Annotated in this window: 58 protein-coding genes and 5 tRNA genes (2 of these 63 cut by a window edge); 27 read left to right on the top strand and 36 right to left on the bottom strand. The window is 55.4% G+C overall.

Going from position 1 to position 55,499, the window contains the following annotated elements:
* The 3 genes from BH714_RS22435 to BH714_RS22425 form a co-directional block, all read right to left on the bottom strand.
* A protein-coding gene (locus BH714_RS22435) for a DUF6622 family protein (protein WP_040018947.1) crosses the window boundary here: on the bottom strand, positions 1 to 507 show its 5' portion. 12 nt of this gene lie to the left of the window's left edge; only the first 507 of its 519 coding nucleotides appear in the window; the start codon lies at positions 505 to 507; its stop codon lies off the left edge, out of view.
* A gap of 85 nt (positions 508 to 592) precedes the next feature.
* Positions 593 to 1,774 carry an aminotransferase-like domain-containing protein gene (locus BH714_RS22430; RefSeq protein ID WP_040018946.1) on the bottom strand — a complete coding sequence of 394 codons (1,182 nt, stop codon included), beginning with the start codon at positions 1,772 to 1,774 and terminating at the stop codon, positions 593 to 595.
* Positions 1,775 to 1,839: 65 nt separating this feature from the next.
* Positions 1,840 to 2,748: a LysR family transcriptional regulator gene (locus BH714_RS22425; protein WP_020883883.1), complete on the bottom strand. Its 909-nt coding sequence runs from the start codon at positions 2,746 to 2,748 to the stop codon at positions 1,840 to 1,842.
* 97 nt (positions 2,749 to 2,845) lie between these two features.
* Here BH714_RS22425 and BH714_RS22420 point away from each other — a divergent pair, with 97 nt between their 5' ends.
* Positions 2,846 to 3,448 (top strand): short chain dehydrogenase, encoded by a 603-nt coding sequence (locus tag BH714_RS22420; protein ID WP_040018945.1) that lies wholly within the window; start codon positions 2,846 to 2,848, stop codon positions 3,446 to 3,448.
* Here the strand turns inward: BH714_RS22420 and BH714_RS22415 are convergent.
* From BH714_RS22415 to BH714_RS22395, 5 genes are all read right to left on the bottom strand, one after another.
* The gene (locus BH714_RS22415; RefSeq protein WP_040018944.1) at positions 3,442 to 4,176 is read right to left on the bottom strand and encodes a class I SAM-dependent methyltransferase; all 735 of its coding nucleotides are present in this window, start codon (positions 4,174 to 4,176) and stop codon (positions 3,442 to 3,444) included. The two genes, BH714_RS22420 and BH714_RS22415, sit on opposite strands and share 7 nt — an antisense overlap.
* Positions 4,177 to 4,249: 73 nt before the next feature.
* The gene (locus BH714_RS22410; RefSeq protein WP_014171295.1) at positions 4,250 to 5,248 is read right to left on the bottom strand and encodes a transketolase family protein; all 999 of its coding nucleotides are present in this window, start codon (positions 5,246 to 5,248) and stop codon (positions 4,250 to 4,252) included.
* The gene (locus BH714_RS22405) at positions 5,248 to 6,093 is read right to left on the bottom strand and encodes a transketolase (protein WP_040018943.1); all 846 of its coding nucleotides are present in this window, start codon (positions 6,091 to 6,093) and stop codon (positions 5,248 to 5,250) included. The genes BH714_RS22410 and BH714_RS22405 overlap by 1 nt, the downstream gene beginning before the upstream one ends.
* 12 nt (positions 6,094 to 6,105) lie before the next feature.
* Positions 6,106 to 6,855 carry an SDR family NAD(P)-dependent oxidoreductase gene (locus tag BH714_RS22400; protein ID WP_040018942.1) on the bottom strand — a complete coding sequence of 250 codons (750 nt, stop codon included), beginning with the start codon at positions 6,853 to 6,855 and terminating at the stop codon, positions 6,106 to 6,108.
* A 36-nt stretch (positions 6,856 to 6,891) separates the two neighbouring features.
* Positions 6,892 to 8,223 carry an MFS transporter gene (locus BH714_RS22395; RefSeq protein WP_040018941.1) on the bottom strand — a complete coding sequence of 444 codons (1,332 nt, stop codon included), beginning with the start codon at positions 8,221 to 8,223 and terminating at the stop codon, positions 6,892 to 6,894.
* 281 nt (positions 8,224 to 8,504) lie between these two features.
* Between BH714_RS22395 and BH714_RS22390 the strand changes: the two genes are divergently transcribed.
* Entirely contained in the window at positions 8,505 to 9,425 is a 921-nt protein-coding gene (locus BH714_RS22390) for a LysR substrate-binding domain-containing protein (RefSeq protein ID WP_020883878.1), read from the top strand.
* 18 nt (positions 9,426 to 9,443) lie between these two features.
* Here BH714_RS22390 and BH714_RS22385 read toward each other — a convergent pair whose 3' ends face one another.
* The 6 genes from BH714_RS22385 to BH714_RS22360 all read right to left on the bottom strand — a co-directional run bounded on the left by BH714_RS22385 (position 9,444) and on the right by BH714_RS22360 (position 17,059).
* Positions 9,444 to 10,823: an amidohydrolase family protein gene (locus BH714_RS22385; protein ID WP_040018940.1), complete on the bottom strand. Its 1,380-nt coding sequence runs from the start codon at positions 10,821 to 10,823 to the stop codon at positions 9,444 to 9,446.
* 16 nt (positions 10,824 to 10,839) lie between these two features.
* Positions 10,840 to 11,790, bottom strand: a complete 951-nt coding sequence (locus BH714_RS22380; protein WP_040018939.1) for a carbamate kinase family protein — start codon at positions 11,788 to 11,790, stop codon at positions 10,840 to 10,842.
* Between the two features lie 44 nt (positions 11,791 to 11,834).
* A complete protein-coding gene (locus BH714_RS22375) occupies positions 11,835 to 13,379 on the bottom strand; it encodes a hypothetical protein (RefSeq protein ID WP_014171302.1) in 1,545 nt (514 codons plus the stop codon).
* Positions 13,380 to 13,390: 11 nt separating this feature from the next.
* Positions 13,391 to 14,806: a YlbE family protein gene (locus tag BH714_RS22370; protein ID WP_040018938.1), complete on the bottom strand. Its 1,416-nt coding sequence runs from the start codon at positions 14,804 to 14,806 to the stop codon at positions 13,391 to 13,393.
* Positions 14,806 to 16,347, bottom strand: coding sequence for an acyl-CoA synthetase FdrA (gene fdrA, locus BH714_RS22365; protein ID WP_040018937.1), 1,542 nt, complete (start codon positions 16,345 to 16,347; stop codon positions 14,806 to 14,808). Before fdrA ends, BH714_RS22370 begins: the two co-directional genes overlap by 1 nt.
* A 106-nt stretch (positions 16,348 to 16,453) precedes the next feature.
* Complete coding sequence (locus tag BH714_RS22360) at positions 16,454 to 17,059, bottom strand: ankyrin repeat domain-containing protein (RefSeq protein ID WP_020883872.1); 606 nt, start codon at positions 17,057 to 17,059, stop codon at positions 16,454 to 16,456.
* A gap of 320 nt (positions 17,060 to 17,379) precedes the next feature.
* Here BH714_RS22360 and BH714_RS22355 point away from each other — a divergent pair, with 320 nt between their 5' ends.
* Positions 17,380 to 18,309 (top strand): LysR substrate-binding domain-containing protein, encoded by a 930-nt coding sequence (locus BH714_RS22355; RefSeq protein WP_020883871.1) that lies wholly within the window; start codon positions 17,380 to 17,382, stop codon positions 18,307 to 18,309.
* Here the strand turns inward: BH714_RS22355 and BH714_RS22350 are convergent.
* Entirely contained in the window at positions 18,306 to 18,464 is a 159-nt protein-coding gene (locus tag BH714_RS22350) for a YqaE/Pmp3 family membrane protein (RefSeq protein ID WP_032678825.1), read from the bottom strand. The genes BH714_RS22355 and BH714_RS22350 overlap by 4 nt on opposite strands.
* Positions 18,465 to 18,643: 179 nt before the next feature.
* Between BH714_RS22350 and BH714_RS22345 the strand changes: the two genes are divergently transcribed.
* The 3 genes from BH714_RS22345 to BH714_RS22335 all read left to right on the top strand — a co-directional run bounded on the left by BH714_RS22345 (position 18,644) and on the right by BH714_RS22335 (position 19,733).
* Positions 18,644 to 18,943 carry an ArsR/SmtB family transcription factor gene (locus BH714_RS22345; RefSeq protein WP_014171308.1) on the top strand — a complete coding sequence of 100 codons (300 nt, stop codon included), beginning with the start codon at positions 18,644 to 18,646 and terminating at the stop codon, positions 18,941 to 18,943.
* A 9-nt stretch (positions 18,944 to 18,952) separates the two neighbouring features.
* A complete protein-coding gene (locus tag BH714_RS22340) occupies positions 18,953 to 19,474 on the top strand; it encodes a rhodanese family protein (protein ID WP_040018936.1) in 522 nt (173 codons plus the stop codon).
* Between the two features lie 79 nt (positions 19,475 to 19,553).
* The gene (locus BH714_RS22335; protein ID WP_014171310.1) at positions 19,554 to 19,733 is read left to right on the top strand and encodes a YodC family protein; all 180 of its coding nucleotides are present in this window, start codon (positions 19,554 to 19,556) and stop codon (positions 19,731 to 19,733) included.
* Positions 19,734 to 19,771: 38 nt separating this feature from the next.
* Here BH714_RS22335 and stpA read toward each other — a convergent pair whose 3' ends face one another.
* On the bottom strand, positions 19,772 to 20,176 hold the full coding sequence (gene stpA, locus BH714_RS22330; RefSeq protein WP_020883867.1) for a DNA-binding protein StpA: 405 nt from the start codon (positions 20,174 to 20,176) through the stop codon (positions 19,772 to 19,774).
* A 493-nt stretch (positions 20,177 to 20,669) separates the two neighbouring features.
* Here stpA and alaE point away from each other — a divergent pair, with 493 nt between their 5' ends.
* Positions 20,670 to 21,119, top strand: a complete 450-nt coding sequence (gene alaE, locus BH714_RS22325; protein ID WP_020883866.1) for an L-alanine exporter AlaE — start codon at positions 20,670 to 20,672, stop codon at positions 21,117 to 21,119.
* Positions 21,120 to 21,151: 32 nt separating this feature from the next.
* Here alaE and BH714_RS22320 read toward each other — a convergent pair whose 3' ends face one another.
* Complete coding sequence (locus BH714_RS22320) at positions 21,152 to 21,496, bottom strand: DUF2002 family protein (RefSeq protein WP_006811693.1); 345 nt, start codon at positions 21,494 to 21,496, stop codon at positions 21,152 to 21,154.
* 160 nt (positions 21,497 to 21,656) lie between these two features.
* Between BH714_RS22320 and BH714_RS22315 the strand changes: the two genes are divergently transcribed.
* From BH714_RS22315 to leuA, 13 genes are all read left to right on the top strand, one after another.
* Complete coding sequence (locus BH714_RS22315) at positions 21,657 to 21,983, top strand: ElaB/YgaM/YqjD family protein (protein ID WP_014171314.1); 327 nt, start codon at positions 21,657 to 21,659, stop codon at positions 21,981 to 21,983.
* A 252-nt stretch (positions 21,984 to 22,235) separates the two neighbouring features.
* Positions 22,236 to 22,475, top strand: a complete 240-nt coding sequence (nrdH, locus tag BH714_RS22310) for a glutaredoxin-like protein NrdH (RefSeq protein WP_020883865.1) — start codon at positions 22,236 to 22,238, stop codon at positions 22,473 to 22,475.
* Entirely contained in the window at positions 22,472 to 22,882 is a 411-nt protein-coding gene (nrdI, locus tag BH714_RS22305) for a class Ib ribonucleoside-diphosphate reductase assembly flavoprotein NrdI (RefSeq protein ID WP_040018935.1), read from the top strand. The genes nrdH and nrdI overlap by 4 nt, the downstream gene beginning before the upstream one ends.
* Positions 22,855 to 24,999 (top strand): class 1b ribonucleoside-diphosphate reductase subunit alpha, encoded by a 2,145-nt coding sequence (nrdE, locus tag BH714_RS22300; protein WP_040018934.1) that lies wholly within the window; start codon positions 22,855 to 22,857, stop codon positions 24,997 to 24,999. Before nrdI ends, nrdE begins: the two co-directional genes overlap by 28 nt.
* 9 nt (positions 25,000 to 25,008) lie before the next feature.
* Positions 25,009 to 25,968: a class 1b ribonucleoside-diphosphate reductase subunit beta gene (nrdF, locus tag BH714_RS22295; protein WP_020883863.1), complete on the top strand. Its 960-nt coding sequence runs from the start codon at positions 25,009 to 25,011 to the stop codon at positions 25,966 to 25,968.
* A 333-nt stretch (positions 25,969 to 26,301) separates the two neighbouring features.
* A complete protein-coding gene (gene proV, locus BH714_RS22290) occupies positions 26,302 to 27,504 on the top strand; it encodes a glycine betaine/L-proline ABC transporter ATP-binding protein ProV (protein WP_014171319.1) in 1,203 nt (400 codons plus the stop codon).
* On the top strand, positions 27,497 to 28,561 hold the full coding sequence (proW, locus tag BH714_RS22285) for a glycine betaine/L-proline ABC transporter permease ProW (protein ID WP_014171320.1): 1,065 nt from the start codon (positions 27,497 to 27,499) through the stop codon (positions 28,559 to 28,561). Before proV ends, proW begins: the two co-directional genes overlap by 8 nt.
* 9 nt (positions 28,562 to 28,570) lie before the next feature.
* A complete protein-coding gene (proX, locus tag BH714_RS22280) occupies positions 28,571 to 29,569 on the top strand; it encodes a glycine betaine/L-proline ABC transporter substrate-binding protein ProX (protein ID WP_025203399.1) in 999 nt (332 codons plus the stop codon).
* Between the two features lie 149 nt (positions 29,570 to 29,718).
* Positions 29,719 to 30,903, top strand: a complete 1,185-nt coding sequence (locus tag BH714_RS22275) for an MFS transporter (protein WP_014171322.1) — start codon at positions 29,719 to 29,721, stop codon at positions 30,901 to 30,903.
* Positions 30,904 to 31,217: 314 nt separating this feature from the next.
* Positions 31,218 to 31,748, top strand: a complete 531-nt coding sequence (gene emrR, locus BH714_RS22270) for a multidrug efflux transporter EmrAB transcriptional repressor EmrR (RefSeq protein WP_014171323.1) — start codon at positions 31,218 to 31,220, stop codon at positions 31,746 to 31,748.
* 127 nt (positions 31,749 to 31,875) lie between these two features.
* Positions 31,876 to 33,048 (top strand): multidrug efflux MFS transporter periplasmic adaptor subunit EmrA, encoded by a 1,173-nt coding sequence (emrA, locus tag BH714_RS22265; RefSeq protein ID WP_040018933.1) that lies wholly within the window; start codon positions 31,876 to 31,878, stop codon positions 33,046 to 33,048.
* A gap of 16 nt (positions 33,049 to 33,064) precedes the next feature.
* Positions 33,065 to 34,612, top strand: coding sequence for a multidrug efflux MFS transporter permease subunit EmrB (gene emrB / locus BH714_RS22260; protein WP_020883860.1), 1,548 nt, complete (start codon positions 33,065 to 33,067; stop codon positions 34,610 to 34,612).
* A 96-nt stretch (positions 34,613 to 34,708) separates the two neighbouring features.
* Complete coding sequence (gene leuA, locus BH714_RS22255) at positions 34,709 to 36,358, top strand: 2-isopropylmalate synthase (protein ID WP_040018932.1); 1,650 nt, start codon at positions 34,709 to 34,711, stop codon at positions 36,356 to 36,358.
* Here the strand turns inward: leuA and BH714_RS22250 are convergent.
* The 19 genes from BH714_RS22250 to mltB all read right to left on the bottom strand — a co-directional run bounded on the left by BH714_RS22250 (position 36,355) and on the right by mltB (position 51,141).
* Positions 36,355 to 37,119, bottom strand: a complete 765-nt coding sequence (locus BH714_RS22250) for an AraC family transcriptional regulator (RefSeq protein ID WP_040018931.1) — start codon at positions 37,117 to 37,119, stop codon at positions 36,355 to 36,357. The genes leuA and BH714_RS22250 overlap by 4 nt on opposite strands.
* 54 nt (positions 37,120 to 37,173) lie before the next feature.
* Positions 37,174 to 37,689: an S-ribosylhomocysteine lyase gene (gene luxS, locus BH714_RS22245; RefSeq protein ID WP_040018930.1), complete on the bottom strand. Its 516-nt coding sequence runs from the start codon at positions 37,687 to 37,689 to the stop codon at positions 37,174 to 37,176.
* Positions 37,690 to 37,842: 153 nt separating this feature from the next.
* On the bottom strand, positions 37,843 to 39,387 hold the full coding sequence (gene gshA, locus BH714_RS22240) for a glutamate--cysteine ligase (protein ID WP_025203395.1): 1,545 nt from the start codon (positions 39,385 to 39,387) through the stop codon (positions 37,843 to 37,845).
* A gap of 83 nt (positions 39,388 to 39,470) precedes the next feature.
* Complete coding sequence (locus tag BH714_RS22235; protein WP_032678833.1) at positions 39,471 to 39,899, bottom strand: YqaA family protein; 429 nt, start codon at positions 39,897 to 39,899, stop codon at positions 39,471 to 39,473.
* Positions 39,896 to 40,462 carry a fructose-1-phosphate/6-phosphogluconate phosphatase gene (gene yqaB, locus BH714_RS22230; RefSeq protein WP_014171331.1) on the bottom strand — a complete coding sequence of 189 codons (567 nt, stop codon included), beginning with the start codon at positions 40,460 to 40,462 and terminating at the stop codon, positions 39,896 to 39,898. Before yqaB ends, BH714_RS22235 begins: the two co-directional genes overlap by 4 nt.
* 264 nt (positions 40,463 to 40,726) lie before the next feature.
* Positions 40,727 to 40,803 (bottom strand) — tRNA-Arg (locus BH714_RS22225).
* A gap of 158 nt (positions 40,804 to 40,961) precedes the next feature.
* Positions 40,962 to 41,038: transfer RNA gene (locus tag BH714_RS22220), tRNA-Arg, on the bottom strand.
* A 161-nt stretch (positions 41,039 to 41,199) separates the two neighbouring features.
* Positions 41,200 to 41,276, bottom strand: a tRNA-Arg gene (locus BH714_RS22215).
* A 64-nt stretch (positions 41,277 to 41,340) separates the two neighbouring features.
* Positions 41,341 to 41,417: transfer RNA gene (locus BH714_RS22210), tRNA-Arg, on the bottom strand.
* 4 nt (positions 41,418 to 41,421) lie between these two features.
* Positions 41,422 to 41,514 (bottom strand) — tRNA-Ser (locus BH714_RS22205).
* A gap of 343 nt (positions 41,515 to 41,857) precedes the next feature.
* On the bottom strand, positions 41,858 to 42,043 hold the full coding sequence (gene csrA / locus BH714_RS22200) for a carbon storage regulator CsrA (RefSeq protein ID WP_000906486.1): 186 nt from the start codon (positions 42,041 to 42,043) through the stop codon (positions 41,858 to 41,860).
* Between the two features lie 241 nt (positions 42,044 to 42,284).
* Positions 42,285 to 44,912, bottom strand: a complete 2,628-nt coding sequence (alaS, locus tag BH714_RS22195; protein WP_025203392.1) for an alanine--tRNA ligase — start codon at positions 44,910 to 44,912, stop codon at positions 42,285 to 42,287.
* Positions 44,913 to 45,043: 131 nt separating this feature from the next.
* Positions 45,044 to 45,544 (bottom strand): recombination regulator RecX, encoded by a 501-nt coding sequence (recX, locus tag BH714_RS22190; RefSeq protein ID WP_014171334.1) that lies wholly within the window; start codon positions 45,542 to 45,544, stop codon positions 45,044 to 45,046.
* A 68-nt stretch (positions 45,545 to 45,612) separates the two neighbouring features.
* The gene (gene recA, locus BH714_RS22185; RefSeq protein ID WP_020883855.1) at positions 45,613 to 46,671 is read right to left on the bottom strand and encodes a recombinase RecA; all 1,059 of its coding nucleotides are present in this window, start codon (positions 46,669 to 46,671) and stop codon (positions 45,613 to 45,615) included.
* 89 nt (positions 46,672 to 46,760) lie between these two features.
* Positions 46,761 to 47,258 (bottom strand): nicotinamide-nucleotide amidase, encoded by a 498-nt coding sequence (gene pncC, locus BH714_RS22180; protein WP_020883854.1) that lies wholly within the window; start codon positions 47,256 to 47,258, stop codon positions 46,761 to 46,763.
* A gap of 130 nt (positions 47,259 to 47,388) precedes the next feature.
* Positions 47,389 to 48,267, bottom strand: a complete 879-nt coding sequence (locus tag BH714_RS22175) for a metal ABC transporter substrate-binding protein (protein ID WP_040018929.1) — start codon at positions 48,265 to 48,267, stop codon at positions 47,389 to 47,391.
* Between the two features lie 14 nt (positions 48,268 to 48,281).
* Positions 48,282 to 49,142: a metal ABC transporter permease gene (locus BH714_RS22170; protein WP_025203390.1), complete on the bottom strand. Its 861-nt coding sequence runs from the start codon at positions 49,140 to 49,142 to the stop codon at positions 48,282 to 48,284.
* Positions 49,139 to 49,792 (bottom strand): metal ABC transporter ATP-binding protein, encoded by a 654-nt coding sequence (locus BH714_RS22165; protein WP_040018928.1) that lies wholly within the window; start codon positions 49,790 to 49,792, stop codon positions 49,139 to 49,141. Before BH714_RS22165 ends, BH714_RS22170 begins: the two co-directional genes overlap by 4 nt.
* Before the next feature lie 248 nt (positions 49,793 to 50,040).
* Entirely contained in the window at positions 50,041 to 51,141 is a 1,101-nt protein-coding gene (mltB, locus tag BH714_RS22160) for a lytic murein transglycosylase B (protein WP_025203388.1), read from the bottom strand.
* Between the two features lie 274 nt (positions 51,142 to 51,415).
* Between mltB and srlA the strand changes: the two genes are divergently transcribed.
* The 7 genes from srlA to gutQ all read left to right on the top strand — a co-directional run.
* Complete coding sequence (srlA, locus tag BH714_RS22155; RefSeq protein ID WP_014171343.1) at positions 51,416 to 51,979, top strand: PTS glucitol/sorbitol transporter subunit IIC; 564 nt, start codon at positions 51,416 to 51,418, stop codon at positions 51,977 to 51,979.
* Positions 51,976 to 52,935 (top strand): PTS glucitol/sorbitol transporter subunit IIB, encoded by a 960-nt coding sequence (gene srlE, locus BH714_RS22150; protein ID WP_014171344.1) that lies wholly within the window; start codon positions 51,976 to 51,978, stop codon positions 52,933 to 52,935. The genes srlA and srlE overlap by 4 nt, the downstream gene beginning before the upstream one ends.
* Before the next feature lie 12 nt (positions 52,936 to 52,947).
* Positions 52,948 to 53,310 (top strand): PTS glucitol/sorbitol transporter subunit IIA, encoded by a 363-nt coding sequence (srlB, locus tag BH714_RS22145; RefSeq protein WP_020883848.1) that lies wholly within the window; start codon positions 52,948 to 52,950, stop codon positions 53,308 to 53,310.
* A gap of 15 nt (positions 53,311 to 53,325) precedes the next feature.
* Positions 53,326 to 54,105: a sorbitol-6-phosphate dehydrogenase gene (gene srlD / locus BH714_RS22140; protein WP_014171346.1), complete on the top strand. Its 780-nt coding sequence runs from the start codon at positions 53,326 to 53,328 to the stop codon at positions 54,103 to 54,105.
* Between the two features lie 61 nt (positions 54,106 to 54,166).
* Positions 54,167 to 54,526 carry a transcriptional regulator GutM gene (gene gutM, locus BH714_RS22135; protein ID WP_040018927.1) on the top strand — a complete coding sequence of 120 codons (360 nt, stop codon included), beginning with the start codon at positions 54,167 to 54,169 and terminating at the stop codon, positions 54,524 to 54,526.
* 63 nt (positions 54,527 to 54,589) lie between these two features.
* Positions 54,590 to 55,363, top strand: coding sequence for a glucitol operon DNA-binding transcriptional repressor SrlR (srlR, locus tag BH714_RS22130; RefSeq protein WP_014171348.1), 774 nt, complete (start codon positions 54,590 to 54,592; stop codon positions 55,361 to 55,363).
* On the top strand, positions 55,356 to 55,499 hold the 5' end (the start) of the coding sequence (gutQ, locus tag BH714_RS22125) for an arabinose-5-phosphate isomerase GutQ (protein WP_040018926.1). Its footprint extends 822 nt past the window's final position; 144 of the gene's 966 nt are visible here — the first part of the coding sequence; the start codon lies at positions 55,356 to 55,358; the stop codon falls past the right edge of the window. The genes srlR and gutQ overlap by 8 nt, the downstream gene beginning before the upstream one ends.

The raw sequence follows: 55,499 nt of genomic DNA, 5'->3' as shown, positions 1-55,499 counted from the left end.
TTGCGGTGCGCCGCTGAGATACACACTCACATAGCGCGTAAACTTCCCGATAAACACTCCGGCAAATACCCCGCCGGAGACTATCGCCAGCGCGCTCATGGCGGGCTGTTGCAACGTCTGGGGAGAGAGGGCGTTCATCACCCCCAGCACGTATTTCACCCCAAATGCCAGCATCATAAACGGCAGAGCCGTGTTGTCAGGCTGGCGATAAAGGGTACGCGGCGCGTCGGTGCGGGTGATGACCGTCTGCTTAATCAGCACATACCCCAGCGCCGCGCCCGCCACAATCCCCGCAACCCAAAGGGCCACCGTCGCGAGAGTAAGATCGCGATAGACCACCAGATCGTAGATATCCCAGATAAGAAAGATGGCAGGAATGATGGCCAGCCTTTCCAGCGTAACGGTGGCAGGCTTACGGGCGTTGAGGCCACGGGAGACGAGAAAGATAAACAGGACCCACACCCAGACGGGGGTGTGCGTGAGGATACCGATCAGAAATTCAAACATGGGATTCACCATGAACGCTTGCGGCGCTGGCCGCACTGCACAAGTAATGCGCATAACAGCACAGGTGCCATTATGCGCAGGTCTGTTACAGCGATTTTTTCAGGCGACGAACCGCCTCTTTCAGCTCTTCATCGGTTGGCGTGACAAACGACATGCGGAGCGTCGTATGGTCTGGCTCATTGCAATAGAAGAACTCACCCGGCACAAAAACCACGCCGTTGCTTAACGTTTTTTCCAGCCAGCGCGTGGTGTTGATGCCATTGTTCATTTTGGCCCACAGGAACATTCCACCCTTCGGCTTATGGAACGTCATGACATCACCCAGTTCCGCCTCCAGTTCATTTGCAAAGGTCTGGTATTTCTGGCGGTAGGCTTCACGGATCATTTTAATCTGATCGGCCAGACGACCGGTTTTCAGGTACTCATAGGTCATCAGCTGTGACAGCGTGCTGGTGTGCAGATCGGTGGTTTGCTTGAGATTAACCACCGCGCGTTTCAGCCACTCCGGTACCAGCACCCAGCCCACACGAGTGCCCGGGGCGAGGATTTTGGAGAAGGTCGAGGTATAGACGACGTTCTCTTCATTGCCGATATCTTTGGCATGGGCAATTAACGGGCGGAACACTTCATCGGTATAATTAATTTCGCTGTACGGATCGTCTTCGATAATAACGAAGTCATAGCGCTTCGATAATTCCACCAGCTGTTTACGACGCACCTCAGAAAGCGTTACCCCACCCGGGTTACCAAATGTCGGAACAATATAAACCGCCTTGATGGTTTTATTCGCCACCAGTGCTTCAAGTTCATCCACTTTCATTCCGTCGCCATCGGTGCCCACGGATTCAAATTTGGCCTGTGCCAGACCAAATACCTGCAGTGCCGCGAGATACGTTGGACGTTCGACGACGACGGTATCGCCCGGGTTAATTAACGCCCGCGCCAGCACGTCGAGAGATTGTTGCGAACCGGACGTAATGACCACGTCATCGGCCTTGCAGGCGATCCCACGGCCTTCACAGATGAGCTTAATTTCTTCACGCAGCCCCGGGATGCCTTCGGTCAGACTGTACTGAAAAGCTTCACCAAAATGCTGTGATAATACGGCATCAGCGGCAATTTTCAGGCCTTCATGATCGAACAGTGCAGGGTTAGGAATACCGCCACCCAGCGAAATCACCCCGGCCATTTTGCTATGTTTTAATAATTCACGGATGGCAGATGATTGCAGGCCCTGTGCGCTGCTGGCGAGTTTATTCACAGACATTCTTTGCTTACCTTCTTTTTTATAATGTGCCTAATCTTAGTAGCATAAGTCTGCGGCTTTGATAATTACTTTTCTTCAACGGCATGGCCGAAATATTCCGCGCCCTGCTGAATATGCGCGACAAATTGCGTGAGCTTGGGTAGCGGACGTAAATCCTGGCGCCACAGCAAATGTACCGGTCGTGGCGCAGGCGTATAGTTCTCCAGCACCTGCACCAGCCTGCCGCTCGCCAGCTCTTCTGCCACCAGCACTTCGGGTTGCAGTAATAATCCCGCCCCCGCTCTCGCCGCCATCCGTAGCCCATAGCCATCGTTGCAGCGCAGAATGGCATCGCGCTTCCAGCGCATCTCACCTTCAACCCCCGGCAGCCGCCATTCGTTACGCGCGGTCCACACCGTGTGTGACAGGCAGAGATGATCCGCCAGATCGGCAGGCGTTCGCGGCGTGCCGTAACGCGCCAGATACGCCGGGGCCGCGCAGATCACCATTCGGTACGGGCAGAGGTATTTCGCCACCAGATCGTCGTTATGAATGTCACCGATGCGAATGGCCAGATCGACCCCTTCATCCACCAGATCCACCATCCGGTTGGTCAGATCCAGCTCCACGCGCACGTCCGGGTAGCGCTGCAAAAAGGTCGCCGTGAGGGGGGCTATCACACAACCGCCAAACGAGGTGGGCGCCGTGACCCGCAAGGTCCCGGCTGGGGCGGCACGCAGTCGCTCAACCGCGCTTTCGGCGATAGAGACCTGCTCCAGCACCCGCTTCGCCTCGTCGAAATAGACCCGCCCGGCGTCCGTCAGACTTTGACGCCGCGTGTTTCGCTCCAGCAGCCGGGTGCCGAGCTGAGACTCCAGTAACGCTATGTACTTCCCCACCATCACCGCCGACATCTCCAGCCGGCCTGCCGCGCCGGTAAAACTGCCGCTCTCAACGACAGCAATGAAGGTCTCCATGCTGCGAAGCTTATCCATATTCCAAACCCCTGGTTAGCAATCCTCTAACTTTAGCCCAGTTTATCTGAGTTTTGATTTATTAAAGAATGAAGGCTCACAACCTAAGGAGTCAGCTATGAAAATCGTGATTATTGGTGCCAGCGGTACGGTCGGTCGTGCGGTAACAGAAGAGCTGAGCCGTCGCCACGACGTGATCCGCGTGGGTCGCACGCAGGGCGACTACCAGGTGGATATCACCTCTCAGGCCAGCGTGCAGGCATTGTTTGAAAACATCGGAGCGGTGGATGCGATTGTCTCTGCCAGTGGCGGCCTGCACTTCGGCCCGCTCGCGACCATGAAAGACAGCGATTTCAATCAGGGCTTGCAGGACAAGCTGCTGGGACAGGTTCGTCTGGCGTTGACCGGCCAGCATTACCTCAATGAAGGCGGCTCCATCACCCTGATAAGCGGGATCGTGGCGCATGAGCCTATCGCACAGGGGGTGAATGCCACCACGGTGAACACCGCCCTGGAAGGGTTTGTCCGCGCCGCGGCCTGTGAACTGCCGCGCGGGATCCGCATCAACCTGATTAGCCCGACGGTGCTTACCGAATCAGCGGAAGCGTACGAAGGCTTCTTCCCGGGCTTTGAAAGTGTTCCCGCCGCAACGGTGGCGCAGGCCTATCGTCGCAGCGTGGAAGGGGTGCAGAATGGACGGGTGTATAAAGTGGGTTACTGAGTCTTAGCGGCAGAAATCAGGACCAGCATCGGACGTTCCGCCTCTTCGGCCAGCGCGGGCCAGGCATCAATTTGTGCCTGCGTTGGTCCCCATTCGTTCACTTCCGTTATTGTCAGCCCCGCCTTAATAAGCGCATTGAGCGTGGTACCGAGCGTACGGTGGTATTTGATCACCCCGTCCGCCAGCCAGTTGCTGACGCGCTCGCCCTCATCCTGATAGCGATTAACGCCCCAGAAACGCTCGCCGTTGTCGTCGGTCAACCAGCCCTGACGTGTGGCGCAGGTGTAAATCGGATGTTCCATTGAAAAGACGAGGCTGCCGCCGGGTTTAAGCGCCCGCCGGATTTTCTCAAACAGGGAATCCAGCGCCGGCAGGTAGTGCAGCGCCAGTGAACTGTAGATCAAATCAACGCTGTTCTCAGGTAACGCCAGAGATGCCAGATCGCTGCGCTGATAGTGAATTTGCGCATCATCCGTCAGTTCAGCCGCCCGGGCGAGCATCTTTTCGGAGAGATCAACGCCGGTCACTTCTGCCGCCCCCAGCGCGCGTGAAGCGCGACAGAACCAGCCGTAACCGCAGCCAAGATCGATAACTGACTTGCCGGATAACGGTGGCAGCATGCTTTTCAGCGCAGGCCATTCCGGTGCGCCGTCCAGACCCTGCACCGAACGCGGTAGCCGGGCATAGCCTTCAAAAAACGCCGGGTTGTCGTAGATGTTTTGTGCCATGACGGACTCCTTTATCGCAACAGAGGCGAGGGTAAAACACCCCTCGCCCGTTGACAACATACCCGTCTGAAAATCAGAGTCTGCGCCGGATCTTCTCCACCATGGCGGCAGTCGAAATCCCGTAACGCGCGTGAAGGGTCGGTAGCGCACCCGCATCAAGGAACGCATCCGGCAACGCAACGGTATCAAAGTCGACGTTAACGCGATGGCGCATCAACAGCGACGCCACGGCTTCACAAAGCCCGCCAACGCTACTGTGGTTTTCAGCCACAATAACCAGACGTCCGGGTTTCGCGGCTTGCGCCAGAATGGTCGCTTCATCCAGGGGCTTAATCGTGGGTGAGTGAAGTACCGCCACGCTGACATTATCCTTGCGCAACTGCTTTGCCGCCTCCAGTGCGCGCATGGTCATCAGCCCTGAGGCGATAATCAGCACATCACTGCCCTCTTCCAGCAGCGCGGCTTTGCCTATTTCAAACCGGTAATTGTACTGATCCAGCACCACCGGAACCTTACCGCGTAACAAACGCATATAAACCGGCCCTTCGTGGCTGGCAATGGCAGGCACCGCCTGTTCAGTGTCAATCGCATCGCAAGGATCGATAATGGTCATGCCCGGAATGCCGCGCATGATCGCAATATCTTCCGTTGCCTGATGGCTTGGCCCGTAGCCGGTGGTCAACCCCGGCAGCGCGGCGCAAATCTTGACGTTGAGGTGTTCCTCAGCAATGACCTGATGAATAAAATCGTAGGCACGGCGGGTGGCAAACACGGCATAGGTGGTGGCAAAGGGAATAAAGCCCTCTTTGGCCATCCCACCTGCCGCCCCCATTAACAGCTGTTCCGCCATTCCCATCTGGAAGAAACGGTCAGGGTATGCCTGGGCAAAGATATGCAGATCGGTATATTTCGACAAATCTGCCGTCATGCCGACAATGTTCTGACGCTGAGCCGCCAGTTTCACCAGCGCGTGGCCAAACGGCGCGGCCCGGGTTTCCTGCCCTTCCTCTGCAATCGAGGCAATCATGGCGGAGGTGGTTAAACGCGGTTTATTTTCGACGGGCTGGCTCATTACAGGACTCCTTCTGGTTTATTCGCATCGAGCACGGCGAGCGCCTGTTGCCACTCATCGGCATCCACGCGAATAAAATGGTTCTTGTCACGCTGCTCGAGGAAAGGCACGCCCTTGCCCATCAGCGTGTCGCATAAGATGACGCGCGGCTGTTGTTCGGGATAGCGTCTGGCATTATCAAACGCCGACACCAGCGCGGGGATATCGTTACCGTTAACGCGTTGTACATACCAGCCAAAGGAGGTCCACTTATCTTCCAGCGGCTCAAAACCGAGGATGTTATGTGAATTACCGTCCGCCTGTTGCCGGTTAATGTCCACCAGCACAATCAAGTTCGAGAGCCCATGATGCGAGGCTGACATGGCGGCTTCCCAGGTTGAACCTTCGTCCAGCTCACCGTCAGACATGGAGTTAATTACCCACGCCGTGCTCTGTTTGTGCTTCAGCCCCAGCGCCATTCCCACACCAATGCTGAGTCCCTGCCCCAGAGAACCGCCGGAGATCTCCATGCCGGGCGTATACGTTGCCATGCCGGACATCGGCAGGCGGCTGTCATCCGAGCCGTAGGTTTCAAGTTCCTCTTCAGGAACGATCCCCGCCTCGATCAGCGCCGCATAATACGCAATGGCGTAATGTCCGTGGGAGAGCAGGAAGCGGTCGCGGCCTTCCCACTCCGGCTCCTGAGCCCTGAAGGTCATACCGTGCGCAAACGCAGTTGCCAGCACGTCGGCATAGCCCAGCGCCTGACCGATATAGCCCTGACCTTGTACTTCGCCCATTCGCAGCGCGTAGCGGCGAATGCGCCACGCGGCCGCGGCAACCTGTTGAACTGTCGTATTCGTCATTCTCGTCTCCCCTTAATGGATCAGCATGCCGCCGTTCACGTCGAGCGTGATACCGGTGGAATAAGAAGAGAGATCGCTCCCCAGGAACAGCGCGGCACGGGCAACATCCTGTGCATCACCAAGACGGTTGAGCGGAATACCCGCCAGAATGGCGGTTTTCATCTCATCGCTCAGCTTGCCAGCGGTGATGTCCGTCTGGATAAGCCCCGGGGTGATGCAGTTCACGCGCACGTTATCCGGCCCAAGCTCACGGGCCATGGCTTTGGCTAGTCCCAGCACGCCGGCTTTTGCAGCGCTGTAGTGCGGGCCGCCAAAAATACCGCCGCCGCGCTGTGCCGAAACTGAAGAGATACAGACAATGCTGCCGGACTTCTGCGCGCGCAGAGTGGGAATCACCGCCTGGGACATCAGCAGCGTACCGCGCAGGCTGACATCCAGTACGGCATCGTAATTGTCGCGCTTAATATCCATCAGTTTGAGCGGCTGGGTTATCCCGGCGTTATTCACCAGAATGTCGATGCGCCCATATTTACCCAGAACCTGCTTAATGGCTGCGTTCACCTGCAACTCGTTGCTGACGTTTGCCGCAAGCCCCAGATGCCCTTCACCCAGACATGCAGCCGCACGCTGGCTGGCCTCGGCATCTAAATCAATAATGACCACTTTCGCGCCCTGCTCGGCATATAATTTTGCCGTGGCGAAACCCAAGCCGCGCACAGAAGCCGCGCCGGTAATCACGGCGACTTTATCTTTCAGAAGCATATATTTACTCCAGTATTGTAAGAGAGGTTTTATTTATTATTTCGGTTCTTCCAGCAAGATAATCATGACTAATCCAATTGCTGCGCAAATACCGAAATAAATAAAGACAGAATTAAAGCTTCCAGTTTTATCCAGCAGATAACCTGCCAGCATCGGCGAAACAAATCCGCCGAGATTACCGCCGCTATTAATAATTGATGCGGCGATGGGATACGTTTTGCTGTCCGCAACGGCCATTCCATAAGCGGTGAAGGCGGGCCAGCCTATATTCAGACAGAGACCAACAAAAAAGAGGCCGACACAAACCGCAACGGTGCTTTGCGGGATATTCAGCATGATGACCATCATCAGTACGGTGCTGATGGCTGTAAACATCATGGTCGGTTTACGCCTGCGCCCGAGCCATTTATCGGAGACATAGCCGCCAAAAATCGCGCCGATAAAACCGCCGATACACGGCATACTCGCGACGAGGCCCATGCTCATGAACGTAAAGCCTTTTTCTTTCACCAGATAAAGCGGTATCCAGGTCAGCAGGCCATACAGCACGCTGACCATCATGAAGTAGGCCACACAGTCACCGAGAATATTTTTCGATGTGAACAGACCTTTTACCGTGCTGATGGGCGACAGATCCCGTACGCGGATCAGACGGTCAAGGCGGGAGAAGCCGGGGGAAATCACGATATTTTCCCGTCTGGCATCCGGTGTCGCCTGACCTGCGGTAATGGTCTCCAGTTCGCTCTTTGACACGAAAGGGCTCTCGGAAGGCCGGGTACGTACCAGTAAATACCACAGGACAGCAATGACCAGCCCCGGAATGGCAAAAGAGAAAAAGACCCAGCGCCAGCCCCAGGTCATGGCAATCCACACTGCCAGCGGCGGCACCAGGATGGGGGCAAACATGGTGGCAGCAATATAGACGCCGGTCGCCGTGGCCTTCTCTTTTGGTGGAAACCAGTTATTGATCGTTGATGCCAACCCCACCGGGCATGGCCCCTCGGTTAACCCCAGCCCCAGGCGGATAAACTTCAGGCCCAGCACTGAGGTCGCAGTCCCCATCAACCAGGTAAACGCCGAGAAGCCAAATATCGACAGCGCCACCATCCCGCGAATGCCCTTTTTGGCGATAAAAAAGCCCGCCGGTATTTGGCTCAGGGCGTATCCCAAAAAGAACATACTGGCGATCGCACCGGCTTCGAAATTATTGATATGAAACTCGTCGATGATAAAAGGAAGTACAGCACCAATATTTGTTCGGTCGGCATAGTTAATGGCATACACAATAAAAATTAATGCCAGTACAACGAAACGGTAATTGGTTTTCTTTGTCGCTATGTAGGGGGCAACTTGTTCTATACGAGACATGTTTTACCTCATTATTCGAACAACGTGAGTCGTTTTATTTATGCGTTCAACGTCAATATATCGGCTATCGAACGAAACACCATTCAATAAAACTCATTTATTGCTGAGATAAATTTGATACGCGATGCAGGTCATAAAAATAAAATGTAACCCTCATCAATATTCATCGATAAAACACTGTGAACAGGATCATGTTTAATCCATTCAGCCGGGTAAAAATTGCTGACACGATGCCGCAATGTTATGTTTTTTAAAATTGTCTCGTTTAAAAGGAGTGGGCCATGCCCGCGCAGGATCGCCAGACCCTCCCCATACCCTCGCTGCGAAATATTCAGTCCTTTATCGCCGTGGCCAACTCTCTCAGTATCCATCTGGCAGCCGAACAGCTTAACGTCACCGCGTCAGCCGTCAGTCATCAGATCGCCTCGCTGGAATCCTGGATGGGGAAGAAGTTATTTATCCGCAGCGGCAAAGGCGTGACCCTGACCCCGACGGGGGAAAAATATCTGCGCGACGTCTCCGCAGCGATGAGCGCCATCGGCCGTGCAACCGAACAGGTGATGAAAGAGGCTGATAATCCGGTATTGCGCGTTCACTCTTCACCAACGTTTGGCCTGACGTGGTTATTGCGCCGGCTCGGCAAATTTCGCAGTGAATACCCGGATATTACGGTCAATCTTTCCTGCTCCTATGAGAACCTGCAGTTTGCACGCGATAACATCGATATTGATATTCGCCACGGCATCCCGGACTGGGACGCTTACAGGGTCATGACCATTAAAAACGATGCGCTGGTGGTGCTGGCCTCACCGGCATATCTGCGTGCACATCCCGTCAACACGCCGCAGGACCTGCTTTCACAGGCGCTTATCTCGTCGACAAGCACTCTCGTCAACTGGGAAAAATGGTTTGCCTGGCACAATATCGACCGCCCCTGGCTCAACTTCAGCCTGAGTTTTGATCGTTCTTACATGAGCTTTGAAGCCGCGCGCATGGGGCTGGGATTTATTCTGGAAAGCAAGATGATGGCCACCGATCACCTGAACGATGGCTCCCTGGTGCAGGTGCTACCAGATGAAACGGGGATCGCCATTAATGCGCATCATCTGGTGATGCCGCACATGAACGAGCGCACCTGGAAGATCCAGCAGTTTGTTGAGTGGATTGATCGCGAACTGCGTCTGTCGGGGTATCACCTGTAGCAATACCCCGACGTGGCGTCAGGAGACGGTGCCCCACACAAGATGGCCCTTATGGAAGGTCGCGGTACGCGGTGAAATCCGCGCCACGGCCTCGGCGGAACAGGAAGCGTCCACCAGCACAAAGCTGGCATCGTCCTGCGCTTTTGGCCACACGCGCTCGCCTTTGTCGTTCAACGGCAGCACATCACCGGTGGCGATACCCAGCGCGCGGGAGAGCGTCTGTTCATTCGGGCGAATATAGAGTTGGGCGTAAAGATTGGCTTTTTCCAGCATATCGCCCAGCCCATACGGCGACCAGTGGTCAATGACGCTGTCGGTGCCGGTCATGACGAACACCCCCTTGTCACGGAGTTGCTTCAGCGGCATATGCAGGGTGCCAATCGGCACCGTAGAGGCAATGGTCACCTGCTGCGCCGCCATGCGGGTGGCGATTTCATCGACCTGCTGCTCGTTGAGCGTGGCCAGCGCGAAGGCGTGGCTGATGGTCAGCTTGCCCTTCAGCGCGGGCGTTTTCTCCACGGTCTCTACCATGTAGTTCACCGCCGCGACGCCTGCCGGGCTGGTTTCATGCAGGTGGATGTCCACCCCTTTGTCATAATCCAGCGCAATCTGGAACATCGTGTCGAGGGATTTTTCCATCGCATCGTCCACGTTAGTCGGATCCAGACCGCCCACGTAGTGTGCGCCAGCCTGCATGGCCTCGCGCATCAGCGTTTCGGAGTGTGATAACAGCAAGCCGTGCTGCGGGAAGGCGACAATTTCACAGTCAAACCCCGGCTTGCGGCGCGCTAAGACGGCCTGGAGATTTTCCAGATTCTTCAGGCCGGACGTCGGCTCAATATTGCAATGGCTGCGGGCGAGGGTGGAGCCTTTCGACTGGATCAGATCGATAAGCTTTTCCGCACGCTCCTGCGTGTAGGGCTGTAACTCTGGCAGCAATTTTTGTTCAAGACGGATCATGTCCTGAATGGTCGTGCCCGCCGGGCGGTTAAGGGAATGCCAGGGACCGCCGTAAAAGGTTTTATCCAGGTGGATATGCATGTCGCGCATTGCCGGCAGCATCAGCTTACTGCCTGCATCATAATGTGGCAGCGTGGCATCGCCATGGCTTTTGTTATCACGCAGGGCGACAATTTTGCCGTCATTAATTTCGAGTGTTTTCAGTTCGGTGCGGGTGCTTGTCGCCACGCCGCCGTCAACGTTGAACCCGGCCTCCAGCAGCACGTTATCCAGGTAGTAGTGTCTGGCGGTAATGTTCATCGGTTTGCCTGTCTCACAACGTGGTTTCGCAGTCTCTGCAGCATACGCGACGGAGCCAGTGGTGCCAAACAGGGCGCAGGCGGTAACCATTTTGCCGCTCTGGCTAATAAACTCGCGTCGGCTTTTATTCTCACTCATCTTCTCTTCCTTTTACTTACGCATTCACAATGTGGGTACCGGTCTCACCGCGCAGCGCCGCAGGCAGGCAGTCCGGCGAGGTGATGATCACGCGCTTGCCGCCGTCGTTCAGAAACGCCAGCGAGGCGACGATTTTCGGCAGCATGCTGCCCGCTGGGAAGTGCCCCGCCGCCACGTAGCGTTTCATCTGCGCCACATTCACCGTATCCAGCGCCTGCTGGTCTGGCTTACCAAAGTTGATGCACACTTTCTCCACCCCGGTGGTGATCACCAGCACGTCGGCATGGATCTCGCGGGCCAGCAGCGCGGTCGAGAGATCCTTATCAATCACCGCATCGACGCTCTGGTAATCCCCCTGCGCTGTGCGCACCACCGGAATACCACCACCGCCCGCCCCGATCACCACAAAGCCTTTTTGCGTCAGGGTCTTGATAGCCTCCGCTTCAACGATACGCAGCGGCTGCGGTGAGGCCACCACCCGGCGATAACCGCGCCCGGCGTCTTCAACAAAATGCCAGTCAGGATGGGCACGCTGGAGCGCATCACGCTGCGTCTCACTGAAAAACGCGCCGATAGGTTTGGTGGGATGGGCGAAACCCGGATCGTGTTTATCCACTTCCACCTGCGTGACGACCGTGACCGCTTTTTGCTCGCCGTGGGCGGCCATGCGGTTATTGAGCGCCTGCTGGATCAGGTAGCCGATACCGCCCTGGGTATCCGCCACGCAGTTTGCCAGCGGCGTGAGGGGTAGCCCTTCCCGCTCGTGAGCAATTTCAGCGCGGCGCAGATCCAGCCCCACCTGGGGGCCGTTGCCGTGAGTGAGCACGATGTCATAGTCAGACGCCAGCATCTCCAGCACTGACTCTGCAACCAATTTCACGGCCTGTGACTGGTGTTCAATGGACTGACTGGCGTTATCTTTGATAATGCTGTTGCCGCCAATGGCGACGACCATGAGCTCTTTCATAGTGTTTCCTTTGAAATGGTGCGGGGTGAGGACATCAGCCATTATCAGGACTCCGAAACCGGCGCTGCCGCGCTCACCGCGTCGCGGCTATCAAGAAAATGCTTCACCACAAACATGCCCCCCATCATCAGGTAGGCCGTGACAAACATCAGCGAACTGCCTTCGGCAAAGCCAACCACTGGCGCGTGGATCACGCCGAACAGCGCCAGCAACGCCCCAACGGCGGCGGCCACGGCTCCGCGCAGCGGTTTGTTGATGATGGCGAAGATAGCGATGCAGCCCCACAGCATGCTGGCGAGCGGTGCGCCGTTACCCAGATGCACCAGTCCCTGGTAGTAGATACCTTTGCTGTGCAGCACGTCGGTGCCAATTTTCGCCGCACTGGTCCCCGCCGCGCCCATCACGCTGTTCATCATGGTCAGCGCCCAGTTAGCGATCCACGGGAACAGGCAGATGAAGATCACGGGGACCTCCACTTTGGGCGTTTCCCTTACTACCTGGTTGGCGGTCACCACCCCGATAAACACCAGAATCGGCACGATGGCGGTCATCGGTATGATGGCGAGCATAAACGCCCCCAGCCCGAACAGCGGCACGATAAACATGGTCACACCGGAGGCCAGCGTGTAGCCAATGCTGGCCCCCATCGCTTTCCAGCCCGCGTGGCCGACGTAAACCGTCACCGGGAACGGGTTACCCATCAGACACCCGAGCATGGAGGCCAGCCCGTTTGCCAGCATCACCTTGCGGGTCGGGTACTCATCCCCCGCCGCGTGGGCGCTTTCGATGTTTTCCAGGTCAAAAATGTAGTTCGCCAGACCCAGCGGGACGGCAGAAGCCAGGTACGGTAATGCGTGCGGCAGTCCCTGCATAAAGCTGTCGACATGCACTTCCGGCGGGTTAAAGCCAAACGACGACATTGAGGCTTTGATGGCCTCCGGGCTTTGCAGACCGGAGATCCACGCCAGCGCGGTACCGGCAATCAGCAAGAGCAGGCCGGTCGGGATTTTGGCGAAGATCGGCTTTTTACCAAACCAGTTAATAAAGATCAGCAGCAGCACGATGAACGACACGGTAGGTGCCTCAAACGCCTGCAGCATCGGGTTCATCGCCAGCAGCAGCAGGCCCAGCCCGGACAGGCACGACAACAGGACGGTACGCGGGATCATCTTGCGGATGGTTTCCCCAAGGAACGAACCGCCCGCCAGAATCATCGCCTCCACGAAGCACCACACCAGACCAATCTGGATAGCGAAATCCGCATCACCGGTTTGCTGGTAGACCGGCATCAGCACCAGAAAGGTCACGGTGAAAATTGACGGCGCGCTTGGGCCAGACGGCAGCGCGGTGACATCCGTACGCCCGGTCTGGCGCGCCATCTGCAGGCCAAACCACGCGTAGCAGACGCTCGCGACCAGCACCGCCAGCCCGAAGGCTGGCGCAATGCGTCCATAAACAATCTCCTTCGGGATGCCGACGACAAAAATGAGCAGCCCCATCATGGTCAGCAAATTGGTCAGGTTGTTGGTCATCAACCCGAAATACGCCGCCCAGTCACCTCTTTTCCACTCCAGTTTCATGTTTTTCATGGATGCATGCCTTATAAAAAGTAGCGATCGCGGAAGGTCAACAGCGCCTTTTCAAAACAGCTAAACGGCGGGTGAACGATGCCCGCCCCAATCATGCCAATTCCTGCGTCTTTGTGCGCAATGGCGGTGTTAATGACCGGCAGAATGCCGCTGCCCGCGACTTTTGTGATGTCGATGGCGGTTGGAATGCCCATAAACGAGAGCAGCGGAATGGTGACGTTCGGGTTTTCGCCGAGGGTGATCTCGCGCATCTGACGGGAGAAATCGATGGCTTCATCCACCGTGCCACCCACCAGTGCCACAATCGCCGGGGCTGTGGCCATCGCAAAACCACCGATACCGTAGGTTTCGGTAATGGCGCTGTCGCCAATATCCAGCCCGGAGTCTTCCGGCCTGTAGCCCGCGAACATGGGCCCTATCACCTGCTGCGCCGGGCCGGTGAACCACTGCCCCGGCAGCCCGGAGATGCGCAGGCCGAACTCGTAGCCGTTACGCGCCATGGTGGTGACCACGGTGCTGTACTCAATACCGTGTGCGGCATCCATGGCGGCTTTACACATCGCCATCCACGTCGGGCCGGAGAAGTAATCGCTGCTGGCGACGAACTCAAACACCTCACGCTGCTGTGCCACCGGATACCCGGCCTGAATCAGCCCGGGCGTCAGCGCCTGGATCAGCAGCGTGGTGCCGGCGTTGTTGCGGTTATGACACTCGTCGCCCATGTGCAGCGCCTGGGCCAGCATCAGGCGCAGGTCGATTTCACCAATGATTTTCATGGCATCGCGCAGCATCGGGCCGAGCACGTCACGCATCCAGTTCAGGCGGTCAATAACGCTCTGGTCGTTGGCGCCCATGCGCAGGATCTTCGCCATCTGCTCGCTAAGGTTAGTGAACGCCCGGTTGCCGTAGGTTTTATTCTCAACGATGTGCATAAACATCGATGGCGAAGTGACGCCCGCCATTGAGCCTACGCAGTCGTGCTCGTGGCAGGGCGAGAAGGTGATCGCCCCTGACGCCGCCACGCGCTCCGCGTCGTCGATATCGCGTGCCAGCCCTTCAAACACCAGCGCCCCGGTCACGGCCCCTTTCATTGCGCCACACATGTTTTCCCAGCTGACGGGCGGACCGGCGTGCAGAATGGTGGTGCGGGTCATGCCCGGCACGACGTTGATTGCCTGGTCGTAGCCCACCAGCACCGGATGGGACTGGATAATGCGCTCAAGGGCAATCTTATTGGCGGCGGCGATTTTGTCAGCCAGTGGCGCAAGGGCCAGCTGATCCAGCGCTTCTACAACCTGCAAATTCCCCTGCCCCGGCGGCGTCCAGTCGAGCTGGGTCACGGGGATATGCTGCTTTTTGAGATCCGCACTGAACAGCGCGATACCGACGTTAATCACGTTCAACGGCTGGTTAAATAAGGTCGTCATCAGGCAGTCTCCCCTTTAAAGACAAATTCACGTGCCAGTAATCCGGTGTTGGTGCTGCTGCTCGCCCAGATCACCCCTGCCTCGGTCAGAAGCTGACACTGCTGTGCCAGGGACGGTGAGTCCTGGTCGGTTCCGAGCACATAGCCGAGAATTGCCAGCGGGCGGTTATCGGCTTTCGCCGTCGCCTGCGCCTCTTTTATGGCCTCAAGCATCACGCCAACCGGATCCTCGTGCGCGCCAAAGCCCAGAACAAAGTCCATCACGATCACGCCCACCTCGGGGTCACGCGCCTCCTGCAACAGGCGGCTGATGCGGTTGGTCGGATCGATCATCGGGTGCGGTTTGCCGTGGGTGAAATCGTCATCGCCAAAATCAAGGAAGGTGTGGGCTTTACTGACGTTGATATCGTCCAGCCGTTTCGCCGGATCGGGTTGAATGTTGCTGTAGACGTCGTCGAACTTTTCCAGCGCGGCGAACATGGCCTCATCGCACAGGGTGCCGCCGCAGAACAGGCCGCGGATGTATTTCTGCTGGGGCGTCAGCCGGGCACGCACCTCGTCGATCAGTGGCCAGTTCAGCGGATGCAGGTCGAGAGACTCTTTTTTCACCCCCGTTAACAGCACGGCCTTCAGCGCCGCCTCTTTGGTGCCACGGGCGAACTGCAGGTTGCCGTCATCAGCCGGCGGCTGATGACGACCGAGGAAACAGACCACCACCGGTTTGCGGCAGGTGCGGGCGCGGGCCAGCACTTTTTCTGCCACCGACGGCGCAGGCGGTTTAGAGATGAGGGTAATCACCTGGGTGGCGTCGTCAGCGTCCAGCATCGCGATGGCATCCAGCATCATCAGGCCACCTATCTTTTCGCTCAGATCGCGCCCGCCGGTGCCAATCAGCTGCGACACGCCGCCGCCGAATTCATGGATCCGCACGCTCAGCTCCTGGCTGCCGGTCCCGGACGCCCCGATAATACCGATCGGTCCGCGGCGCACCGCATTGGCGAAGCACAGCCCGGTACCGTTGATAATGGCCGTGCCGCAGTCCGGCCCCATCATCAGCAGCCCTTTCTGGTGTGCCAGCTGCTTCAGCGCCAGCTCGTCATCAAGGCTGACGTTGTCGGAGAAGAGCATGACGTTGAGATCGTTTTCCAGCGCCTGACGTGCTTCGCGGGCGGCAAACGTGCCGTTTACTGAAATCACCGCCAGGTTGCTCTCAGGACGATGGGTTTTCGCACTGGCAAGGGTGGCATAACGCGCTTCATGGCTCCCGCCGCTCTCCTTGCGGGTGAAAAGCGCTTCGATGGCTGCCAGCGTTTTGTCATTCGCCGCCTCGCCTTTAATCACGATCATTAAGTCGCCGTTTTTGGCATCCGCTAATTCCGGCGTTAATAGCCCGAGATTTTTTAATACGCCTTTGTTCATTTCTGTCGCCATAGCCACAAAAGCCTGCTCAACGCCCGGCAATTTATTGGCCTTGGTGGAAACCGACATCAATGACACCGAGTCAAAATAAGTATTCTTTTTTATGACGATTTTGGTGGGCATTATTTTCTCCTGAATGAGGATAAAAGGGGGCCGCCGTCGTGCAATAGGCACGTCGGTAAAATACTGTCTGAATGAGCGACCAGCCGGAAAAGGCTGGCCGAAGGAATTACGCGCCTGCGGCCAGCAGCAGGTCTGCTATCTGGTGGTAGCCTTTTTCCCGCGCCAGTTCGAGCGGGGTTTTGCCGTATTTATCGGTCATGTGCGGATTTGCGCCGTTATCCAGTAACAGCTTTACAATTTCCTGCTGTTTCGCGCCGCCATCGTTGAGGACAATCGCTTCCAGCAGCGGCGTCCAGCCCACGAAGTTGGTGTGGTTGACGTTAATATCGGTTTTCTCCAGCAGCTCGCGCACAATCTCAACGTGCCCTTTCTCGCTGGCAGGCGTAATGCCGACGCCACCGAAGCGGGTCAGGCGATCAAGATCCGGGTTGGCGGGTAAGACTATTCGCAGCAGGGTTAAATCATTTGTCAGGCAGCTAATCAGGAAGGGGTTAAAACAGGTCTGATCCTGTTGATCAATATCTGCTCCGGCGGCAATTAAAAATGCCACGCAGTCATAATGCTTTTTCAGACTGGCAATAATAACGGCCGTTCTTTTCTGGCGTTGAGTGGCATTAATATCGACACCTTTTTCAAGGCAGGCTTTTAGCCCGTCAATATTGCCCTGCTCTGCCGCCAGCAAAAATTCAGTAACGAGTTCGTTCGCAGACATATTCAGACTCCCCATGATGTATTGCTCATGACCTGAGAATAGCAACAGCCTGGTGAGAAAAGAATCCGCTTAAAAATCATTCATCGACAGTCAATTCATTATTGAGTTAAATTCAACAATTCAGCCAAAATGTGCGGCCGTGCAATCTTTTACTTATGTTTTAGCGCTTTTATTCGCCTCAGACAGCATTCTGCTTATGCATGATGAAGCCTGACATGACGCGGCTCGACGCGAATAATCAGAACTGTGACCGCCGTCATATGCGTTGTAACAGCGCTGTTAAAATATGTTCAAAACTGATGGCTAACAGGAGCCGTAATATGAATTCCATCTTTACTGAAGAGAACCTGCTGGCCTTCACCACGGCGGCACGCTTTGGCAGCTTCAGCAAAGCCGCCACCGAGCTTGGCGTAACCACCTCTGCCATCAGTTACACCATCAAGCGAATGGAGACCGGGCTGGATGTGGTGCTGTTTGTACGCAATACGCGCAGCATTGAGCTGACCGAGTCGGGGTTTTACTTTTACCGTAAAGCGACCGACCTGCTGAATGATTTTCATGCCATCAAGCGCGGGATAGACACCATTTCGCAGGGCATTGAGGCGCGGGTCCGCATCTGCATCAACCAGCTTTTGTACACCCCACGCCATACGGCGCGGCTGCTGCAGGTGCTGAAAAAACAGTTTCCTACCTGCCAGATCACCGTCACGACCGAGGTCTACAACGGCGTCTGGGACTCCATCATCAACAACCAGGCCAATATCGCGATTGGCGCACCGGACACGCTGCTCGACGGCGGCGGCATTGATTACACCGAGATCGGTGCCATCCGTTGGGTATTCGCCATCGCGCCGGAACACCCGCTGGCCTTCGTACCGGAGCCGATAGCCGAAAGCCAGCTGCGTCTGTACCCCAACATCATGGTGGAAGACACGGCGCACACTATAAACAAGAAGGTCGGCTGGCTGCTGCACGGCCAGGAGGCGATTCTGGTGCCCGACTTCAACACCAAATGCCAGTGTCAGATCCTTGGGGACGGGATTGGTTTTTTACCGGAGTATATGGCCCGCGAGGCGGTGGAGGACGGGCTGCTGGTCACGCGGCGAATCAATAATCCGCGTCAGGATTCACGCATGCTGCTTGCCACGCAGCATGCGGCGACCGGCCAGGTCACGCGCTGGATCAAACAGCAATTTGGTCCACAGGGCGTGCTGACCGGGATATACAGCGACCTATTGTGGCGCGCTTAGTTTTTGCTTTGCACCCAAAACGCGTGAATAAGACCAGGGATGTAGCCCAGTAAGGTCAGAACGATGTTAATGATAAACGCCCAGCCAAACCCTTTGCCGAGCAGCACACCCAGCGGTGGCAGGATAATAGTAAAGACAATACGCCAAAAACCCATAACGACTCCGTGCAAGCTAACCAATTGAAAATACAAAAGAGAACATTCTCTAAGCGTAGCCAGTTTAACGGCCTGCGCCATCTCTTTATCGCCCTTTTACCCTCTTTTACGCTTTTGACACTGGCTTAATCCTCCCCATTAGTTTAGAGTTTCCTTAATTAAGTAAATACTAAACCAATATGACTGAACTCGAACAACTTCAGGCCAGCGCCGGACAGGCCGCAGCCCTGTTAAAAGCGATGAGCAATCCGCGTCGGTTGCTGATCCTCTGCATGCTGTGCGGTGCACCGGGTACCAGCGCGGGCGATCTGGCGCGGGCGACGGGGCTTAGCCCATCCGCCACGTCACAACATCTGGCGCGTATGCGTGAAGAGGGGCTTATCGACAGCACCCGTGAAGCGCAGCGCATTCTGTATTTCATTAAAAACGATGCGGTGCATCAGCTGATCAGCACCCTGAAAAGCCTCTATTGCCCGTAAGGAGCCACCATGTCACTACCGCTCATTTCACCCCTGCAGGCCAATGCGCTCGTTGCTGAAGGTGCAAAACTGATCGATATTCGCGATCCCGACGAATATGCCCGCGAGCATATTCCCGCCGCCCGGTCCGTGCCGCTGGACACCTTACCCGGCGGGCTTGAGACGCACGCGGGCGAAACGGTGATTTTTCACTGCCAGTCTGGCGCCCGGACATCCTCGAACGCAGCCCGCCTTGCTCAGGCTGCCGCGCCTGCTCAGGCGTTTATCGTTGAAGGCGGAATTCAGGGGTGGAAGCAGGCTGGGTTGATCACGCAGGAAGACACATCACAGCCGCTGCCGTTGATGCGCCAGGTACAAATTGCCGCCGGGCTGCTCACCCTGTGCGGGGTCGTGCTGGGCTTTACGCTCTCCAGCGGCTTTTTCCTGCTGAGCGGCTTTGTGGGTGCCGGGCTGCTGTTTGCCGGGCTGACCGGGTTTTGCGGAATGGCGAGACTGCTGAAAGTGATGCCCTGGAACCGGCGTACCTCGTAAGCAGTAATCGGTGAAATACGCTGTACCCGGCATCAGACGTGGGCTAAGGTGAAGATCATTGAAACGATGAGGAGGTAGTATGTTTTCTGTCGGTGATTATGTGCAACCGCGTAAAGGCGGCCCAAAACTGAAAGTACTCGAAGTGAACGGCGATAGCGTTGTGGCGGTTCAGGCCAGCAATGAGCAAGGCGAGAAATTTACCCTGAAGGCCGCAGACCTGGCCCTGTATACCGAAGAGGGTGATTTCGGCGTCTGCTAAACAGGCAACCGGGCGGTGTCTTCCGCCCGGCTCATGGATTAAATCAGAAAATCATCCAGTGATTTACCGTTTGCCAGTGCATTGGCAATAGGCTTTGGCGTACGCCCCTGACCGGTCCATGTTTTCTCTTCACCGTTGAGATCAATAAAGCGATATTTCGCTTCACGCGGTTTACGTTTTTTCGCTGGCTTACCGGCCTGCGCCATATCTGAACCGAGGAGATCGGACGGTGAAATACCATCAGCTTTCATCAGTTCCAGCAGGGCATTAATTTTTTCCTGCTGCTCAGCGCGTTGTTGCTCTAATTCCGCCAGCTCACTCCGTTTCTCTTCAGCAACGACCCTGACTTTTTCCAGCATTTCTTCAAGAACGTCCAGGGATAATTCACGCGCCATCGCACGCAGAGTTCGGATATTATTAAGATTCTGTAACGTCAAAGACATATATTTGAAAACCTTTTCTTTAGGGTAAATCGAAAAATCGACAAGAGAATAATTCATTTCGCCTGGAATATCTACCCGCGGGCACGTCTTGCTAAAAATGTAAATGTTTTAAAATATCGCGTTTAATAATATCCGCGGATAACTGTCGATACCGCCGGATTCAATCTTTATCTCAGTATAAACGGTTAGATTTAATCCAAATCAAAGCATGCTGCACTGCCGTCGTTCGGGCAGAACGTTCGCTTCGGCACGCTCAAGATCAACAGATTGATTTACATACAAAAACTGACAGCAGGGACAGATTATAACGAACCGAACAAAAAACACGCAATTTTAGAGAATTTTGTGGACAAAACGCGACTAAATAAAAATTAATAACTAGTTGTTAGTTCAAAGGCAGAGATATACGCTATACATGCCTGACAAACCAACCTAAAGCACTAACCGCTGAGGGAAAATCGTTTCTATTGTGTTCTTCTCAAGGAGTTCAGACATGTTCTCACCGCAATCTCGCCTGCGCCATGCGGTAGCGGATACCTTCGCGATGGTTGTTTACTGTTCCGTCGTGAACATGCTGATCGAAATTTTCCTCTCCGGAATGTCCTTTGAGCAGTCACTTTCTTCTCGTCTGGTGGCAATTCCGGTCAACATTATTATTGCGTGGCCTTACGGATTATACCGCGATGCGGTCATGCGCTTTGCGCGTCGTATTAGCCCGTCAGGGTGGGTGAAAAACCTCGCCGACGTTCTGGCATACGTGACGTTCCAGTCGCCGGTTTACGTGGCTATTCTGCTGACAGTGGGCGCAGACTGGCATCAAATCGTCGCAGCGGTCAGTTCAAATATCGTGATTTCAATGCTGATGGGTGCGGTGTATGGCTATTTTCTCGACTACTGTCGCCGCCTGTTTAAGGTCAGCCAGTACAGCCAGGCCAAAGCATGATGTGAGGCGACTGGCGAATGCCAGTCGCAGATTTACTGTACGTCGCCAAACAGTCCCTTCAAAAACCGCTCCAGTGCCATACGCGAACTGAAGCCATGCGGAATACCATAATGTTCATGCGTTTCACCACCTAAATACAGTGGGAATTGCTGATAATGATCGCAGGTTTTAATATCCGAGGCAGGCTCAGCAAATGACAAACTTCTGTCTTTCAGCGTCGGGTGAATAATGAGAGCGGTACGTCCCATTCTTGCTTCACGATTAACGTAAACATAATTCTCGCCACGGCGATATCCATACGCTTTTGATGTCACCTCATCCATGGTGAATCCCTCTTTTTCAAGAACGCGCGCCACCTCATCAGGTCGTAAATACATATCTTTTCCTCGTTATCTTTTCCTGCCCGGCAACCTTACAGTATTCAGCATTAGCAGGGCTTTCAGAATATTCCATAAACTGCCAGATAACGCGTGACGCGCTTCAGATATTAAATTTCTGGACTAAACTAAACGGGAACGCAAAATTACGGAGGATCGTATGTTTAACAGACCGAACCGAAACGATATTAACGACGACACACAGGATATTCGTAACGATGTCAGCCAATTAGCGGACTCGCTGGAAGAAGTGCTGAAATCCTGGGGTTCCGGTGCGAAGGACGAAGCGGATGCCGCAAAACGTAAGGCTCAGTCTTTGCTACGTGAAACCCGCGCCCGCATGAATGGGCGTTCGCGCACCACGCAGGCTGCCTGCGATGCCATCAGCTGCGCCAATACCTTCGTTCGCGAAAAACCCCTCTGTACGCTTGGTACGGTAGCCGCGGTGGGTATCTTCGTGGGGGCGCTGCTTAGCCTGCGCAAATAGTCGTCTCAGCCTGTCCGAATCCGCCCCGGTCGCGTCAGCCTCCGGGGCTTTTCTTTGCCTGCGCGCCTGAAAAAGCCGTACAGCCCGCCCTGCCCCGCTATGCTCATCATCGGGGCCATATTAATCTGAAATTCCCATATCTTGTATGGTTGAATCTTAAGACAACTACATCTAGTATTCCCTTTAGCAAGATACACACAACCTGACGCGATGATTCGCGCCGCTCTCTCATTTTAAATGGAAATACGAATCATGAGCATTATTATTTACACTCGTAACGATTGTGTTCAGTGCCACGCGACAAAACGTGCAATGGAAAGCCGTGGAGTGGCCTTTGAGATGGTGAACATTGACCTGCAGCCCGAAGCTGCCGATACCCTGCGGGCGCAAGGTTTTCGCCAGTTGCCGGTCGTCGTCGCCGGGGAGACCAGCTGGTCCGGCTTTCGCCCCGACATGATTAACCGCCTCGCCGCCCAGGCCGCCAGGGCATGAGTGGGCTGGTCTACTTCTCCAGCAGCTCGGAAAACACGCTCCGCTTTATTGAGCGCGTCGGGCTGCCTGCGATACGTATCCCGCTTAATGAGCGGGAACGGATCCGGGTAGACGAACCCTACATTCTGGTGGTCCCGAGCTATGGTGGAGGTGGCACCGCGGGGGCCGTGCCTCGCCAGGTGATCCGCTTTCTCAACGATCCCCACAACCGACAGCTTATTCGCGGCGTTATCGCGGCGGGCAATCGCAATTTCGGCGATGCCTTTGGCCGTGCCGGGGATGTCATTTCTCAAAAATGCGGCGTGCCGTATCTCTATCGTTTTGAACTGATGGGGACACAGCAGGACGTAGAGAACGTGCGTAAAGGAGTGAACGAATTTTGGCAACGACAACCGCAGAACGTGTAATTCAGGCGACACCGGATTACCACGCATTAAACGCGATGCTGAACCTCTATGACCGTGAGGGGCACATTCAGTTTGGCAAAGATCATGAGGCGGTGGAGGCGTTTATCGCCACCCACGTCCGCCCCAACAGCATGACCTTTGCAAGCCAGAATGAACGTCTCGATTATCTGGTCAAGGAAGGCTATTACGAAGAGCGCGTGCTGGCCCGGTACGATCGTGCCTTTGTGGAGACGCTGTTCGGGCAAGCCCATAGCCGTGGTTTTCGTTTCCAGACGTTTCTTGGCGCATGGAAGTTTTACACCAGCTATACCCTGAAAACATTCGACGGCAAACGCTATCTTGAAAGCTTCGAGGACCGCGTGGTGATGGTTGCCCTGACGCTCGCGCAGGGCGATGAAACCCTGGCAGAATGCCTGATGGATGAGATGCTCTCCGGCCGTTTCCAGCCCGCCACACCGACCTTTCTTAATTGCGGAAAAGCCCAACGCGGCGAGCTGGTATCCTGCTTCCTGCTGCGCATCGAAGACAATATGGAGTCGATTGGTCGCGCGGTGAATTCGGCGCTGCAGCTTTCTAAACGCGGCGGCGGTGTGGCGTTTCTGCTGTCGAACCTGCGTGAAGCCGGTGCGCCAATTAAGCGCATCGAAAACCAGTCCTCCGGCGTGATTCCGGTCATGAAAATGCTGGAAGATGCTTTCTCGTATGCCAACCAGCTGGGGGCGCGTCAGGGCGCGGGGGCGGTCTATCTGCACGCGCACCATCCGGATATCCTGCGCTTCCTGGATACCAAACGTGAAAACGCCGATGAAAAAATCCGCATTAAGACCCTGTCGCTTGGGGTGGTGATTCCGGATATCACCTTTGCGCTCGCCAAAGAAAATGCCGAGATGGCGCTCTTCTCGCCCTACGACATTGAGCGTATTTACGGGAAAGCGTTTGGTGATGTGGCGATAAGCGCCCTGTATCACGATCTGGTGGCCGACGATCGCATTCGTAAGAAGTACATTAACGCCCGCGATTTCTTCCAGACGCTGGCCGAAATTCAGTTTGAGTCCGGCTATCCGTACATCATGTATGAAGATACGGTCAACCGTGCGAACCCGATTGCCGGGCGAATCAATATGAGCAACCTCTGCTCGGAGATATTGCAGGTGAACAGCGCATCAACGTATGACGAAAACCTGGACTACGCCGACATCGGCAAAGATATCTCCTGTAACCTCGGGTCGCTGAATATTGCCCACACCATGGATTCCCCCGATTTTGGCCGCACGGTGGAGACCGCCATTCGCGGGCTGACCGCGGTGTCAGACATGAGCCACATCCGCAGCGTGCCGTCCATTGAAGCCGGTAATGCCGCCTCGCACGCCATCGGCCTTGGGCAGATGAACCTGCACGGCTATCTGGCGCGGGAAGGTATCGCCTACGGTAGCCCGGAAGGACTGGATTTCACCAACCTCTATTTTTACACCATTACCTGGCATGCGCTGCATACCTCTATGATGCTGGCGCGCGAGCGTAACCAGCGCTTTGCGGGCTTTGAACAGTCGCGTTACGCCAGCGGTGAGTACTTCAGGCCATATCTGGAAGGAGACTGGCAGCCGAAAACCGACAAAGTGCGCCAGCTGTTTGCCGATGCCGGGGTTCTCCTGCCCACCCGCGAGATGTGGCAGCAGCTGCGGGACGATGTGATGCGTTACGGCATCTATAACCAGAATCTGCAGGCCGTACCGCCAACCGGGTCAATCTCTTACATTAACCACGCCACGTCGAGTATCCACCCGATTGTGTCGAAGATTGAGATCCGCAAGGAAGGTAAGACCGGGCGCGTTTACTACCCTGCCCCGTTTATGACCAACGACAATCTGGCCCTGTATCAGGACGCGTATGAGATTGGCCCTGAGAAAATTATTGATACCTACGCCGAGGCGACAAAACACGTGGATCAGGGGCTGTCGCTGACGCTCTTCTTCCCGGACACCGCCACCACGCGTGACATTAACCGGGCGCAGATTTACGCCTGGAAGAGAGGGATCAAAACCCTCTACTACATTCGCCTGCGCCAGCGTGCGCTGGAAGGCACCGAAATTGAAGGCTGCGTGTCCTGCGCGCTGTAAGGAGAAAGGATGAAACTGTCACGCGTGAGTGCCGTTAACTGGAATAAAATTCAGGATGATAAAGACCTGGAGGTGTGGAACCGCCTGACCAGCAACTTCTGGCTGCCGGAAAAAGTCCCGCTTTCAAACGATATTCCGGCCTGGCAAACCCTCAGCCACGCCGAACAGCAGCTGACGATCCGTGTGTTCACCGGCCTGACGCTGCTGGACACCATCCAAAATACCGTCGGTGCCCCTGCGCTGATGGCCGACGCGCTGACGCCTCACGAAGAGGCGGTGATGTCGAACATCAGCTTTATGGAGGCGGTCCATGCCCGCTCCTACAGCTCGATTTTTTCGACGCTGTGCCAGACCAAAGATGTGGACGCGGCATACACCTGGAGCGAAGAAAGCGAGTCATTGCAGCGAAAGGCCAGCCTGGTGCTGGAGTATTATCAGGCCGACGAACCGCTGAAGAAGAAAATTGCCAGCGTGTTTCTCGAATCCTTCCTGTTCTATTCGGGCTTCTGGTTACCGATGTACTGGTCGAGCCGCGGCAAGCTGACCAACACCGCCGATTTAATTCGCCTCATCATTCGTGATGAAGCCGTACACGGGTACTACATCGGCTATAAATATCAGAAAGGGCTGGAGAACGTCAGCGAAGAAAAGCGCGAAGCGTTAAAAGGTTTTGCCCTCGATTTGCTGATGGATTTGTACGAGAACGAACTGAGTTATACCGAAGAATTGTACGCCGGTACCGGTTGGGAGGAGGAGGTAAAAGCGTTTCTTTGCTACAACGCCAATAAAGCGCTGATGAATCTCGGCTACGAAGCGCTTTTCCCACCGGAAATGGCCGACGTGAACCCGGCGATCCTGGCGGCACTGTCACCCAACGCCGATGAAAACCACGATTTCTTCTCCGGGTCTGGTTCGTCGTATGTGATGGGCAAAGCGGTGGAGACCGAAGATGAGGACTGGGATTTTTAATGAGCGGGTTAACGTTCATTAATTTAATATAAATCTAACAATTTCCTCCCTAATATTTTACGGGCAACTACACTGTAATTCCCCGTTCATATTCGCCTGAATCACTCCGATTCAGGCGAAATTTCGCTGTGCAAAAGCAAAAAATTCAGAAAAATTCAAACCACGCTCAGCCCTTTACTCATGGGAAATTCAGCCGTTTCGCTTACGGCAAAATTCCTGCCATAAGCAAACCCAGGGTTGTCTCAGATTCTCAGTATGTTAGGGTAATGCCAGTTAACTATTTACCATGGTAATGATATCGACATAAACAAATAACAGGACACTCTCTATTGCATGGCAATTAAATTAGAAGTGAAAAATCTTTATAAAGTATTTGGCGAGCATCCTCAGCGCGCATTCAAATATATTGAGAAAGGCCTTTCAAAAGAGCAAATTCTGGAAAAAACCGGGCTGTCGCTTGGCGTTAAAGACGCCAGTCTGGCCATTGAAGAAGGCGAGATTTTTGTCATCATGGGGTTATCCGGTTCGGGTAAATCCACTATGGTTCGCCTTCTCAATCGCCTGATTGAACCCACCCGTGGACAGGTACTGATTGATGGCATTGATATCGCCAGAATATCAGAGGCTGAACTTCGCGAGGTGCGCAGAAAGAAGATTGCAATGGTGTTCCAGTCATTTGCGCTAATGCCGCATATGACGGTGCTGGATAATGCCGCCTTTGGCATGGAATTAGCGGGCGTTACCGCTAATGAACGTCAGGAAAAAGCGCTGGATGCATTACGTCAGGTGGGCCTCGAGAATTATGCGCATGCCTACCCGGATGAGCTTTCCGGCGGGATGCGCCAGCGTGTCGGATTAGCCCGCGCATTAGCCATTAACCCAGACATTTTATTAATGGATGAAGCCTTCTCGGCCCTCGATCCATTAATTCGCACCGAGATGCAGGATGAGCTGGTAAAATTACAGGCTAAACATCAACGTACTATTGTTTTTATTTCCCACGATCTTGATGAAGCCATGCGTATTGGTGACCGTATTGCCATTATGCAAAATGGTGAAGTGGTGCAGGTCGGCACGCCGGATGAAATTCTGAATAATCCGGCCAATGATTATGTGCGCACCTTCTTCCGCGGCGTGGATATTAGTCAGGTCTTTAGTGCGAAAGATATCGCCCGTCGTTCACCGAACGGTCTTATCCGCAAAACACCGGGCTTTGGTCCGCGCTCTGCACTGAAACTGTTGCAGGATGAAGATCGGGAATACGGTTATCTGATCGAACGCGGTAATAAATTTGTTGGCATTGTTTCCATCGACTCCCTGAAAACCGCACTCAGCGAAAATCAGGGTATTGATGCGGCAGTTATCGACTCCCCGCTTGCCGTGGACGCCGAAACGCCGCTCAGCGAGCTGCTCTCTCACGTTGGTCAGGCCCCGTGTGCCGTACCGGTAGTCAGTGAGGAACAACAGTACGTCGGCATCATCTCAAAACGCATGTTGCTGCAGGCTTTAGATCGCGAGGGGACAAACAATGGCTGATCAATCTAACCCGTGGGGAACCACCGAGGCGGCGGACAGCGCTGCTCAATCTGCCGATGCGTGGGGGTCTTCCACGCCTGCGCCAACCGATGGCGGCGCGGCGGACTGGCTCAACAGTGCACCGGCTCCTGCGCCAGAGCACTTCAATATTATGGATCCGTTTCATAAGACGCTGATCCCGCTGGATAGCTGGGTCACGGAGGGGATCGACTGGGTAGTGACTCACTTCCGTCCGGTCTTCCAGGGGATCCGCGTACCGGTGGATTACATCCTGAACGGTTTCCAGCAGCTGATGCTCGGCATGCCCGCGCCGGTCGCTATTGTGCTCTTCTCCCTGATTGCCTGGCAGTTTGGCAGCGCCGGCATGGGTGTCGCCACGCTGATCTCACTGATAGCCATCGGCGCGATTGGCGCCTGGTCGCAGGCAATGATCACCTTAGCGCTGGTGCTCACCGCCCTGCTCTTCTGCGTCGCTATCGGCTTGCCGATGGGGATCTGGCTGGCGCGCAGTCCGCGGGCGGCGAAGATTATTCGTCCGCTACTGGATGCGATGCAGACCACCCCCGCGTTTGTCTACCTGGTGCCGATCGTGATGCTGTTTGGTATCGGCAACGTGCCGGGCGTCGTGGTGACCATTATCTTCGCCCTGCCGCCGGTCATTCGTCTGACGATACTCGGGATTAACCAGGTACCGGCCGATCTTATCGAGGCGTCGCGTTCATTTGGTGCCAGCCCGCGCCAGATGCTGTTCAAAGTTCAGCTTCCGCTGGCGATGCCAACCATCATGGCGGGTGTCAACCAGACGCTGATGCTGGCCCTCTCCATGGTGGTGATTGCCTCAATGATCGCCGTCGGCGGGCTGGGTCAGATGGTGCTGCGCGGCATTGGTCGTCTTGATATGGGACTGGCCACCGTGGGCGGCGTCGGCATTGTGATCCTCGCCATTATCCTTGACCGCCTGACGCAGGCTGTCGGTCGTGATTCACGCAGTCGCGGCAACCGTCGCTGGTATAGCACCGGCCCTGTCGGGTTAATCACCCGCCCATTCAGAAAATAAGGAACAACGATGCGACATCGCGTACTTTTTGCCACAGCGTTTGCCACCCTTGTCTCCACCAGCACGTTTGCTGCAGACCTGCCGGGCAAAGGCATTACCGTGCAACCGGTTCAGAGCACCATTTCAGAAGAGACCTTCCAGACGCTGTTAGTCAGCCGCGCGCTGGAAAAACTGGGCTATACGGTCAACACCCCAAGTGAAGTGGATTACAACGTGGGCTACACCTCGATTGCCTCCGGTGATGCCACCTTTACCGCCGTCAACTGGCAGCCGCTGCACGACGACATGTATGCCGCCGCCGGCGGGGATAAGAAATTCTACCGCGAAGGCACCTTCGTGACCGGTGCGGCGCAGGGGTACCTGATCGACAAGAAAACAGCCGACCAGTACCACATCACTAATATCGAGCAGCTGAAGGATCCGAAGATTGCCAAACTGTTCGACACCAACGGTGACGGCAAAGCTGACATGATGGGCTGCTCGCCGGGCTGGGGCTGTGAGGCGGTGATTAATCACCAGAACAAAGCCTTTGACCTGGCGAAAACGGTCGACGTCAGCCACGGTAACTACTCGGCGATGATGGCCGACACCATTGCCCGCTTCAAAGAGGGTAAACCGGTTATCTATTACACCTGGACACCGTACTGGGTGAGCGACGTGCTGAAGCCGGGGAAAGACGTGGTGTGGCTGCAGGTGCCCTTCTCTTCCCTGCCGGGCGAGCAGAAAGATATCGACACCAAACTGCCAAACGGCATGAACTATGGCTTCCCGGTAAACACGATGCATATCGTTGCTAACAAAACCTGGGCTGAGAAAAACCCGGCGGCAGCGAAGCTGTTCTCGGTGATGAAACTGCCTCTGGCGGACATCAACGCCCAGAACGCAATGATGCACGCGGGGAAATCGTCCGAAGCTGACATCAAAGGCCACGTGGATGGCTGGATCAAAGCCCACCAGCAGCAGTTTGATGGCTGGGTAAAAGAAGCGATGGACGCGCAGAAGTCATAAGAGCCCTTCAGACCCGCCCTCTCCCCACGGGAGAGGGTGAACTCCCCTAAACCGCACAATCCAGCACGTAACAATCCCACCACATTCACAATCATTCGCTATTATGGTTCACGGAAAAATAATCACTTAACTCACGATTCCTGAACCTGATGACTAAAACAACTCAAGGGCTTAGCCCGGCACTCATCCTTTTAATGTCCGTGGCAACGGGTCTGGCAGTCGCCAGTAACTACTACGCGCAGCCACTGCTCGATACCATCGCCCGCGCATTTAACCTTTCTGCCAGCTCCGCTGGCTTTATTGTCACCGCCGCGCAGCTTGGCTATGCCGCCGGGCTGCTTTTCCTCGTGCCGCTGGGCGATATGTTTGAGCGTCGGATGCTGATTGTCTCCATGACCTTGCTGGCTGCAGGCGGGATGCTGATCACCGCCAGCAGCCACTCGTTAACGATGATGATTATCGGCACCGCGTTAACGGGTCTGTTCTCCGTCGTGGCGCAGATTCTGGTTCCGCTCGCCGCCACTCTCGCCTCACCAGAAAAGCGCGGCAAGGTGGTGGGAACAATCATGAGCGGCCTGCTGCTGGGGATTTTGCTGGCGCGGACCGTCGCCGGGCTGCTGGCGAGTCTTGGTGGCTGGCGTACCGTGTATTGGGTGGCGAGCGTACTGATGGCCGTGATGGCGCTTGCCCTGTGGCGCGGGCTGCCAAAGGTGAAGCAGGAAAATCACCTTAATTATCCGCAGCTTCTCGCCTCCGTTTTCAGCCTCTTCACACACGATAAACTGCTGCGTACACGTGCGTTGCTGGGCTGTTTGACCTTCGCCAACTTCAGCATCTTATGGACCTCAATGGCGTTTCTGCTGGCCGCGCCGCCGTTCAATTATTCCGAAGCGGTGATTGGTCTGTTTGGTCTGGCGGGCGCTGCGGGAGCCCTGGGCGCGCGTCCGGCGGGCGGACTGGCGGATAAAGGCAAATCCCATCTGACGACCTCTGCCGGGCTGGTTCTGCTCCTGCTCTCCTGGGCAGCCATCTGGTATGGCCATACCTCTGTGCTGGCGCTGATCGTCGGTATTCTGGTACTCGACCTCACCGTGCAGGGCGTGCATATCACTAACCAGACCGTCATCTACCGCGTGAAGCCAGAGGCGCGTAACCGCCTCACGGCCGGATACATGACCAGCTATTTTATTGGCGGCGCAGCGGGTTCGTTGATTTCAGCCTCGGCGTGGCAGCATGCCGGTTGGTCAGGCGTGTGTGGGATAGGGGCAATCGTCGCCGCGCTGAATCTGCTAGTATGGTGGCGTGGGTACCATCGCCAGGACGTAATTAACTAAGTTTTACATTGCTTTGGGTCTCTTAGGGTGTAAAGGGGCCCTGCAGTCTGTTAATGTAAACGTAATCATTTATCCCAGAAATTTTAATGTGGGTGACATATTTTCTACCGGCATGAATAGTTCAGACCCCCGTCCTCACATCCTCTCTTCCGCGGGTTCACACCCAACGCTCTCTGTGCTCACCGGGTCACGGACTTACCCGGCGCTTTCTGATGGTGACATAAGTTTGGCGGATATAACCGCACAAATAATTCATTTACATTATTTGTCACTATCGTTACTATATCGGCTGTAATTAATGAGGTTATGCCCAAATGGATAGTTCGTTTACGCCCATTGAACAAATGCTTAAATTCCGCGCCAGTCGTCATGAGGACTTCCCGTATCAGGAGATCCTGCTGACCCGCCTGTGCATGCACATGCAGGGTAAGCTACTGGAAAATCGTAATAAAATGCTGAAAGCTCAAGGGATTAACGAGACGTTGTTTATGGCGTTAATTACGCTGGAGTCTCAGGAAAATCACAGCATTCAGCCGTCAGAGCTGAGCTGCGCGCTGGGTTCATCCCGTACTAATGCCACCCGTATTGCCGATGAACTGGAAAAACGCGGCTGGATTGAACGCCGTGAAAGCGATAACGATCGCCGCTGCCTGCATCTGCAGCTGACCGACAAAGGTCACCAATTCCTGCGTGAGGTGCTGCCACCTCAGCATAATTGCCTGCATCAACTGTGGTCTGCCCTCAGCACCACCGAGCGCGACCAGCTTGAGCACATTACTCGCAAGCTGCTGACCCGTCTGGACCAGATGGATGAAGACGGCGCTGTTCTAGAGGCGCTGCGCTAACGCGACAACACGCTCAACAATCCCAGACTCATAAGAAAACCGACAGGCCAGCACGTCACACTGCTGGCCTTTCTGACAACAGCTCGGCTCAGCCGATGTGAAAATAAGAAGATCGTGGAGAACAACAATGAGCGCAAATGCGGAGAGCACTACCCCGCAGCAACCGGTCAATAAAAAGGGCAAACGCAAAAGCGCCCTTATTGTACTGACATTGCTCTTTATTATTATTGCCGTGGCATATGGGATCTATTGGTTTTTAGTATTGCGTCATGCTGAAGAGACAGACGATGCATACGTGGCAGGGAACCAGGTACAAATTATGGCGCAGGTATCGGGCAGCGTGACGAAAGTCTGGGCTGATAACACCGATTTTGTGCAAAAAGGGGATGTATTGGTCACGCTCGATCCGACCGACGCCCAACAGGCTTTTGAAAAAGCCCAGACCGCGCTGGCCTCCAGCGTCCGTCAGACCCGCCAGCTGATGATCAACAGCAAGCAGCTGCAGGCCAACATCGACGTGCAGAAAACCGCACTGGCGCAGGCGCAAAGCGACCTGAACCGTCGCGTTCCCCTCGGCACTGCCAACCTGATTGGCCGTGAAGAGCTGCAGCACGCGCGTGATGCCGTTGCCAGCGCACAGGCGCAGCTGGACGTGGCGATTCAACAGTACAACGCCAACCAGGCGATGGTGCTGGGCACCAGCCTGGAAAACCAGCCTGCCGTGCAACAGGCTGCCACCGAAGTGCGCAACGCGTGGCTTGCCCTGCAGCGTACTAAAATTGTCAGCCCGATGACCGGCTACGTCTCTCGTCGCTCCGTCCAGCCTGGTGCCCAAATTAGCCCAACCACGCCGCTGATGGCGGTCGTTCCGGCGGACAACCTGTGGGTTGATGCGAACTTTAAAGAGACGCAGCTTGCCCATATGCGTATCGGCCAGACCGCGACGGTGATCAGCGATATTTACGGTGATGACGTGAAGTACACCGGGAAAGTGGTCGGCCTGGATATGGGGACCGGCAGTGCCTTCTCCCTGTTGCCAGCGCAAAACGCCACCGGGAACTGGATCAAAGTGGTTCAGCGCTTGCCTGTACGTATCGAACTGGATGCAAAACAGCTGGCGGACCATCCGTTGCGTATTGGCCTCTCTACGCTGGTAACGGTTGATACCGCCAACCGCGATGGTCAGATCCTGGCAAGTCAGGTGCGCAGCACCCCGGCTTATGAAAGTAACGCCCGTGAAATTAGCCTCGATCCGGTCAATAAACTGATCGATGACATCGTGAAGGCAAACGCCGGTTAATCCGAAGGTGAGCGTTATGCAACAGCAAAAGCCGCAAAAACCGCTGGAGGGGGCGCAACTGGTTATCATGACCATTGCGCTGTCGCTGGCGACATTCATGCAGGTGCTGGACTCTACCATCGCAAACGTGGCGATCCCAACCATCGCCGGTAACCTTGGCTCGTCACTGAGCCAGGGGACCTGGGTCATTACCTCGTTTGGGGTGGCAAACGCCATCTCCATCCCTATCACCGGCTGGCTGGCGAAGCGCGTCGGTGAAGTAAAGCTGTTCCTGTGGTCAACGGTATTGTTCGTGCTCGCCTCCTGGGCGTGCGGCATGTCCAACAGCCTGACGATGCTGATCATCTTCCGCGTCATTCAGGGGATTGTGGCCGGGCCGCTGATTCCGCTGTCGCAGAGTTTGCTGCTGAACAACTATCCGCCCGCTAAGCGCTCTATCGCGCTGGCGCTGTGGTCAATGACGGTGATTGTCGCACCGATTTGCGGGCCTATCCTCGGCGGCTATATCAGCGACAACTACCACTGGGGCTGGATCTTCTTCATCAACGTGCCAATTGGTGCGCTGGTGGTGATGCTGACCCTGCAAACGCTGCGCGGTCGCGAAACCCGAACAGAGCAGCGGCGAATTGACGCCATTGGTCTGGCGCTGCTGGTGGTCGGGATCGGTAGCCTGCAGGTGATGCTCGATCAGGGTAAAGAGCTGGACTGGTTTAACTCGACAGAGATTATCATCCTGACCGTTGTCGCGGTGATATCGCTGAGCTTCCTGATCGTCTGGGAGCTGACGGACGATAACCCAATCGTCGATCTCTCGCTGTTTAAGTCGCGAAACTTTACCATCGGCTGCCTGTGTATCAGTCTGGCCTACATGCTCTACTTCGGCGCTATCGTTCTGCTGCCGCAGCTGTTGCAGGAGGTATATGGCTACACCGCAACCTGGGCAGGTTTGGCTTCTGCGCCAGTGGGGTTAATTCCGGTCCTGCTGTCGCCGATTATCGGCCGCTTCGCTCACAAGCTCGACATGCGCAGGCTGGTGACCTTCAGCTTTATTATGTACGCGGTGTGCTTCTACTGGCGCGCGTATACGTTCGAGCCGGGCATGGACTTTGGCGCGTCCGCGTGGCCGCAGTTCATTCAGGGCTTCGCCGTGGCGTGCTTCTTTATGCCGCTGACGACCATTACGCTTTCCGGCTTGCCGCCTGAGCGCATGGCGGCGGCATCAAGCCTGTCGAACTTTACGCGTACGCTGGCAGGCTCCATCGGGACGTCGATCACCACGACCCTTTGGACCAACCGCGAGTCGATGCACCATGCGCAATTGACCGAAGCGGTGAACCCGTTCAACCCTAACTCGCAGCAGATGTACAGTCAGCTTCAGGGAATGGGAATGACGGAGCAGCAGGCGTCCGGCTGGATCGCTCAGCAGATCACCAACCAGGGCCTGATTATCTCGGCAAACGAGATATTCTGGATATCGGCGGGGATCTTTATCATCCTGCTGGGACTGGTATGGTTTGCCCGACCACCGTTTGGCGCCGGAGGCGGCGGCGGCGGTGCGCACTAACGTGCGGTGTCCAGATCGCGACAGCGATTGTCAGTAACGATAAAGCAGCGCTCCTGAAATCGATTCACGATAGTGAAAAGACAACAGGAGCGCACCATGCTGAAAACACCTTCCGACAAATACCAACCTCAACCTGCTATTTCCCTGCCCGATCGCCGCTGGCCTGAGCAACGCCTCACGCAGGCGCCGCGCTGGCTTTCCACCGATTTACGCGACGGTAATCAGGCCCTTGCCGAGCCGATGGACAGCAACCGCAAACTGCAGTTCTGGGCGCTGTTACTGCGTTGCGGATTCAAAGAAATCGAAGTCGCTTTCCCCTCTGCCTCGCAGACGGACTTCAATTTTGTGCGTCAGTTGATCGACGAAAACCGCATTCCGGATGACGTCACCATTCAGGTATTAACCCAGGCGCGTGAAGACCTTATCCTGCGTACCTTTGCGTCGCTGCGCGGGGCGAAGCAGGCCACCGTACACCTGTATAACGCCACCGCCCCGCTGTTCCGCCGCCTGGTGTTCGGCATGGAGAAAGCGCAAATCGTTGAGCTGGCGACCCGTTCCACGCGTCTTATCCGCACGCTGTGCGAAGAGAATCCCGCCACCCGCTGGCAATACGAATACTCTCCGGAAACTTTCTGCTTTACCGAGCCGGACTTTGCGCTGGAGATTTGCGAAGCCGTGGCGGACATCTGGCAGCCGTGCGCCGAACGCCCGATGGTGATCAACTTACCGGCCACCGTTGAGGTCAGTACACCGAATGTGTATGCCGATCAGATTGAGTATTTCTGCCGTCATTTCAGCCGCCGCAGCGATGTCTGCATCAGCGTCCATCCGCATAACGACCGCGGCACCGGTGTCGCCAGCGCGGAGCTGGCCCTGATGGCCGGTGCAGACCGTGTCGAAGGGTGTCTGTTTGGGAACGGCGAACGAACCGGTAACGTCTGCCTGGTCACGCTGGCGATGAACCTCTACAGCCAGGGGATTAGCCCGAATCTGGACTTTAGCGACATGAATCACGTGGTGGAGGTGGTAGAAACCTGCAACCAGCTGCCGGTGCATCCGCGACATCCGTGGGCAGGACGGCTGGCGTATACCGCATTTTCAGGTTCGCACCAGGATGCCATCAAGAAAGGCTTTGATGCCCGCAAGCCTGACGAACGCTGGGAGATGCCCTATCTGCCGGTTGACCCACAGGATATTGGTTGCACTTACGAAGCGGTGATCCGGGTTAACAGCCAGTCAGGAAAAAGCGGCAGCGCGTGGCTTATTGAACAAAACCATGGTCTGAAATTACCCCGCGCCCTGCAGCAGGACTTTAGCCAGCACGTACAGCAGGAAACCGACCAGCACGGTAAAGAGATGACGCAGCATGCGCTGTGGCAACTGTTCCGCACACGTTATGGGCTGGTAGAGACGCCGGACTTTGCCCTGCACGCTTACCGTAGCGACAGCCAGCAGGACGGGCAGTTACATCTGACGGCAAGCGTCACGACGCAGGGCGGGATGCGCCAGCTGGAGGGGCAAGGCAACGGGCTGTTATCCGCGGCGGCCAATGGTATAAGCCGCTGGGTCACGACCCCGTTTGTGATTAAGGACTATCACGAACATACGCTTGGGGAGCGCAGCGACAGCCGCTCGGTGGCGTATATCCGCTGTCTGTTTCAGGATGGTAGCAGCCGCTGGGGCGTCGGCATTGACAGCGACGTGGCCCGCGCGTCTCTTCAGGCCCTGTTCAATGCTGTCAGCTAGCTGTCTTTGAAATAATCGCTGGGTGATATCCCCATCACCCGGCGAAACATCGCCGTAAAGGCACTGTGGCTGCCGTAGCCCAGATCCAGCGCCACGCGTAGCACTGGCTGACCTTGTCCCAGGCGCAGCAGCGCTTCCAGCAGGCGCGCCCTTCTTAGCCACTCACCGTAGCTTAACCCCGTCTGCTGCTTAAAATGGCGGTTCATCGTACGTTCACTCATACCAAGCGTGTTTGCGGCCTGCATGCTGCCCCAGCTTTCCCCCGGCAACAGCCGGATCTGCTGGCAAAGGGTACGCAACGGCTCGCTTTCCGGCTCAGGCAGGTGAAACGGCAGCACCCGCAACGTGCGGATTTCATCCAGAATGAGCTCATATACGCGCTCATCACGACTGCCCGGGGAGTAGGACGCCTCAAGCGTCAGCGAGGTGAGGATAAGTTCGCGTAACAGACCGGAGATCTGGACTATCTGACAGGTTGCCGGAAGATCGGCTCGCGCGAGGGGATCGATAAACAACGTGCGCGCCGCAACGTTGCCGGTAATACGCAAAGAGTGCGGAGTGCCCGCGGGTAGCCAGACGCCGCGTCCGGGCGGCACCACCCAACAACCTGATGCGGTATCGACTCTCACCACCCCACTCAGGGTGTGCAGCAATTGCGCGCAGTCGTGCTGATGCCACGGCTCGCTGTCGCCATGAAGGTAATCATGGGCATAAGGAACAAGTGGGCGATGGGTAAAGGAGAAGGTTGAGGTTGTGGTCATGAGGTTAAACGCCCCTCACCCTACCCTCTCCCTGAGGGAGAGGGAAAAGGTGCACTAGATGTGCAGTTCCTGCAGTTTTTCTTTTGGCAGCGCCAGCTCTTCATTGCTGTTTACGCGAACGTCACGCTCGATGATATGACGCGCGATCTCCTGGGCTTCTTCCAGAGAGTGCATCTGGTAAGTTCCGCACTGATATACGTTCAGCTCAGGGATCTGGTTCTGCTCTTTCACCTTCAGCACATCTTTCATTGCCGCTTTCCAGGCATCCGCGACGCGTTTCTCTTCAGGCTGGCCAATCAGGCTCATGTAGAAACCGGTACGGCAACCCATCGGAGAGATATCGATGATCTCCACGCCATTACCATTCAGGTGGTCGCGCATAAACCCGGCAAACAGGTGCTCCAGGGTGTGAATGCCTTTCTCTGGCATCACTTCTTTGTTGGGCACGCAGAAACGCAGATCGAATACGGTGATCGTGTCGCCGTGCGGGGTGTGCATGGTCTTCGCCACACGTACTGCAGGTGCTTCCATACGGGTATGGTCGACAGTAAAGCTATCTAATAACGGCATACGTCACCTCCGATAGTGATTTTTTTTTAAAATAAACTGAACTCTTCTACAAAATGCACGTCTGAGTATATGAAAGACGCGCATTTGTTATCATCATCCCTGAATTCAGAGATGTATATTTTGGCCACAGCGATGTGGCCTTTTTCTTTTCTGTTAAGCCTGTTTCGCCAGAAACGCCTCAAACGTCTCCGTATCCGCCGCTTCAACCTCTTTCTGACGCACGACAGAGGCGTCTCGTTCTGCCACAAAATCGGCTTCACTCAGAATCTCTAACGGCTCCTGCTTCAGCATCTCGCGGTATTCCGCAGAGAGCGAACGCCCGGTGCCGCCAATACCCTGATCAATCATAGAACGCAGAATACGCGCTGAGAACGTCAGTTCCGGGTTATCAAACGATTCAACCAGCTGGTCGCAGACGTTTTGATAGGCTTCCCCACCGTCAATGCTGTCCATGGTCCGGGCAACACGCTTCAGGTCGCGGAACAGATCCTTACCCACTTTCGTCAGCGGGAACTGCGCTGTCTCGCAGCCAATCCCCAGCGTCAGACCCGGCTTGCGCCCTTCCAGAATCACGCGGTTCCAGTTAGTACGGGTACAGAGCAGTTCCTCTGAACTCATTTCCGGCGCATCCGCCAGTACGCACCAGACCATAAACAGATCCAGGAAGCGAACCTGCTGCTCATCAACGCCGATGGGTGAGAACGGGTTGATATCCAGCGAGCGCACTTCTATGTATTCAATCCCGCCGCGCTGCAGTGCATCCGACGGGGTTTCACCGCTGCGCGTAACGCGCTTCGGACGAATAGGCGCGTACAGTTCATTTTCAATCTGCAGCACATTGCTGTTGATCTGCAGGCGCTTACCGTCTTTTTCGAGGCCGATTTTCTCGTACTCTTCCGACGGCGTTTTGATCGCCCGCTTCAATCCTGCCACATATTCGTGCAATTCGTTAAACGTAATACCGAGATTGCTTTGCGACTTATTGGTATAACCCAGATCGCTAAGACGCAGGGAGGTGGCGTACGGGAGATAGTACATTCCACACTCTGTCTTCTCGAACGGCAGCGTGGTCGGTTTCCCCTGCAGGAATGACGAGCATATCGCAGGCGATGCGCCAAACAGATACGGAATGACCCAGCCAAAACGATAGTAGTTGCGGATCAGGCGGAAATAACCCGCGGAGATCGCGTCTTTATCCGTTTCGCCGCACTTCGCCTGCCAGAACGCCATGGGTAAAGAGAAATTGTAATGCACGCCAGAAATGGTCTGCATCAACGCACCGTAGCGGTTTTTCAGCCCCTCACGATAGAGCGTTTTCAGCTGACCGATATTTGACGTGCCGTATTGCGCCAGTTCAATCTCCTGGCCTTGTTCGATATAGCACGGCATGCTGAGCGGCCACATACGCTCATCACCCAGATTGCGGGCAGTGTAGCGATGGATGTCGCGCAGAATCGTTAGCATATGATCAATATCACCATCCACTGGCGTGATGAATTCCAGCAGCGCTTCAGCGAAATCGGTTGTGATCCATTTATGTGTCAGCGCCGAGCCTAACGCCTTCGGGTGACCCGTTGTTGCTAAGCTACCGTCCGCGTTAACGCGCAGCGTTTCACGCTCAAGACCACGCTGAATACCCTTCAGTGCCTGAGGGTGATTTTCCAGCCAGGCCAGCGCCTGAGATACGTCCGGGATCAAATTGACCTCCCGCCTGTCAAAGTATTGTTACTCAGCATAATTGTAATGGTTGACGATTGAAGGTCGCGTATTCATTCCACCAATTAGTGCCACCACGTCATACCCTGTAGTGTTGCCCATGCCACGAGAACATAGCGCAACGCCTTGCCAAGGCACAAAAAAAAGAGCACTGGCCCCCAGGAGATGCGCATCCATCCCGCCAGCAGGCACAGTAAATCACCTATTACAGGCATCCAGCTTAATAACAGCGTGGCAGCGCCATAGCGTTTTAGCCAGCCGACTGCCTTTTCCTGCCAGCGCGATTTTTCACGCAGCGGAAAGAAACGCCCAAGAATAACGTTAGTCAGCCCTCCAAAGCTATTACCCATTGTTGCTATTAACACGAGCAACCAGGGCTGACTCACGCCAGACAACAGCATCGCTACCAGCACCACTTCCGAATTTCCCGGCAAGAGCGTGGCGCTTAAAAAACTGCTGGCGAATAATGATAAAAGTGACAGCGCGTCACTCACAGTAAGCGGACGTCCACAACATCCATCCCGGCATCGCGCGCGGCCTGAATACCAAAATCAGCATCTTCGAACACAACACATTTCACCGCAGGCACACCCATCAGTTCTGCACAACGCAGGAAGGTGTCCGGTGCGGGCTTGTGATTTTGAACATGATCGGCGGCAACCACCGCAGAGAAATAATGACGCAGGCCAAGATGGGTGAGCAGCGCTTCCGCAATAGCGCTTTCACTGCCCGTGCCAACGGACATAGGACGACGCCCGTGCCATGCTTTTACGACGTCAATTAACGGTAATGGGCGCACGGTATCTAAAAGCATCGCTTTTACCGCATCGGTTTTTTCACGGGCCAGAAGGTGCGGGTCGAGATCGGCATGATTACGTTCAATCACGGCCTGCGCTATACGCCAGGTTGGGGCTCCGTTGAGGGCGATCATCGCCTGAAGATCGAAACGCATACCGTAACGAGCAAGGACATCAGTCCAGGCTTGACGATGCGTGGGTTCGGTATCCAGGAGAGTGCCATCCATATCGAAGATCAAACCGTCATACTGTGCGTACATCGTGCTCTCGCTAAACGATTAACAAAGCATTACTTTATCGTAAACGGTGGTTTTTGTCGCTCAAAGAGAAATGATTGCTGACGGAACGTCGAAGGAATAACCAGGGAGAAAGAGAGTGGTACAGAAAAGAAGATGGTGCATCCGGGAGGATTACTCGGCTGCGCCTCGCCCTTAGGGCCGTTGCAAAGCAACGTTATCTTCCCTGGTGCTTGCGGCTAACCCGCAGACCTTGAAACAACAGCCTTGCTATTATCTCGGAGAAGATGGTGCATCCGGGAGGATTCGAACCTCCGACCGCTCGGTTCGTAGCCGAGTACTCTATCCAGCTGAGCTACGGATGCATCGGGAAATGCTTTTGAAACAGTAAATGGTGCATCCGGGAGGATTACTCGGCTGCGCCTCGCCCTTCGGGCCGTTGCTAAGCAACGTTATCCTCCCTGGTGCTTGCGGCTAACCCGCAGACCTTGAAACAACAACCTTGCTGTTATCTCGGAGAAGATGGTGCATCCGGGAGGATTCGAACCTCCGACCGCTCGGTTCGTAGCCGAGTACTCTATCCAGCTGAGCTACGGATGCATCAGGGTACTGCTTTCAGAAATAGTAAATGGTGCATCCGGGAGGATTACTCGGCTGCGCCTCGCCCTTCGGGCCGTTGCTAAAGCAACGTTATCCTCCCTGGTGCTTGCGGCTAACCCGCAGACCTTGAAACAACAGCTTTGCTGTTATCTCGGAGAAGATGGTGCATCCGGGAGGATTCGAACCTCCGACCGCTCGGTTCGTAGCCGAGTACTCTATCCAGCTGAGCTACGGATGCATCGGGATTTACTATTGTACTACTCGATATTCATATCACTTCGAAAGCAATATGAAGTAATAGATGGTGCATCCGGGAGGATTCGAACCTCCGACCGCTCGGTTCGTAGCCGAGTACTCTATCCAGCTGAGCTACGGATGCAAAATGGCGGTGAGGCGGGGATTCGAACCCCGGATGCAGCTTTTGACCGCATACTCCCTTAGCAGGGGAGCGCCTTCAGCCTCTCGGCCACCTCACCACACAACGCCTCTTTCGAGTGCTTCGAGTAACTCGTTAAGAGCTTCTCGTCGCTGCGTGGCGCATATATTACTTTCTGGGACTTATAAGTCAAACAATTTTCCAAAAGCTTTTATCGTTTGCACAAATCACACGCAATTCGCATGCAAAAGCTGCAAAGAGGGTGTTTTATAAGCGGATTTTGCAGGCATCTTCTCAGAAAACTGATGACAGAATAGTGATGTTAAGGCGAGTTAAGGGTAAGAGAGTGGTTAAAAACAGAGCGATTGAAATTAAACGGTAACTTTAAGCAGGAAAAATGGCGGGAGAGGTTGCGTCTCGCCCGACAGCGAGACGCGACAATATCAGTAACTGGACTGCTGGGATTTTTCAGCCTGGATACGCTGGTAGATCTCTTCACGGTGGACAGATACTTCTTTAGGAGCGTTTACACCAATACGTACCTGGTTACCCTTTACCCCTAAAACTGTCACGGTGACCTCATCCCCAATCATGAGGGTCTCACCAACTCGACGAGTCAGAATCAGCATTCTTTGCTCCTTGAAAGATTAAAAGAGTCGGGTCTCTTGTATCCCGGCATTATCCATCATATAACGCCAAAAAGTAAGCGATGACAAACACGTAAAGTGTAAGCAGTCACGGCATCACATTCTGTTAAACGTAAGTTTAGCCGATATACACAAACTCAACCTGACTTTATCGTTATCGATAGCGCAGTGAACAAGACGCCATAACGTTACCGCTATGGCGTCTGCTTGTGCTTTGTAGTTATTACAGTTTCGCGCTCACCCAGCTTTCAACACTGGCCAATGCCGCAGGAAGTGCCGCCGCATCCGTACCACCGGCTTGCGCCATGTCCGGACGACCGCCACCCTTACCGCCCACCTGCTGGGCGACCATACCAATCAGTTCCCCTGCTTTTACGCGGTCGGTCACATCCTTAGAGACGCCCGCAATCAGAGAAACCTTACCTTCTGCCACTGTCGCCAGCACGATAACTGTGGAACCGAGCTGGTTCTTCAGATCGTCGACCATAGTACGCAGCATCTTAGGCTCAACGCCTGCCAGATCGCTGACCAGCAGTTTGACACCCTTAATGTCTACAGCTTTGCTGGAGAGGTTTGCACTCTCCTGCGCCGCAGCCTGCTCTTTCAGCTGCTGCAGCTCTTTTTCCAGCTGACGCGTACGATCCAGCGCAACGCGCACTTTCTCGCCCAGGTTCTGGCTATCACCTTTCAACAACTGCGCGATGTCGTGCAGCTGATCGCTCTGCGCATGCAGGCTGGCAATCGCGCCTTCACCGGTTACCGCTTCAATACGACGCACGCCCGCCGCCGTTCCTGATTCGGAAACAATGCGGAACAGACCAATGTCGCCGGTACGGGAGGCATGCGTCCCGCCGCAGAGTTCAGTCGAGAAGTCGCCCATGCTCAGCACGCGAACGCGGTCGTCATATTTCTCGCCAAACAGTGCCATCGCGCCTTTCTTCTTCGCCGCCTCGAGATCCATGATATGGGTTTCGATAGGCAGGTTACGACGGATCTGCGCATTCACCAGATCTTCTACCGCGCGGATTTCTGACGGCTTCATCGCTTCAAAATGAGAGAAGTCGAAGCGCAGCACTTTATCGTTAACCAGAGAACCTTTCTGTGCAACGTGCGTTCCCAGAACTTCACGCAGGGCAGCGTGCATCAGGTGCGTAGCTGAGTGGTTCAGACGAATGCGCGCACGACGAGCTTCATCAACGTTCGCCTGGACACCCTCGCCCACTTTCAGAGAACCGGCAGTCAGTTTGCCCTGATGGCCAATCGCCTGACCGTATTTCTGCGTGTCGCTTACGCTGAAGCTGAAACCGTTGCCTTTCAGTTCGCCTTTATCGCCAACCTGGCCGCCGGATTCTGCGTAGAACGGCGTTTTGTCCAGAATGACAACCGCATCCTGACCCGCGTTGATGCTGTCTACGGCTTTACCGTCAACAAACAGGGCGGTCACTTTGCCAGTCAGTTCCAGATTTTCGTAGCCTTTGAATTCTGATGCGCCATCAACGCGGATCATCGCGTTGTAGTCAGCACCAAAACCGCTGGACTCGCGCGCACGGCGGCGCTGCTCTTCCATTGCGGCTTCAAAGCCTGCTTCGTCCACTTTAATGTTGCGCTCACGGCAAACGTCCGCCGTCAGGTCAACCGGGAAACCGTAGGTGTCGTACAGGCGGAAAGCGGTTTCGCCGTCCAGCGTATCGCCCTGAAGTTTCGCCAGCTCTTCATCCAGCAGCGCCAGTCCGCGCTCCAGAGTACGAGCAAACTGCTCTTCTTCCGTTTTCAGAACCTGCTCAACCTGCGCCTGCTGACGTTTCAGCTCATCACCGGCTGCGCCCATCACGCCAATCAGTGGCCCAACGAGTTTATAGAAGAAGGTGTCCTTCGCGCCCAGCATGTTGCCGTGACGGATAGCACGACGAATGATACGACGCAGCACATAGCCACGGTTTTCATTCGACGGGATCACGCCGTCGGCAATCAGGAACGCGCAGGAACGGATATGGTCTGCAATAACGCGCAGCGATTTGTTGTTCAGATCGGTTGCCCCCGTCACTTGCGCAACGGCTTTAATCAGGGTGCTGAACAGGTCAATTTCGTAGTTGGAGTTAACGTGCTGCAGAACAGCCGCGATACGCTCCAGACCCATACCGGTATCAACGGACGGTTTCGGCAGCGGCTCCATCGTACCGTCAGCCTGACGGTTGAACTGCATGAAGACGATGTTCCAGATCTCAATGTAGCGATCGCCGTCTTCTTCCGGGCTGCCTGGAGGACCACCCCAGATATGGTCGCCGTGATCGTAGAAGATCTCGGTGCACGGACCGCAAGGACCGGTATCGCCCATCTGCCAGAAGTTGTCAGACGCATAAGGTGCGCCTTTGTTATCGCCGATGCGAATAATACGCTCGCGCGGGATACCAACCTCTTTTTCCCAGATTTCGTAGGCTTCGTCATCGGTTTCATAGACGGTAACCCACAGACGATCTTTCGGCAGGTTGAACCAGTTTTCACCGGTCAGCAGTTCCCACGCATATTGAATGGCATCGTGTTTGAAATAGTCGCCGAAGCTGAAGTTACCCAGCATTTCGAAGAACGTGTGGTGACGCGCGGTGTAACCGACGTTTTCCAGGTCGTTGTGTTTACCGCCCGCACGCACGCAACGCTGTGAGGTTGTGGCGCGGGAATAATTACGTTTGTCGAGACCAAGGAACACATCCTTGAACTGGTTCATCCCGGCGTTGGTAAACAGCAGAGTCGGATCGTTGTTCGGTACCAGGGAGCTGCTGGCAACTACCTGATGTCCCTTACTATGGAAAAAATCGAGAAACGCCTGACGGATCTCAGCGGTGCTCTTGCTCATAATTATCCTGAAATCAAGCTAACGAAATGTCGTAGCAAGCCTGTATCGGTAAAACGTTGGACAGACCAGCTACTGGAAAAAGTGGGAATAAGATAAGTTTTCTTTAGTGGGAAGTAAAATCCCGCATGCGTTCAATCCGCAAAATTACGCCAGATATCCTGAATATCTTCCATCAGAAAGCCGCGGTAGAGCAAAAAGCGCTGGATTTTAACTTTTTCTGAAAATTCACGTGGCAAGGGTTCGCCGTACTTGCGAATGGCCTGTTCTTTTGCCAGCGCGCACCAGTCTGTGTCGCATTCGCGCATGGCCTTTTCAATGGTTTCACGGGCGACCCCTTTCTGGTTCAGCTCCTGGCGGATACGCGCGGGGCCATATCCTTTGCGGCCACGGCTGGCAAGAAACCGGGAAGCGAAACGCTCGTCATCCAGATAGCGGTGCTCATAGCACCAGGCAATGACGCGGTCGTAATCTTCCGCAGTCGCATCAATCTCTTCCGGCCCGTTTTTACTCATGACGGGGGCCGACAGTTTTCGCCGCAACTCCTGTTCGCTGTGGTCACGGACGGCAAGAATGCGCACCGCACGGTCCAGTAAGCGTGCATAGGCAGGGCGGCGTGAAGTCGATTCACTCATAAAAAACCTGCTGATTCAGAAATGCAAAAAGGGCCGCATTAGCAGCCCTTCATCTTTAAACGAGAGAATTAGAAATCTTCGTTGGTTTCTTCAGCACCCGCGTTATCCACCACGAAATCAGGCGTACCGTCCTGGTTGTTCAGCAGAAGCTCACGCACTTTCTTCTCAATTTCTTTCGCCGCAGCCGGGTTCTCTTTCAGCCAGGAGATTGCATTTGCTTTACCCTGACCAATCTTGTCGCCGTTGTAGCTGTACCATGCGCCCGCTTTTTCAATCAGCTTCTCTTTCACGCCGAGGTCAACCAGTTCGCCGTAGAAGTTGATGCCTTCACCGTAGAGGATCTGGAATTCAGCCTGTTTGAACGGCGCTGCGATTTTGTTCTTCACAACCTTCACGCGGGTTTCGCTACCCACTACGTTTTCACCCTCTTTCACCGCGCCGATACGGCGGATATCCAGACGGACAGAAGCATAGAATTTCAGCGCGTTACCACCGGTAGTGGTTTCCGGGTTACCGAACATCACACCAATTTTCATACGGATCTGGTTGATGAAGATCAGCAGCGTGTTGGACTGCTTCAGGTTACCGGCCAGCTTACGCATTGCCTGGCTCATCATACGTGCCGCGAGGCCCATGTGAGAGTCACCAATTTCGCCTTCGATTTCAGCTTTTGGCGTCAGAGCGGCAACGGAGTCGACCACGATAACGTCAACCGCACCGGAACGGGCCAGCGCGTCACAAATTTCCAGCGCCTGCTCACCGGTGTCCGGCTGAGAACACAGCAGGTTGTCGATATCAACGCCCAGCTTACGAGCATAAACAGGGTCCAGCGCGTGCTCGGCATCGATAAACGCACAGGTTTTACCTTCACGCTGTGCCGCAGCGATAACCTGCAGCGTCAGGGTTGTTTTACCTGAGGACTCGGGCCCGTAGATTTCTACGATACGGCCCATTGGCAGGCCGCCAGCGCCCAGCGCGATATCCAGAGAAAGCGAACCGGTGGAGATAGTTTCCACATCCATGGAACGGTCTTCACCCAGGCGCATGATGGAGCCTTTACCGAATTGCTTTTCGATCTGGCCCAGTGCTGCCGCCAACGCTTTCTGTTTGTTTTCGTCGATAGCCATTATTACTCCTGTCATGCCGGGAGAAGCGACTGTGCTTCACCGTGGATTTCTGTTCTGTTGGTGCAATTATACTGTATGGTCATACAGTATCAAGTATTTTGTAGAAATTGTTGCCAGAGCGTTTTTAACGCATAAACGGTTGCCTGACGACGCACGCTTTCGCGATCGCCGCTAAAGCACTCCCGGCGGGTGATCCCTTCTCCTCTGGCGGTAGCAAAACCAAACCAGACGGTGCCGACAGGCTTCACGTCACTGCCCCCGTCCGGGCCCGCGATGCCGCTAATCGATATTGCATAATCCGCGCGCGCCTCTTTGAGCGCACCAATAGCCATCTCAATCACCACCGGCTCGCTGACCGCGCCATGCTGTTCGAGCGTAGATTCCCGCACGCCGATCATTTGCGCTTTAGCTTCATTACTGTAGGTCACAAAACCACGTTCAAACCAGGCGGAACTGCCGGCAATATCGGTAATCGCTTTCGCCACCCAGCCGCCGGTGCAGGACTCCGCGGTGGTGAGGGTCGCCCCGCGTTGCTTAAGCGCCAGCCCTACCACTTCGCTAAGCTGCATCAATTCATGGTCAGTCATTCTCGCTCCAGGCCTTAGAAAAACATGCAGCACAAGATAGCACTTTCTCGTCAGATATGGGGATGCGCTGCAGGATTTACGAGGGGGATTCAGAAAAAAGCCGATGCGAGCGCACCGGCGGTGGAGAGGATTATTTCATGCTGTCAGCGAGGGTATCCACATTGTGGCGGAACGCCTTAACGTAGGTCTCTGCCACGCCTCCTTTTGCCGAGAGCGCTTCCGGGTAAAGCTCGCCTCCCGGCTGCGCGCCGGTGGCTGTAGCAATCTGTTTAACCAGCCGCGGATCGAGCTGGTTTTCCATAAACCAGGTTTTCACGCCGTCCGCTTTAATCTGATTAATGATCTCAGCGACCTGTGCCGCGCTGGCCTCGCTCTCTGATGACAACCCCTGGGGCGCCATAAACGTCACCCCGTAGGCGCGGCTGAAATAGCCGAACGCGTCATGGCTGGTCAGCACTTTACGTTTCACCAGCGGGATCTGGCTAAAACGCGTTTTGGCCCAGCTATCCAGCTGCTTAAGCTGCGCGATGTACGGTTTTCCGGTCGCTTCCAGCGCGGTTTTATCTTCTGGGTCGGCTTTCACCAGCCCGTTGAGAATATTTTGCGCGTACAGCGCCCCGTTCGCCGCGCTGTTCCAGGCGTGCGGGTCAGTGACGGTTTTGCCCTCTTCTTCGAGGGTATGCGTCTGCACACCACGCGACGCCACCACCAGCTGGCCTTTGAACCCGGAGGCTTTCACCAGGCGATCCAGCCACCCTTCCAGTCCCAGACCATTGACCACCACAACATCTGCCTTGCTTAGCGCCGCGCTATCTTTTGGCGAGGGCTCGAAGGTATGCGGATCGCCGTCCGGACCCACCAGCGTCGTGACGTTCACATGGTCACCGCCCACCTCCCGGGTCATATCCCCCAGTATGGAAAAGCTGGTCACCACATTGAGCGTTTTCGCCATCACCGTTTGCGACATCATCCCCAGCGCGAGCGCCACTACTAATCCCGTACGTTTCATCGTTTCCCCTTCCGTTAAAAAAGCGCACGCAGGCTGCCAGCCAGCCTGCTGCGCGTGCCAAATAAAATGGAAATAAAGAACAGCGCGCTGGCGGTAAGCACGATGGACGGCCCCGCGGGCAGACTGGCGGCCCAGGAGAGACTGAGTCCGAGCCACGCGCAGAAAATACCGCTGATACCCGCCATCAATAGCAGTCCGGGTAAGGTGCGTGCCCAGCAGCGTGCCGCTACCGCAGGGAGCATCATCAGCCCGACCGCCATCAACGTGCCAAGCACCTGAAAACCGGCAACGAGGTTAAGCACCAGCAGCGCCAGAAACAGGCCGTGTAATAAGCCGGGAACATGGCGGGCGTTTACCTGCAGCCAGGCGGTGTCAAAGGCCTCGGTCACCAGCCCACGGTAAAAAATCGCCAGCGTGATAAGGGTGAACATACAAACGCCTGCCACAAACAGCGCGGCATCGTTATCCACCGCCAGGATGGAGCCAAACAGCAGGTGCAGAAGATCGACGTTCGAACCGCGCAGTGATACCAGCGTGACGCCCAGCGCCAGCGAGCCAAGATAGAACCCGGCAAAACTGGCGTCCTCTTTAAGCGGCGTTCGACGGCTGACCAGCCCGGCCACCAGCGCCACGGTAATACCGGCAATAAAGCCTCCCACGCTCATGGCCAGCAGCGACATACCGCTGAGCAAATACCCCACCGCGACGCCGGGCAAAATGGCGTGAGAGAGGGCATCGCCCATCAGACTCATCCGGCGCAGCTGAAGGAAAACGCCCAGAGCAGTGGTACTGACGGACAACGCCAGGCAAACCACCAGCGCGCGGCGCATAAAGCCATACTCAATAAAAGGCTGAAAAAAGATATGCCAGATCATGCCACCCTCACCCGCTCGGTTTTCCACTGGGGCATGTCAGCGTCCAGCCGTAACGTCTGTGGGAAGTGGCGCGATACACGCTCGCTGTCGTGCAGCACCGCAAGCACCGTTTGCCCCTGCATATACATTTCCAGCATCAGGTCCATCAGCACATTACAGGTAGCTTCATCAACGCCGGTAAAGGGCTCATCGAGCATGACCAGCGGTGCCTGCTGCACTAATACCCGCGCGAACAGCATGCGCTGAAACTGACCGCCGGAGAGCTCATCAATGGTCGTTAGCGCCATTGTTCCAAGCCCCACCCGCTCAAGCGCGCCGGCAATGCGCAGCCGCATTTCACGGCGAAGGCCAGAAAAAAGCGACGCTTCAGGCCAGCAGCCCATGCTGACCACATCCTGCACGGTTAGCGGAAATTGCGCCTCCAGGGCATGACGCTGTGCCAGCCAGCCCATTACGGGGCGTTTTTTCTGCCAGTGAAAACGGCCGCTTACCGGCGGGATAAACCCGGCGAGGGTTTTCAGAAGCGTTGATTTACCGCAGCCGTTGGCCCCGAGGATGGCGGTCATGCTCCCGCATTCAATCACCCCGGACAGAGGACGCGTGACCGGCTCGCGGTCGTAACCCGCCGTGAGTTGATTCATCACAATCATGGCAATGCCACCGCCCAGCACACGGCCAGCCCGATAAAGACAATCAGCGCCAGCGCCATCAGAAGCCGGACCGGCGCAGACAGAGAAAAAAAGGAAGTAGACATCTCATCACCACATCAAATGTTATAACATAACAATAATGAAAGATAATGCGGATGTAAATGAGCGAAGATTAACGGGAGTGTGGCGAAATGTTTCTGGATATCAGCCCAACCCTCTCCCGGCGGAAGAGGGTTGAACATCAAGCGTTACTGACTGAACGGCGACGCGGCAGGCACGCGCGCCTGTGACACCGCCAGCCCCAGCTGCCATACGGCCATCGCATAGTGGGTGCTGTGGTTATAGCGGGTGATGGTGTAGAAGTTAGGCAGCCCGTACCAGTACTGATAACCCGTACCGACATCCAGACGCAGCAGGCTCGCCTGTTGCGTATTTCCCAGCGGCTGCGTTGGCGTTAAGCCTGCAGCGGCCAGCTGCGAAACGCTGTAGTTGGTTTTAAAGCCGTTCTCAAGCCCTGGTGCCTGGCCGTTAGCCTGCACCGCCACCTGACCGCCCGGCACCCAGCCGTGCGCTTTAAAGTAGTTTGCCACGCTGCCGATGGCATCCACCGGATCCCACAGGTTAATGTGGCCATCTCCGTTAAAGTCGACGGCATATTGCTTATAGGAGGACGGCATAAACTGGCCGTAGCCCATCGCACCGGCAAACGAGCCTTTGAGATCTAACGGGTCATCTTGTTCATTGCGCGCCATCAGCAGGAAGGTTTCCAGTTCAGACGAGAAATATTCAGCGCGACGCGGGTAGTTAAAGGAGAGCGTCGCCAGCGCATCGAGGATACGGGTTTTGCCCATCACGCGGCCCCAGCGGGTTTCCACGCCGATAATCCCGACGATGATTTCAGGCGGTACGCCATACACCTGCCACGCACGGTTCAGCGCATCTTCATATTGGTTCCAGAAGACCACGCCATTTTGCACGTTATCCGGCGTAATAAACTGTTTGCGATAACGCAGCCATGCGCCATTTGGCCCGGTCGGTACCTGAGCCGTCGGTGCCTGGCGATCCATCAAACGCAGAACATAATCCAGTCGCTTCGCCTGCGACAGAATTTCATGCAGTTGCTGGCGGTCAAAACCGTGTTTGCTCACCATTTTATCGATGAACTGCTCGGCCGCCGGGTTATTCGCAAAGTCGCCGCCCATCTGCATCATATTATGCTGCGGCTCCAGCAGGAATCCTCCGGAAGGCGCGCCAGCCGTTTGCTGTACGGCTTCGGTCTTGGGTTTGCTACTACAGGCAGACAGCAGAATAAGCGCAGGTAACAACGCTGCATAACGACGCTTGAACATGTGACATCCATTTAACGGGTTCGATAAGAACCCAGTATGGTAAAGCATCCGCAACACCTCAAGGAAGTGGTACGCACCTCCCCCACCAAATCTTTACGCTCCCCATCGCAAATCTGTGCAATTTTCGTCCACCCAAGACTCCCACCGGCAATTAACTTTCAAAATAATCCATTTTTCTTTCATTGTGAGATCTAATTAACACTTTAAAACCTTTCAAAGTGATTATTATTAGCCTCGGTTATACAAAAACAAAAAAGCCCCACAGGAGAGAAGAATGATAGAAACCATCACCCACGGCGCCGAGTGGTTCATCGGGCTGTTTCAGAAAGGCGGAGAAGTGTTCACCGGCATGGTGACCGGGATCCTGCCCCTGCTGATTAGCCTGCTGGTCATCATGAACGCGCTGATTAACTTTATCGGCCAGCAACGTATTGAACGCTTTGCCCAGCGCTGCGCCGGCAATCCGCTGTCCCGTTACCTGGTTCTGCCCTTCATCGGCACGTTTGTTTTTTGCAATCCGATGACGCTGAGCCTCGGCCGCTTTATGCCTGAAAAATACAAGCCAAGCTATTACGCCGCAGCCTCCTACAGCTGCCACTCCATGAATGGCCTGTTCCCGCATATCAACCCCGGCGAGCTGTTTGTCTATCTGGGCATTGCCAGCGGCCTGACCACGCTTGGCCTGCCGCTCGGTCCGCTGGCGGTGAGTTATCTGCTGGTCGGTCTGGTCACCAACTTTTTCCGCGGCTGGGTCACGGACCTCACCACCGCCATTTTCGAGAAGAAAATGGGTATCCAGCTTGAACAGAAAGTCCATCTTTCAGGAGCCGCAGCATGAGCCGTATTCGCATTGAAAAAGGAACGGGCGGCTGGGGCGGCCCGCTGGAATTCGACGCCACTGAAGGCAAAAAAATCGTCTATATCACCGCAGGCACACGTCCGGCCATTGTCGACAAACTGCGTGAGCTGACCGGCTGGGAAGCGGTCGACGGCTTCAAAGAGGGCGAACCGCCTGAAGCGGAAATTGGCGTGGCGGTGATTGACTGCGGCGGCACGCTGCGCTGCGGCATCTACCCCAAGCGGCGTATTCCTACCGTGAATATCCATTCCACCGGTAAATCAGGTCCGCTGGCGCAGTACATCCTGGAGGACATTTATGTCTCCGGCGTGAAGGAGGAAAACATTCACCTGGCACAAGGGTCTGCTGCCCCTCAGAAAGCGGCCCCGCGTGATTACGACACGAGTAAAAAAATCACCGAACAGAGTGACGGCCTGCTGGCAAAAGTCGGAATGGGGATGGGCTCTGCCGTGGCCGTGCTGTTCCAGTCCGGGCGCGACACCATCGACACGGTGCTGAAAACCATTCTGCCGTTTATGGCATTCGTTTCGGCGCTGATCGGCATCATCATGGCCTCGGGTCTTGGCGACTGGATTGCCCACGGCCTCGCCCCACTGGCGAGCCACCCGCTCGGGCTGGTAACGCTGGCGCTGATCTGCTCCTTCCCACTGCTGTCGCCGTTTCTCGGCCCAGGCGCGGTCATTGCGCAGGTTATCGGCGTGCTGATTGGCGTGCAGATTGGCCTTGGCAACATTCCCCCGCATCTGGCTCTGCCCGCCCTGTTTGCCATTAACGCCCAGGCGGCGTGTGATTTCATTCCTGTCGGGCTGTCGCTGGCGGAAGCGCGCCAGGACACCGTGCGCGTTGGCGTGCCCTCTGTACTGGTCAGCCGTTTCCTGACCGGCGCACCGACGGTGCTGATTGCCTGGTTTGTCTCCGGCTTTATTTACCAATAAGAGGTTCCTGTGATGACCGTAATTTACCAGACCACCATCACCCGCATTGGCCAGAGCGCGGCCGATGCGCTCAGCGACAAGATGCTGATTACCTTCCGCGAAGGCGCGCCCGCGGATATCGAAGAGTTTTGCTTTATCCACTGTCACGGCGAGATGAACGGCGAACTGAAGGCCGGGAGCCAGCTGGAGTTGGGCGACGCGCGCTACGCCGTGACCGCCGTCGGCGACGTGGCCGGACAAAACCTGCGGGAGCTCGGCCATATCACTTTGCGTTTTGATGGCCAGCCGCAGGCGGAATATCCCGGTACGGTTCATGTGGATGGCCCGGTTCCGCAGGCTGTCACCCCAGGCTGCACGTTGAAGTTTGTTGCGTAATTTAAGGAGAAAGATATGAGTCAGGTTGCCGTTGTCATTGGTGGGGGACAAACCTTAGGCGAGTTCCTCTGCCGTGGGCTTGCTGCAGAGGGTTACCGCGTGGCGGTAGTGGATATTCAGAGTGAAAAAGCCGCACGCGTGGCGGACACCATCAACACCGAATTGGGTGAAGGGATGGCCTACGGATTTGGTGCTGATGCCACCAGCGAGCAGAGCGTAATGGCGCTGGCCCGCGGCGTGGACGAGATTTTTGGCCGTACCGACCTGCTGGTATACAGCGCAGGAATAGCCAAAGCGGCCTTTATCAGCGATTTTGAACTGGGGGATTTCGACCGCTCTCTGCAGGTTAACCTGGTGGGCTATTTCCTCTGCGCACGCGAGTTTTCCCGTCTGATGATCCGCGATGGCATTCAGGGGCGCATCATCCAGATCAATTCGAAATCGGGCAAAGTGGGCAGCAAACACAACTCCGGTTACAGCGCGGCGAAATTTGGCGGCGTAGGGCTGACGCAATCTCTGGCCCTCGATCTGGCCGAATATGGCATTACCGTTCACTCGCTGATGCTGGGCAACCTACTGAAATCGCCGATGTTCCAGTCCCTGCTGCCGCAATATGCCACCAAGCTCGGGCTGAAAGAGGAGGAAGTGGAGCAGTATTACATCGACAAAGTGCCGCTGAAGCGTGGCTGCGATTATCAGGACGTGCTGAACATGCTGCTGTTTTATGCCAGCCCCAAAGCCTCTTACTGCACCGGGCAGTCCATTAATGTCACCGGCGGGCAGGTGATGTTCTGATCGAACACGCTGATGCCCGTATCCCCCTCTCCTTCGGGAGAGGGAACAACAAGGAGCTCGTATGGTTACCGCATTCATTACCGTCGCCGCCATCGCCTGGATGTGTCAGCTGATCTTTGGCGGCTGGCAAATCCGCCAGTTTAACCACGCGTTTGATGCCCTGTGTCAGAAAGGGCGCGTGGGCGTCGGGCGTTCCGGCGGGCGTTTCAAACCGCGCGTGGTGGTTGCCATTGCGCTGGACGAACACAATAGGGTCTGCGATTCCCTCATCATGCGCGGAATGACCGTTTTTGCCCGCCCGGCGAAAATCCAGGCAATTAACGGGATATCGCTGCAGGAATTACAACCCGATGTGATCTTTCCCCATGATTCGCTCTGTCAGAATGCTCTATCATTAGCGCTTAATCTGAAACATGGATAATTTCGTTGTGAACGCGATAAGCTTGCGAAATTATCATTTCGCAACCTAAGGAATTGAGCGCCTATGAAACCACGTCAGCGTCAGGCGGCCATTCTGGAGCATCTGCAAAAGCAGGGAAAATGCTCGGTAGAAGAACTGGCCCACTACTTTGACACCACCGGCACGACAATACGAAAGGATCTGGTATTGCTCGAAAACTCTGGTGCAGTCATCCGAACCTACGGCGGCGTGATGCTCAACAAAGATGAAGCCGACCCGCCTATCGATCACAAAACGCTGATCAATACTCACCAGAAAGCGCTGATTGCCGAGGCCGCCGTAAAATTTATCCATGATGGCGACTCCATTATCCTTGATGCAGGCAGCACCGTGCTGCAGATGATCCCGATGCTCAGCCGCTTTAACAACATCACGGTGATGACCAACAGTCTGCACATCGTCAACGCCCTGTCGGAGTTCGACAGCGAGCAAACCATTCTGATGCCCGGCGGGACGTTCCGTAAAAAATCTGCGTCGTTTCACGGTCAACTGGCGGAAAACGCCTTTGAACACTTCAGCTTTGATAAACTCTTTATGGGCACGGACGGTATCGATTTGAACGCCGGCGTGACGACCTTTAACGAGGTGTTCAGCGTCAGCAAAGCGATGTGCAACGCCGCGCGCGAAGTGATTTTGATGGCAGACTCGTCGAAGTTTGGCCGTAAAAGTCCCAACATTGTCTGCAGCCTTGAAAGCGTCGATAAGCTCATTACCGACGCAGGTATCGACCCGGCGTTCAAAAAAGCGCTGGAAGAGAAAGGGATCGACGTGATTGTAACCGGAGAGAGAGATGAGTGATTTTCTGTTAAACGCAGGCCGCCAGACCCTGATGCTGGAGCTGCAGGAAGCCAGCCGCCTGCCGGAACGTCTGGGCGAGGATTTTGTGCGCGCGGCAAACACCATTATCCAGTGCGAAGGTAAAGTGGTGGTCTCC

It is taken from the genome of Enterobacter ludwigii (assembly GCF_001750725.1).
Taxonomy (GTDB): Bacteria; Pseudomonadota; Gammaproteobacteria; order Enterobacterales; family Enterobacteriaceae; genus Enterobacter; species Enterobacter ludwigii.
The sequence above is the reverse complement of the archived record's forward strand: the minus strand, read 5'-3'. Positions and strand labels throughout refer to the sequence as shown.

Excerpts from the sequence above, each read along its gene's own strand:
- BH714_RS22430 (WP_040018946.1), bottom strand. The coding sequence starts at position 1,774 with ATGTCTGTGAATAAACTCGCCAGCAGCGCACAGGGCCTGCAATCATCT.
- BH714_RS22425 (WP_020883883.1), bottom strand. The coding sequence starts at position 2,748 with ATGGATAAGCTTCGCAGCATGGAGACCTTCATTGCTGTCGTTGAGAGC.
- BH714_RS22420 (WP_040018945.1), top strand. The coding sequence starts at position 2,846 with ATGAAAATCGTGATTATTGGTGCCAGCGGTACGGTCGGTCGTGCGGTA.
- BH714_RS22415 (WP_040018944.1), bottom strand. The coding sequence starts at position 4,176 with ATGGCACAAAACATCTACGACAACCCGGCGTTTTTTGAAGGCTATGCC.
- BH714_RS22410 (WP_014171295.1), bottom strand. The coding sequence starts at position 5,248 with ATGAGCCAGCCCGTCGAAAATAAACCGCGTTTAACCACCTCCGCCATG.
- BH714_RS22405 (WP_040018943.1), bottom strand. The coding sequence starts at position 6,093 with ATGACGAATACGACAGTTCAACAGGTTGCCGCGGCCGCGTGGCGCATT.
- BH714_RS22400 (WP_040018942.1), bottom strand. The coding sequence starts at position 6,855 with ATGCTTCTGAAAGATAAAGTCGCCGTGATTACCGGCGCGGCTTCTGTG.
- BH714_RS22395 (WP_040018941.1), bottom strand. The coding sequence starts at position 8,223 with ATGTCTCGTATAGAACAAGTTGCCCCCTACATAGCGACAAAGAAAACC.
- BH714_RS22390 (WP_020883878.1), top strand. The coding sequence starts at position 8,505 with ATGCCCGCGCAGGATCGCCAGACCCTCCCCATACCCTCGCTGCGAAAT.
- BH714_RS22385 (WP_040018940.1), bottom strand. The coding sequence starts at position 10,823 with ATGAGTGAGAATAAAAGCCGACGCGAGTTTATTAGCCAGAGCGGCAAA.
- BH714_RS22380 (WP_040018939.1), bottom strand. The coding sequence starts at position 11,790 with ATGAAAGAGCTCATGGTCGTCGCCATTGGCGGCAACAGCATTATCAAA.
- BH714_RS22375 (WP_014171302.1), bottom strand. The coding sequence starts at position 13,379 with ATGAAAAACATGAAACTGGAGTGGAAAAGAGGTGACTGGGCGGCGTAT.
- BH714_RS22370 (WP_040018938.1), bottom strand. The coding sequence starts at position 14,806 with ATGACGACCTTATTTAACCAGCCGTTGAACGTGATTAACGTCGGTATC.
- fdrA (WP_040018937.1), bottom strand. The coding sequence starts at position 16,347 with ATGCCCACCAAAATCGTCATAAAAAAGAATACTTATTTTGACTCGGTG.
- BH714_RS22360 (WP_020883872.1), bottom strand. The coding sequence starts at position 17,059 with ATGTCTGCGAACGAACTCGTTACTGAATTTTTGCTGGCGGCAGAGCAG.
- BH714_RS22355 (WP_020883871.1), top strand. The coding sequence starts at position 17,380 with ATGAATTCCATCTTTACTGAAGAGAACCTGCTGGCCTTCACCACGGCG.
- BH714_RS22350 (WP_032678825.1), bottom strand. The coding sequence starts at position 18,464 with ATGGGTTTTTGGCGTATTGTCTTTACTATTATCCTGCCACCGCTGGGT.
- BH714_RS22345 (WP_014171308.1), top strand. The coding sequence starts at position 18,644 with ATGACTGAACTCGAACAACTTCAGGCCAGCGCCGGACAGGCCGCAGCC.
- BH714_RS22340 (WP_040018936.1), top strand. The coding sequence starts at position 18,953 with ATGTCACTACCGCTCATTTCACCCCTGCAGGCCAATGCGCTCGTTGCT.
- BH714_RS22335 (WP_014171310.1), top strand. The coding sequence starts at position 19,554 with ATGTTTTCTGTCGGTGATTATGTGCAACCGCGTAAAGGCGGCCCAAAA.
- stpA (WP_020883867.1), bottom strand. The coding sequence starts at position 20,176 with ATGTCTTTGACGTTACAGAATCTTAATAATATCCGAACTCTGCGTGCG.
- alaE (WP_020883866.1), top strand. The coding sequence starts at position 20,670 with ATGTTCTCACCGCAATCTCGCCTGCGCCATGCGGTAGCGGATACCTTC.
- BH714_RS22320 (WP_006811693.1), bottom strand. The coding sequence starts at position 21,496 with ATGTATTTACGACCTGATGAGGTGGCGCGCGTTCTTGAAAAAGAGGGA.
- BH714_RS22315 (WP_014171314.1), top strand. The coding sequence starts at position 21,657 with ATGTTTAACAGACCGAACCGAAACGATATTAACGACGACACACAGGAT.
- nrdH (WP_020883865.1), top strand. The coding sequence starts at position 22,236 with ATGAGCATTATTATTTACACTCGTAACGATTGTGTTCAGTGCCACGCG.
- nrdI (WP_040018935.1), top strand. The coding sequence starts at position 22,472 with ATGAGTGGGCTGGTCTACTTCTCCAGCAGCTCGGAAAACACGCTCCGC.
- nrdF (WP_020883863.1), top strand. The coding sequence starts at position 25,009 with ATGAAACTGTCACGCGTGAGTGCCGTTAACTGGAATAAAATTCAGGAT.
- proV (WP_014171319.1), top strand. The coding sequence starts at position 26,302 with ATGGCAATTAAATTAGAAGTGAAAAATCTTTATAAAGTATTTGGCGAG.
- proW (WP_014171320.1), top strand. The coding sequence starts at position 27,497 with ATGGCTGATCAATCTAACCCGTGGGGAACCACCGAGGCGGCGGACAGC.
- proX (WP_025203399.1), top strand. The coding sequence starts at position 28,571 with ATGCGACATCGCGTACTTTTTGCCACAGCGTTTGCCACCCTTGTCTCC.
- BH714_RS22275 (WP_014171322.1), top strand. The coding sequence starts at position 29,719 with ATGACTAAAACAACTCAAGGGCTTAGCCCGGCACTCATCCTTTTAATG.
- emrR (WP_014171323.1), top strand. The coding sequence starts at position 31,218 with ATGGATAGTTCGTTTACGCCCATTGAACAAATGCTTAAATTCCGCGCC.
- emrA (WP_040018933.1), top strand. The coding sequence starts at position 31,876 with ATGAGCGCAAATGCGGAGAGCACTACCCCGCAGCAACCGGTCAATAAA.
- emrB (WP_020883860.1), top strand. The coding sequence starts at position 33,065 with ATGCAACAGCAAAAGCCGCAAAAACCGCTGGAGGGGGCGCAACTGGTT.
- leuA (WP_040018932.1), top strand. The coding sequence starts at position 34,709 with ATGCTGAAAACACCTTCCGACAAATACCAACCTCAACCTGCTATTTCC.
- BH714_RS22250 (WP_040018931.1), bottom strand. The coding sequence starts at position 37,119 with ATGACCACAACCTCAACCTTCTCCTTTACCCATCGCCCACTTGTTCCT.
- luxS (WP_040018930.1), bottom strand. The coding sequence starts at position 37,689 with ATGCCGTTATTAGATAGCTTTACTGTCGACCATACCCGTATGGAAGCA.
- yqaB (WP_014171331.1), bottom strand. The coding sequence starts at position 40,462 with ATGTACGCACAGTATGACGGTTTGATCTTCGATATGGATGGCACTCTC.
- csrA (WP_000906486.1), bottom strand. The coding sequence starts at position 42,043 with ATGCTGATTCTGACTCGTCGAGTTGGTGAGACCCTCATGATTGGGGAT.
- alaS (WP_025203392.1), bottom strand. The coding sequence starts at position 44,912 with ATGAGCAAGAGCACCGCTGAGATCCGTCAGGCGTTTCTCGATTTTTTC.
- recX (WP_014171334.1), bottom strand. The coding sequence starts at position 45,544 with ATGAGTGAATCGACTTCACGCCGCCCTGCCTATGCACGCTTACTGGAC.
- recA (WP_020883855.1), bottom strand. The coding sequence starts at position 46,671 with ATGGCTATCGACGAAAACAAACAGAAAGCGTTGGCGGCAGCACTGGGC.
- pncC (WP_020883854.1), bottom strand. The coding sequence starts at position 47,258 with ATGACTGACCATGAATTGATGCAGCTTAGCGAAGTGGTAGGGCTGGCG.
- BH714_RS22175 (WP_040018929.1), bottom strand. The coding sequence starts at position 48,267 with ATGAAACGTACGGGATTAGTAGTGGCGCTCGCGCTGGGGATGATGTCG.
- BH714_RS22170 (WP_025203390.1), bottom strand. The coding sequence starts at position 49,142 with ATGATCTGGCATATCTTTTTTCAGCCTTTTATTGAGTATGGCTTTATG.
- BH714_RS22165 (WP_040018928.1), bottom strand. The coding sequence starts at position 49,792 with ATGATTGTGATGAATCAACTCACGGCGGGTTACGACCGCGAGCCGGTC.
- mltB (WP_025203388.1), bottom strand. The coding sequence starts at position 51,141 with ATGTTCAAGCGTCGTTATGCAGCGTTGTTACCTGCGCTTATTCTGCTG.
- srlA (WP_014171343.1), top strand. The coding sequence starts at position 51,416 with ATGATAGAAACCATCACCCACGGCGCCGAGTGGTTCATCGGGCTGTTT.
- srlE (WP_014171344.1), top strand. The coding sequence starts at position 51,976 with ATGAGCCGTATTCGCATTGAAAAAGGAACGGGCGGCTGGGGCGGCCCG.
- srlB (WP_020883848.1), top strand. The coding sequence starts at position 52,948 with ATGACCGTAATTTACCAGACCACCATCACCCGCATTGGCCAGAGCGCG.
- srlD (WP_014171346.1), top strand. The coding sequence starts at position 53,326 with ATGAGTCAGGTTGCCGTTGTCATTGGTGGGGGACAAACCTTAGGCGAG.
- gutM (WP_040018927.1), top strand. The coding sequence starts at position 54,167 with ATGGTTACCGCATTCATTACCGTCGCCGCCATCGCCTGGATGTGTCAG.
- srlR (WP_014171348.1), top strand. The coding sequence starts at position 54,590 with ATGAAACCACGTCAGCGTCAGGCGGCCATTCTGGAGCATCTGCAAAAG.